This is a genomic window from Streptomyces sp. NPDC059443, from assembly GCF_042750105.1.
Lineage (GTDB): Bacteria > Actinomycetota > Actinomycetes > Streptomycetales > Streptomycetaceae > Streptomyces.
The window spans coordinates 1-43,622 of record NZ_JBHYVM010000044.1; the positions used below are offsets into that span (position 1 = coordinate 1).

40 protein-coding genes are annotated in these 43,622 nt (G+C 70.9%); 23 read left to right on the forward strand and 17 right to left on the reverse strand.

Annotated elements, in window-relative coordinates; translation table 11 throughout:
* Nucleotides 1-1,075: 1,075 nt before the first annotated feature.
* Nucleotides 1,076-1,714: a hypothetical protein gene (locus ACFXDJ_RS31865; protein WP_239516702.1), complete on the forward strand. Its 639-nt coding sequence runs from the start codon at nucleotides 1,076-1,078 to the stop codon at nucleotides 1,712-1,714.
* Nucleotides 1,711-2,184: a MarR family transcriptional regulator gene (locus ACFXDJ_RS31870; protein ID WP_112453053.1), complete on the forward strand. Its 474-nt coding sequence runs from the start codon at nucleotides 1,711-1,713 to the stop codon at nucleotides 2,182-2,184. Before ACFXDJ_RS31865 ends, ACFXDJ_RS31870 begins: the two co-directional genes overlap by 4 nt.
* 184 nt (nucleotides 2,185-2,368) lie before the next feature.
* On the opposite strand, the gene ACFXDJ_RS31875 is transcribed toward ACFXDJ_RS31870, so the two are convergent.
* The 6 genes from ACFXDJ_RS31875 to ACFXDJ_RS31900 form a co-directional block, all read right to left on the reverse strand.
* Nucleotides 2,369-3,289: a sigma-70 family RNA polymerase sigma factor gene (locus tag ACFXDJ_RS31875; protein ID WP_384657280.1), complete on the reverse strand. Its 921-nt coding sequence runs from the start codon at nucleotides 3,287-3,289 to the stop codon at nucleotides 2,369-2,371.
* Between the two features lie 44 nt (nucleotides 3,290-3,333).
* On the reverse strand, nucleotides 3,334-3,792 hold the full coding sequence (locus tag ACFXDJ_RS31880; RefSeq protein WP_384657278.1) for a carboxymuconolactone decarboxylase family protein: 459 nt from the start codon (nucleotides 3,790-3,792) through the stop codon (nucleotides 3,334-3,336).
* 125 nt (nucleotides 3,793-3,917) lie between these two features.
* The gene (gene tpg, locus ACFXDJ_RS31885; RefSeq protein WP_384657275.1) at nucleotides 3,918-4,472 is read right to left on the reverse strand and encodes a telomere-protecting terminal protein Tpg; all 555 of its coding nucleotides are present in this window, start codon (nucleotides 4,470-4,472) and stop codon (nucleotides 3,918-3,920) included.
* Nucleotides 4,473-4,481: 9 nt separating this feature from the next.
* Nucleotides 4,482-6,785: a telomere-associated protein Tap gene (gene tap / locus ACFXDJ_RS31890; protein WP_384851068.1), complete on the reverse strand. Its 2,304-nt coding sequence runs from the start codon at nucleotides 6,783-6,785 to the stop codon at nucleotides 4,482-4,484.
* Between the two features lie 121 nt (nucleotides 6,786-6,906).
* A complete protein-coding gene (locus ACFXDJ_RS31895; RefSeq protein WP_384657269.1) occupies nucleotides 6,907-7,863 on the reverse strand; it encodes a ParB/RepB/Spo0J family partition protein in 957 nt (318 codons plus the stop codon).
* Complete coding sequence (locus ACFXDJ_RS31900) at nucleotides 7,860-9,122, reverse strand: ParA family protein (protein ID WP_384657267.1); 1,263 nt, start codon at nucleotides 9,120-9,122, stop codon at nucleotides 7,860-7,862. Before ACFXDJ_RS31900 ends, ACFXDJ_RS31895 begins: the two co-directional genes overlap by 4 nt.
* Nucleotides 9,123-9,669: 547 nt before the next feature.
* Between ACFXDJ_RS31900 and ACFXDJ_RS31905 the strand changes: the two genes are divergently transcribed.
* Nucleotides 9,670-11,211 (forward strand): FAD-dependent monooxygenase, encoded by a 1,542-nt coding sequence (locus tag ACFXDJ_RS31905; protein WP_384657265.1) that lies wholly within the window; start codon nucleotides 9,670-9,672, stop codon nucleotides 11,209-11,211.
* A gap of 13 nt (nucleotides 11,212-11,224) precedes the next feature.
* On the opposite strand, the gene ACFXDJ_RS31910 is transcribed toward ACFXDJ_RS31905, so the two are convergent.
* Nucleotides 11,225-11,875: a ScbR family autoregulator-binding transcription factor gene (locus tag ACFXDJ_RS31910; protein ID WP_384657262.1), complete on the reverse strand. Its 651-nt coding sequence runs from the start codon at nucleotides 11,873-11,875 to the stop codon at nucleotides 11,225-11,227.
* 131 nt (nucleotides 11,876-12,006) lie between these two features.
* Between ACFXDJ_RS31910 and ACFXDJ_RS31915 the strand changes: the two genes are divergently transcribed.
* Nucleotides 12,007-12,855, forward strand: a complete 849-nt coding sequence (locus ACFXDJ_RS31915; RefSeq protein WP_384657259.1) for an SDR family oxidoreductase — start codon at nucleotides 12,007-12,009, stop codon at nucleotides 12,853-12,855.
* 105 nt (nucleotides 12,856-12,960) lie between these two features.
* Here the strand turns inward: ACFXDJ_RS31915 and ACFXDJ_RS31920 are convergent, their stop codons facing one another.
* Nucleotides 12,961-13,962 carry a ScbA/BarX family gamma-butyrolactone biosynthesis protein gene (locus ACFXDJ_RS31920; RefSeq protein ID WP_384657257.1) on the reverse strand — a complete coding sequence of 334 codons (1,002 nt, stop codon included), beginning with the start codon at nucleotides 13,960-13,962 and terminating at the stop codon, nucleotides 12,961-12,963.
* Nucleotides 13,963-14,393: 431 nt separating this feature from the next.
* Here ACFXDJ_RS31920 and ACFXDJ_RS31925 point away from each other — a divergent pair, with 431 nt between their 5' ends.
* The 8 genes from ACFXDJ_RS31925 (at nucleotide 14,394) to ACFXDJ_RS31960 (ending at nucleotide 24,282) form a co-directional block, all read left to right on the forward strand.
* A complete protein-coding gene (locus ACFXDJ_RS31925) occupies nucleotides 14,394-15,017 on the forward strand; it encodes a ScbR family autoregulator-binding transcription factor (protein ID WP_384657254.1) in 624 nt (207 codons plus the stop codon).
* A 391-nt stretch (nucleotides 15,018-15,408) separates the two neighbouring features.
* The gene (locus ACFXDJ_RS31930) at nucleotides 15,409-16,374 is read left to right on the forward strand and encodes a BTAD domain-containing putative transcriptional regulator (RefSeq protein WP_384657252.1); all 966 of its coding nucleotides are present in this window, start codon (nucleotides 15,409-15,411) and stop codon (nucleotides 16,372-16,374) included.
* A 90-nt stretch (nucleotides 16,375-16,464) separates the two neighbouring features.
* Nucleotides 16,465-17,193 (forward strand): TetR family transcriptional regulator, encoded by a 729-nt coding sequence (locus ACFXDJ_RS31935; protein ID WP_384851070.1) that lies wholly within the window; start codon nucleotides 16,465-16,467, stop codon nucleotides 17,191-17,193.
* 502 nt (nucleotides 17,194-17,695) lie between these two features.
* Nucleotides 17,696-18,874, forward strand: coding sequence for an epoxide hydrolase family protein (locus ACFXDJ_RS31940; RefSeq protein ID WP_384653987.1), 1,179 nt, complete (start codon nucleotides 17,696-17,698; stop codon nucleotides 18,872-18,874).
* Nucleotides 18,875-19,210: 336 nt separating this feature from the next.
* Nucleotides 19,211-20,440, forward strand: a complete 1,230-nt coding sequence (locus ACFXDJ_RS31945; RefSeq protein WP_384653989.1) for a helix-turn-helix domain-containing protein — start codon at nucleotides 19,211-19,213, stop codon at nucleotides 20,438-20,440.
* A gap of 67 nt (nucleotides 20,441-20,507) precedes the next feature.
* The gene (locus tag ACFXDJ_RS31950) at nucleotides 20,508-21,470 is read left to right on the forward strand and encodes an SRPBCC family protein (protein WP_384653991.1); all 963 of its coding nucleotides are present in this window, start codon (nucleotides 20,508-20,510) and stop codon (nucleotides 21,468-21,470) included.
* 17 nt (nucleotides 21,471-21,487) lie between these two features.
* Nucleotides 21,488-22,132, forward strand: a complete 645-nt coding sequence (locus ACFXDJ_RS31955) for a 4'-phosphopantetheinyl transferase family protein (protein WP_384653993.1) — start codon at nucleotides 21,488-21,490, stop codon at nucleotides 22,130-22,132.
* On the forward strand, nucleotides 22,129-24,282 hold the full coding sequence (locus ACFXDJ_RS31960; protein WP_384653995.1) for a condensation domain-containing protein: 2,154 nt from the start codon (nucleotides 22,129-22,131) through the stop codon (nucleotides 24,280-24,282). The genes ACFXDJ_RS31955 and ACFXDJ_RS31960 overlap by 4 nt, the downstream gene beginning before the upstream one ends.
* 71 nt (nucleotides 24,283-24,353) lie before the next feature.
* Here the strand turns inward: ACFXDJ_RS31960 and ACFXDJ_RS31965 are convergent, their stop codons facing one another.
* The gene (locus ACFXDJ_RS31965) at nucleotides 24,354-25,175 is read right to left on the reverse strand and encodes a BTAD domain-containing putative transcriptional regulator (RefSeq protein WP_384653997.1); all 822 of its coding nucleotides are present in this window, start codon (nucleotides 25,173-25,175) and stop codon (nucleotides 24,354-24,356) included.
* 539 nt (nucleotides 25,176-25,714) lie between these two features.
* Here ACFXDJ_RS31965 and ACFXDJ_RS31970 point away from each other — a divergent pair.
* The 4 genes from ACFXDJ_RS31970 (at nucleotide 25,715) to ACFXDJ_RS31985 (ending at nucleotide 29,760) form a co-directional block, all read left to right on the forward strand.
* A complete protein-coding gene (locus ACFXDJ_RS31970) occupies nucleotides 25,715-26,935 on the forward strand; it encodes an aminotransferase class V-fold PLP-dependent enzyme (protein WP_384653999.1) in 1,221 nt (406 codons plus the stop codon).
* 89 nt (nucleotides 26,936-27,024) lie between these two features.
* Entirely contained in the window at nucleotides 27,025-28,599 is a 1,575-nt protein-coding gene (locus tag ACFXDJ_RS31975) for an acyl-CoA carboxylase subunit beta (protein WP_384654000.1), read from the forward strand.
* Complete coding sequence (locus tag ACFXDJ_RS31980) at nucleotides 28,596-28,835, forward strand: hypothetical protein (protein ID WP_384654002.1); 240 nt, start codon at nucleotides 28,596-28,598, stop codon at nucleotides 28,833-28,835. The genes ACFXDJ_RS31975 and ACFXDJ_RS31980 overlap by 4 nt, the downstream gene beginning before the upstream one ends.
* Nucleotides 28,836-28,953: 118 nt before the next feature.
* Nucleotides 28,954-29,760: an SDR family NAD(P)-dependent oxidoreductase gene (locus tag ACFXDJ_RS31985; protein ID WP_384654003.1), complete on the forward strand. Its 807-nt coding sequence runs from the start codon at nucleotides 28,954-28,956 to the stop codon at nucleotides 29,758-29,760.
* A 106-nt stretch (nucleotides 29,761-29,866) separates the two neighbouring features.
* Here ACFXDJ_RS31985 and ACFXDJ_RS31990 read toward each other — a convergent pair whose 3' ends face one another.
* A complete protein-coding gene (locus ACFXDJ_RS31990) occupies nucleotides 29,867-30,859 on the reverse strand; it encodes an AMP-binding protein (RefSeq protein WP_384654005.1) in 993 nt (330 codons plus the stop codon).
* 343 nt (nucleotides 30,860-31,202) lie between these two features.
* Here ACFXDJ_RS31990 and ACFXDJ_RS31995 point away from each other — a divergent pair, with 343 nt between their 5' ends.
* The 4 genes from ACFXDJ_RS31995 (at nucleotide 31,203) to ACFXDJ_RS32010 (ending at nucleotide 34,409) form a co-directional block, all read left to right on the forward strand.
* A complete protein-coding gene (locus ACFXDJ_RS31995) occupies nucleotides 31,203-32,021 on the forward strand; it encodes an NAD(P)H-binding protein (protein ID WP_384654007.1) in 819 nt (272 codons plus the stop codon).
* 116 nt (nucleotides 32,022-32,137) lie between these two features.
* On the forward strand, nucleotides 32,138-32,773 hold the full coding sequence (locus tag ACFXDJ_RS32000; RefSeq protein WP_384654009.1) for a hemerythrin domain-containing protein: 636 nt from the start codon (nucleotides 32,138-32,140) through the stop codon (nucleotides 32,771-32,773).
* Entirely contained in the window at nucleotides 32,770-33,264 is a 495-nt protein-coding gene (locus ACFXDJ_RS32005) for a DUF1772 domain-containing protein (RefSeq protein WP_384654011.1), read from the forward strand. Before ACFXDJ_RS32000 ends, ACFXDJ_RS32005 begins: the two co-directional genes overlap by 4 nt.
* Nucleotides 33,265-33,410: 146 nt before the next feature.
* A complete protein-coding gene (locus ACFXDJ_RS32010) occupies nucleotides 33,411-34,409 on the forward strand; it encodes an AraC family transcriptional regulator (RefSeq protein WP_384654013.1) in 999 nt (332 codons plus the stop codon).
* A gap of 6 nt (nucleotides 34,410-34,415) precedes the next feature.
* Here the strand turns inward: ACFXDJ_RS32010 and ACFXDJ_RS32015 are convergent, their stop codons facing one another.
* The 7 genes from ACFXDJ_RS32015 to ACFXDJ_RS32045 all read right to left on the reverse strand — a co-directional run bounded on the left by ACFXDJ_RS32015 (nucleotide 34,416) and on the right by ACFXDJ_RS32045 (nucleotide 41,059).
* Nucleotides 34,416-34,883 (reverse strand): GNAT family N-acetyltransferase, encoded by a 468-nt coding sequence (locus tag ACFXDJ_RS32015; RefSeq protein ID WP_384654015.1) that lies wholly within the window; start codon nucleotides 34,881-34,883, stop codon nucleotides 34,416-34,418.
* A gap of 69 nt (nucleotides 34,884-34,952) precedes the next feature.
* Nucleotides 34,953-35,597, reverse strand: coding sequence for a 4'-phosphopantetheinyl transferase (locus ACFXDJ_RS32020; protein ID WP_384654017.1), 645 nt, complete (start codon nucleotides 35,595-35,597; stop codon nucleotides 34,953-34,955).
* A 10-nt stretch (nucleotides 35,598-35,607) separates the two neighbouring features.
* Entirely contained in the window at nucleotides 35,608-36,456 is an 849-nt protein-coding gene (locus tag ACFXDJ_RS32025; RefSeq protein WP_384654018.1) for an alpha/beta fold hydrolase, read from the reverse strand.
* Nucleotides 36,453-36,926, reverse strand: a complete 474-nt coding sequence (locus tag ACFXDJ_RS32030; RefSeq protein WP_384654020.1) for an SRPBCC family protein — start codon at nucleotides 36,924-36,926, stop codon at nucleotides 36,453-36,455. Before ACFXDJ_RS32030 ends, ACFXDJ_RS32025 begins: the two co-directional genes overlap by 4 nt.
* Nucleotides 36,927-37,017: 91 nt before the next feature.
* A complete protein-coding gene (locus ACFXDJ_RS32035; protein WP_384654022.1) occupies nucleotides 37,018-38,553 on the reverse strand; it encodes an FAD-binding protein in 1,536 nt (511 codons plus the stop codon).
* A 30-nt stretch (nucleotides 38,554-38,583) separates the two neighbouring features.
* Nucleotides 38,584-40,152, reverse strand: a complete 1,569-nt coding sequence (locus ACFXDJ_RS32040; protein ID WP_384654024.1) for a flavin-containing monooxygenase — start codon at nucleotides 40,150-40,152, stop codon at nucleotides 38,584-38,586.
* A 10-nt stretch (nucleotides 40,153-40,162) separates the two neighbouring features.
* Nucleotides 40,163-41,059, reverse strand: coding sequence for a class I SAM-dependent methyltransferase (locus ACFXDJ_RS32045; protein ID WP_384654026.1), 897 nt, complete (start codon nucleotides 41,057-41,059; stop codon nucleotides 40,163-40,165).
* Nucleotides 41,060-41,265: 206 nt separating this feature from the next.
* Between ACFXDJ_RS32045 and ACFXDJ_RS32050 the strand changes: the two genes are divergently transcribed.
* The 3 genes from ACFXDJ_RS32050 to ACFXDJ_RS32060 are packed head-to-tail and all read left to right on the forward strand — an operon-like array spanning nucleotide 41,266 to nucleotide 43,267.
* Nucleotides 41,266-41,520 (forward strand): hypothetical protein, encoded by a 255-nt coding sequence (locus ACFXDJ_RS32050; protein ID WP_030390264.1) that lies wholly within the window; start codon nucleotides 41,266-41,268, stop codon nucleotides 41,518-41,520.
* 11 nt (nucleotides 41,521-41,531) lie between these two features.
* Nucleotides 41,532-42,518, forward strand: coding sequence for a 3-oxoacyl-ACP synthase III family protein (locus tag ACFXDJ_RS32055; RefSeq protein WP_384654028.1), 987 nt, complete (start codon nucleotides 41,532-41,534; stop codon nucleotides 42,516-42,518).
* Nucleotides 42,515-43,267 (forward strand): SDR family NAD(P)-dependent oxidoreductase, encoded by a 753-nt coding sequence (locus ACFXDJ_RS32060; protein WP_384654030.1) that lies wholly within the window; start codon nucleotides 42,515-42,517, stop codon nucleotides 43,265-43,267. The genes ACFXDJ_RS32055 and ACFXDJ_RS32060 overlap by 4 nt, the downstream gene beginning before the upstream one ends.
* Nucleotides 43,268-43,622 lie beyond the last annotated feature (355 nt).

The following is a 43,622-nucleotide window of genomic DNA, read 5'->3' on the forward strand; positions in this document are numbered from 1 at the left end:
GCCCGAAGGGGACTGGAGTCGTCGGCCGGCAGTACATCCGTTGCATACGGTCCGCGGCCACCTTCGCCGACCACTCCTTTAACCAGGTCCTCGCCATTGACCCAGAACCGGACTTGGGCAACAAATCGGAGTCCTGGTGGCAGTGCCTTGATCTCCAAATGATCAAACATCAGCCCACTCTACGAGGAGCGCTGATGTCGTTGCGTGACCTCCCACCGAGTTACGCGTAGTGGACAAGCCTTGGGCTTATGGATGGTGAAGTTCTGTGGCGCTATGCCCGATTGCTGCCTAGCAAGGTTCAGAAGTCCTCAGCCCAAGTTGGCTTGGCCATGGTTGCAACCCTGGATCTTGACGGTTGGAGTGCTGTCTGGCCGAGGTATGGGCGCTGGAGCATCAGGTGTGGAGCTGGTTGCGTTAACGGCGTTAACGGCGTTAAGGGGGTTGGGAACGGGGTGATTCAAAGTTGATGGTGGATAGAGACGGGAATCAGTCAGATTCTGCGGGGTTGTGGCTGTGAGACATCGGGTCCCCTCGTGGGGTGATGGAGATCTCAGAGGCTTGCGTCAAGAGGGGCGCTGGGGTCTTGGGAGGGCTTTGAGACGGCCTTGAGTGCGCGCAGCGAGGCGACCACCGGCCTATAGAAGGTACGGAGATGCGTCGTCGCAGGTCAGAGGGGGTGCGCGGGGAAAGATATGTCCCCTCAGGAGGGACATATCTCGGTGGTTGTGTCGCTGCTAGGGGGACAGAACGACTGCAAAACGTCAATGGTGCCGACGTAAAATGGGCTAAAACGTCGGTGCGGCTGACGTTTTAGTGGAGATACGTCGGCGAACTGGCGGTGGGGTGGGTGCGGTTGGTCGGAGGGGGTTGGGCGAGGGGTCCGGGAGGGTGTGGCTGAGATATGTCACCTGTGAGGGGACACAAGACACGCCGAACGTCAACGAGCGTGACACTTGTGTCACCCTTGTTGACATACTGATCTCCGCAGATCAACGGAGTGGAGAGCAGCCTCGTGTCATCAGAGCCACAGCGCCGCCGGGGCAATCCGGCTGGGACCCCGCGTCCCGATCTGCCGGTGGACGATGCGATCTCCGCATGGAGTCAGCCGCTGGCTCCGGTCAAGGATCTGGACAGCCTGGCCAAGCGGTACCCGACGCGGAAGCTGACTCTGGACGGCGAGCGCAAGCCGCTTGAGTTCTACGGGACCGAGAACCAGCCGAATGCGTTCTCGATGGACAGCCTTGAGTTCTTCCTCGTGATCGCCCAGTACTTCCGTGAAGCGCTGCCGCTGCGGCTGATCCTGCTGCTCATCGCCTGCCAACGGGCGGGGGGGCGGATTCCACTTACCCAGGAGGAGATGGCTACCATCCTGGATGTCAGCCGGACGAAGACCTCCGAAGCTCTGCACACCGTGATGTCTCATGGGATCGTCTTCAAGGTGAGGCGGGGTGTGTATCAGTTCAACCCGCCCTACAGTTATCGGGTGGCGGAGTTCATCCCGGGTACCGAGATGACGGGTGAGTTCGTGAAGGTGGAGCAGCACGGAACCATTTCGCAGATCCGTAGCGATACGAGCCTGCCGGACTTGGTGCGCTTCCCTTCGCTGGACCACATGAGGCAGGCCATCGCGGAACTGCGGGCCGAACGGGCAAGAGAGCGCGCTGCGCGTCGGGTGAGCCGGACGAAGCGCACGGGAGAAGGGACGGCTCAGTGAGCACCTTGCGATTCGCTGCGGTCAACGCCGACGGGCTTCTCTCCGACCTCGACCTTCCGCCGGCGGCCTACCGCGTGCTGTTGAAGCTGCGTTCGCTGAGCGAGCCGGGCGGGCGGATCCTCATCGACCAGGCGACGGTCGGCGGGATGCTCGACCTGAGCAGGCCGAGCGTGAACGCCGCGCTGCGGAGCCTGGAGCTGGCGAAGCTGGTCAGGAAGATCCGCAACGGCGTCTACCAGATCAACCCGATGCTGGCCGGGTACACCTCCTTCGAGGACGCGGTCGCGGCCGTGAACGAGATGGACGCGGACGAGCGGCTGGACGCGCGGGGCTATGTGGCCAGCTACCACCGGGCGGTGGCGGCGTATCAGGACCAGCTGGCCGAGCAGCGCAAGAAGCGGGCGGCTCAGGCCGTCGCGAAGAAGGCGGCGGAGTCGAAGCGGCGTAGGGCACTGCACGCGGTTGGCTGATTGTTTGGCGTTTGAAGGGCTTCTGAGGGCGACTCAGGGGCCTGTGAGGGCCTCGGGGCATCCCGGGGCCCTTCGTGGTTCCCGAGGGGCGCAGAGGGGCCTGGGGGGCCTGGAGGAGGGGGTGGGGAGTGATGGGTCGTCGTCGGGGATCGCGGGCTGCGGCGACGACCCATCAGGTCCGGTTTTAGGGGGCGGTGTCCGGGGGGACGAGGATGTCGAGGCCGGAGACGGCGGCCGGGGCCGTGAGTACCGTGACCTCGGTGATGCGGGTGTCCGCGATCGTGAACATCATGACGCGGACCTGGCCGTCCACCCGGGCTACCACGCCCACGCCGGCGTTTACGAACGCGACTTGAGCGCTTTGGGCGAACTGCGCGAAGGTGGCTGCCTGACGGGCCACCAGGGCCGCGCCGTGGACCGCGGTGAGGGCGCCGGCCATACCCATGTCGGAGCGGGCCACGACATCGGGGTCGAGGACTTCGAGGAGGGCCTCGAAGTCCCCGCCGCGCGCTGCGCGCAGGAAGGCGCTGACTACGAGGCGTTGGCGGCTGAGGTCGGGCCGGGGCTCCGTCTCGGCTCCCCGGACGCGGCGGCGGGCGCGGCTGGCGAGCTGGCGGGCCGAGGCGGGGGTGCGCTCGGTGATCAGGGCGATGTCCTCGAAGGGCACGGCGAACAGGTCGTGCAGGACGAACGCGAGCCGTTCGGCGGGGGCCAGTCTGTCCAGGACCACGAGCATGGCGGCGCCGACGGAGTCGGCGAGCAGGGCCTCGTCCTCCGGGTCCACCGGTCGGAGCTCGCCGTCGGCGTCTCCCGGGACCGGTTCGACGGGCCGGGCTTCCAGGGGGTCTTCCCGGCGGGAGGTGCGGGAGCGGAGCATGTCCAGGCAGATCCTGCCGACGACGGTGGTCAGCCAGCCGGCCAGGTTGTCGATCTCCTCGGAGTCGGAGCGGCCGAGGCGGAGCCAGGCCTCCTGGACCGCGTCCTCTGCTTCGGCGAGTGATCCGAGCATGCGGTAGGCCACTGCCCGGAGGCGGGTGCGTTCTTCCTCGAAACGTTTCGCCAACTCGTCGTGCTCGTGCCTGTGTTCGTGTTCGTGTTCGTTCAATGGTTCGGTCTGCCTTCCTTGGCTTCGCGGAAGGCAATTGTCGGTCAGTTCCAGGCTGCCCCGGCGATCTGGCGGGTCGCGAGGTTGATGCGGTTCCAGAGGTTCACGGTGGAGATGGAGAGGATCAGCGCGGCGAGCTGCTGCTCGTCGTAGTGCTTGGCGGCCTCCTCGTAGACCTCGTCCGGGACGGCGTTGCTGGTGTCCGCGGTGCGGGTGACCGCTTCGGCGAGGGCCAGAGCGGCGCGTTCGGCGTCGTCGAAGTAGGGGGTGTCGCGCCAGCCGGCGATCGCGTGGATGCGCTCGTCGGTCTCGCCGAGCTTCTTCGCGATCTTGGGGTGCATGTCGAGGCAGACGCCGCAGGCGTTGATCTGGCTGGCCCGGATGTGGGCGAGTTCCAGGGTGCGCTCGCTGACGCCGGTGGCGGTGACGGCCTTGCCGAGGGCGAGGAGGGCCTGCATGGCGCCGGGGACGACGGTGGCCGGGTTGCCCATGCGTGCGTTCATCGGGGACTCCTTCGGTGTAGGGGCTCGGGGCCCCGCTCGCTGCTACACCGGTATGACGGAGGCGGGGGCGGAGATGTGACAGCCCTTCGTGGATTTCTTTTGCTGCCGCCCCCCGAGGCTCTCTGTCAGAAGTTGAGCTCTACGTAGTCGATGTCGGTGAACTCGACGAGGAGGCCCTGGGCGCGGGCGCCGTGGTCCTTGAAGTAGATCTCCTGGAGGCCTTCGGCGGCGATGGTGCGCAGCTGGGTCTCGTTGGCGCCGGCCTCCTGGGCGGTGAAGAGGCGGGAGGCGTACTCCGGGGGGAGGTGCTGGGTGATGCGGCGCATCCGGCCGTCGTCGGTGGTGCCGGGGGCGGCGCTGAAGCCGAAGCGGGCGCGGGTTTCGATGACCAGGCCGGTCTGCTTGGCGGCCTTGGCGCGGGCGCGCTTGCGCACCAGGGGCTGCCAGCGGCGGCGTACCTCGCGCTCCAGGCGGGTGGAGAGCGCCGGCTTGGGCTGCTTGATCTGGTCCTTCACGTACCGCTCGACGGTGCGCCGGGAGATGGCGAGGAGGTCCGCCACGGCCTTGGTGGATTTGAGCTGCTTGACCAGGTAGCGGATCTGGGCGCCCGCCGACTTGGGGATGGGGCGGGTGAAGTTCTGCTCGTCGGCGCGGTCGAGGCTGTCGCTGATCTCGGACATGGGTGGTTTTTACTCTCCGTAGGCCGCGGCGTCGTGGCCCTTGATGTGGCGGGCGGGGTTGTGGCGTTCGTCGAGCATCTGGACGGCCCAGAGCAGGGGCTGGGTGCCCTCGTGCTTGACCATGCCGGGGCTGACGCCGAGGCGGAAGCCGCCGGGCAGCGGCTTGCCGTCGGGGGTGCGGGGGAGGAAGTCGAGGGGGCTGGGGCCGTCGGAGAGGTAGACCGCGCAGTCGGAGAGGACGGCGATGGGGTAGAGGCCGGCTGCTGTAGCGAGCTTGTTCATTTTGCGGTGCATGTTGACGCGGGCCGTCGAGATGACGGCGGCGCGGATGTCGGGACGCCAGGTGGGGCGTTCGAGCGCGGGCCACGCTTCGCCGGGGCGGTAGCCGGCGCCCTGCGGGCGTTCGCGGAGCTTGCCGATGCCGCCCTTGACCGTGGACTTGATCGCGGAGAGGACCGCGGTCGGGTGGGGGTCGTGCTGCTTGTGCTCCGTCATCGCGGTGAGGAATTCGGCGTCCGTGAGGGCCGTGTGCACGCCGAGTTCCGCCATCGTCGCCATGTAGGCGTCGCGCAGGCGGGTGTACCAGGCGTCGAGGTACGGGCCGTGGTCCGGGCGGAGCCAGGCCTCGGTGGGCCGGACGGGGATGCCGAGTTCCTGGGCGTAGGCGAGGGTCGGAGTGGCGTACCAGGCGGGGCCGGTCGGGGGTCGGCCGTGTGGGGTGAAGGGGCTGGGGAGGCGGGGGTCGAGCTCGGTGGTGGAGAGGTCCGCGAGCCAGCAGCCGGGGAGCTTCGGGTCGAAGCGGGGGGCGGGGGTGTGGACGGCGGGACCGATGCCGACGAGGAGGCGGTTGGCGGCGGCGGCGAAGGCCATGTTCACGTCGATGCCGACCGCGTGGGTGCGGGTGCACTCGGCGTCGGTGAGGAGCTGCGGATCGCGGATCCAGTCGTACGCCTCTTCGTCGAGGACCTGGTCCGGGGTGCGCTGGTGGCTACGGGGGTAGAGGGCCGCGACGACCGGGTGCTCGTCGGGGGCCTCCGGGGGAGCGGGGTCGACGGGGCGCGTGAGGGAGCCGGCGACGGGGGCCGATACCCAGGCGTTGGTGGACTCGTCGCGGGCGGCACGGGTGGGCGGGCGGAGCGCCGTCATGAGCTCCAGGCCGGAGACGGCCGTCGAGCCGCGGGGGGTGAGCACGCGGGTGGCGTAGGAGGTGAGCAGCTCGGCGAGTTCCGGGGCGGGGAGCTCGGCGGTGCCCTCGCCCCAGGCGCGGGGGTCGAGGGCGCCCCAGGGGAGGACCGCGAGCTGGACGCACTGGCGGCCGGTGGTGGGGGTGGCGGGGCGGTAGACGCGGGCCCAGGGGCCGAACCCGCGGCGGGTCAGCTGCCACTTGGCTTTGGTGAGCTGCTTGATGACGGGGTGGTTGTCGGGGAGGCGGAGGCCGCGGCGGTCTTCGAGGACGAGGGGGAGGCCGAGGGACTCGGCGGCGGCGGAGGTGAGGACGAGGAGGGGGTCGCCGTCCTTGCCGTTGCGGTGGAGGCGGGGGGAGCGGAGGTCGGCGTCGGGGCCCAGGGCCCAGGAAATGAGGGCCGGGAGGGTGGTGGGGGGTGCGAGGACGATGCCTCCGGCGGCGTGGGCTTTGCCGGTGCCGTCCAGGACGGCTAGGGGGCCGTTGCCTTCTAGGGGGGTGGGGTGGGGAGGGCGGGCGTTAACGGCGTTAATGGTTTGGGGTGGGGTGGTGGGCGTGTGGGTGCGGGTGCGGGTGCCGGTTGGCGGGTGCGGGTGGGTGGGGGGCGGGGTGGGGCCCTGCGGGGCTGTTCCCCTACCCGCCCCTTCCCGCAACTGGGGCTCCGCCCCAGACCCCGTTTCCAGGGCTGCGCCCTGGGACTCGGCGCCTTCGGCGCGGGGGGTGGGGTTAACGGCGTTAATGGGGGTTGGGCTCTCGGCCCCGGTGGGTTCGGTGCTGGGGGTGGCGTTAACGGCGTTAATGGGGGCTGCGCCCTGGGCCCCGGTGGGTTCGGTGGCGGGGGTGGCGTTAACGGCGTTAATGGGGTGGAGGTCTGCGAGGCCGTTGAGGAGGCGGGCGTAGGCGGCGCGCTTGGGAGGGCGGGGGGCCGTACGGCCGGTTTCCCAGGAGGTGACCGTTTCGCGGCGGACGGAGAGGGCCTGGGCGATCTGGTCCTGGCTCAGGCCTGCCGCTTCGCGGAGGCGCTTGCGCTCGTCCGGGTGCGGGAGGGCGTCCTGTGCCGCCGCCTCTTCGAGTAGGGCGTCGACCGCGGCGAAGAGCGTGGTCTGTTCGTTGTCGTGCGCGTTGAGCATGAGAACCTCCAGGCACAGCCTATGCGAACCGCACCGTGGAACGCACGTGAAACACACGTGGGGGCGTTAACGGCGTTAACGGCGTTAATGGTCGTCGGTCCGTTAGCGCCCCCGCTTCGTGTCAGATGCGGGTCAGGAGCAGCTCCGTGACCGCCTTCAGATCGTCCGGGGTGAGGTGCGCCGTGAGGGCGTCCGCGACGGTCTCGGGGGAGTCCGTCACGATCGTGATCCGGCGGGGGGACGGGGTGGCAGCCGGAGTGGGGGTGGGGGTGGGGGCTGAGGCCGGGGTCGTGGCTGAGGTGGGTTCGGGGTCGGTGGTGATCGGCCGGGGTGTGTTGGTCGGCGTCGGGCGGGTGCGTTGGCGTGGGGGGTTAACGGCGTTAATGGTTTCTTCGACCGCTGCTGCCTGGTCCTCCTGGGGGAGGCGGCCGATGCGGCGGGCCGGTTCCACCTTCAGTTCGCCCGTCTCCACCTTGTCCTGGAGTTCCGGGGTGAGGTTGAGGAGGGTCAGTCGCTGGGAGACCCAGGCCGGAGTCTTGCCGAGCCGCTTGGCCACCTGGGCCTGGGAGCCGTGGACTTCGACGAGCTGTTCAAGGGCTCGGGCCTGGTCCATGGGGGCCACGTCGACGCGGTGGACGTTGGCGATGAGCGCCGACTCCAGGATGTCCGCCGCCGAGGTGGCGAGGGAGTCGTTGACGTGGATGTGCATGGTCCGGAGGCCGGCCCGCTGGGCTGCCGCCAGGCGGCGGTTGCCGTCGATGACCACGTACGGGGCGCGGCCCAGGCCGTCGGTGTGGCCCGGGTGGGCCTCCATGAACGCCATGCGGGTGGCGACGGCGAGGGGCTGGAGCTGACCCCGGACGCTCAGGGACTGGGCCAGCTCGTGGATCTCGGTGAGGTCCTCGCGAAGGTTGAACGGGTTGTGCGCGAGGGCCTCGATGGGCACCTCGGACGGCGGGACCACACCGGAGGTGGGGGCGCCGGTGGCCTCCGCGATGGCTGCGCGGCGGGAGCTGACGCCGACCGGCTGGGCCCGGGCGAAGGAGGTCGAGACTCCGAGTTTGTCGGCCTTGCTCATGAGATCTCCCTTGCGAGGGCGCGCAGCGCGATGGCCTGGTCGCCCTTGGGTGCGTAGACGAACAGCGGCTGCTTCACGCGGACGGCTTCGCGCTGTTCCTTGAGGTCGGGGACGATGGCCACCACACGGGGATCCTTTATGTCCATCCAGGCCTGGAGGGACGAGGTCGCGATGTAGCCGCGCCGGCCGTCGTAGAGGTTCACGACGAGCCCGAGGTAGTCGATGTCGAGGCTGAGGTCGTCGCGCAGATCGTTGATCTGGGAGGTGAGGAGGTCGTAGGCGTCCGCGGAGGAGTCTTCGGCCTGTACGACGATCAGCGCGCCCGAGGCGCCCGGCTGCTCGGTGTCGCGGCGCCGCCCGTAGTAGATGGCCGCGTCCATGCTGAGGCCGAGGCTCGGCGGGCAGTCGATGAGGATGACGTCGTAGTCGGCCTCGACGGGAGCCAGTGCGCGTTCCAGGGCCGCCTCGCGGGCGCGGACGGTGGAGAGGCGGACGTCGAGGAGGAAGGCGTCGGTGCAGGCGGGCAGGACGTGGAGCCGGTCGCCGAAGCGTTCGTCCTGGATGGGGAGGATCAGGTCCGAGAGGGGACCCTTGGCCTCGCCGGCCATGTGGCAGGTGAGGCTGTCGCCGCCGATGGGCAGCGGCTGCCCGCCGAGCTGCTTGGTGAGGTGACCCTGGGGGTCGAAGTCGACGATCAGGACGCGCATGCCGAGGCCGGGCAGGTCCTCCAGGTCGACGGATGCGGCGGCCTCGGAGCCCGGCTCGTAGCCGTCTTCGGAGGCCGAGAGCCGGGCCAGTTGGCGGGCTACGCGGACCGGGTGGAGGCTGGCGGGGTTCTCGGCGAGGGCCTCGGCGGTGCCGGCGGTGATGGCGGTCTTGCCGACGCCGCCCTTCTGGTTGCAGACCACGATGCGGCGGACCACGGAGGGACGCTTCACGGTGGGGGCCGGGTTCATCTCCAGCCAGAGGCGGACGGCTTGGGCGAGTCCCTGGATGAGGGAGACGCCGCGGTCCTTGGAGTCGGTGCGGAACGACTCCCACTGGCCGGAGGGCAGCCAGGTGGAGAAGGACTCGGCGCCGGAGGTGTCGACGGGGGAGGGGGAGGAAGCGAGCGCGCTCCAGTGGGCGATGCCCTGGTGAACGGCGTCCTGGATGTCCACCCGCAACTGGGCGGTCCGGATCTTCAGTTCCTGGCGCAGCCACGGAGGGAGTTTGGAGACGACCTTCTCTCGGTCGCTCTGTGACGAAGGCGAAGTCATGAGGGGGACTTTACTAACGTTCAGGGGTGCGTGTGGGCGCCACGCTTGAGTTTTGCTAACGAAGTGGTGTGGGGGTGTGGGGGGTCTGGGGTTGTTTGTGCCTGGATGTGTCGTCAGCAGGGGGTGATGAGCGGGGAGTCGGGGGTGGTGGGTTGGCGGGGGTGGGGGCTTAACGGCGTTAACGGCGTTAATGCCGACAGGGGGTGGGCCCACTTAACGCCGTTAACGGCGTTAACGGCGTTAATGCTGTTGGGTTCGGCCGGCGGAGCCGGGCGGTCCTCGCCGAGGTTGCCGGGGCGGCTTCCGGCGGTGGTCGGGGGAACTTCCTCTGGTTTGGCCGCGTGCTGATGGGGGGCAAGCTGTCTGTCTCGTTTCTCCGGCGTGGGGCTGTTGTTCTCGGTCTGTTGGCGTGTGGCTACTCCCTGCTGTGCAATCGCTGATTTCGTGAGTCAGACGCATGGAAAAAAAACGGCACAGCCGGTATCTTTCCGAGGCGTACGGAGGAATCGGCCTGGGGAAAGGCACCACTGTGCAGGGGATACGTCGGATGCAGGCGCAGGTGGCGGTGGTCGGCGGGGGGCCGGTCGGGATGCTGGTCGCGGCCGAGTTGGCCGGGTACGGAGTCGACACCGTGGTCCTCGAACCGGAACTCCGGGTCTCCGAGCGGCCCAGGGCGACGACGCTGCACGCTCGGGCCGTGCAGAGCCTGGCCCGGCGCGGGCATCTGCCGGCGCGCGTGACTCCGTACCGCGGTGAGGCGGTCGGGCTGCCCTTTCACTTCGCCGGTCTGCCCGGTCTGGTCATCACGGCTCCCGCGGGTGAACCCGAGCCGATTCTGAAGCGGCCGCAGGTGGAGCTGGAGCGGATCTTCGTGCGGCGGGCCCTGGCGGCGGGAGCGCGGATCCTGCGCGGGCACCGGGTGACGGAGGTCCGGCAGGAGGAGGGTGAGGGGGGTGAGGGGGGTGTGCGGATCGTGGCCGAAGGGCCCGGTGGGCCGGTCGGCATCGACGCCCGGTACGTGGTGGGTGCCGACGGGGCGCGCAGTACGGTGCGGGAGCAGGCGGGGATCGCCTCCGATACGCATCCGGCGACGGTGGCCGCGCTCATGGGGACCGTGACGCTCACGGACCCCGGCGCCCTGGCCGGGGGCTGGCACCGGACCGATCGTGGGTGGATCGTGGCCAGGCACGAGCCGGGTGGTGCCACGAATCTGCGTACGCTCAACTGCTCGGGTGCCCACGTCGAGCGGCGGCTGCCGCTCACTCTGGACGAACTGCGCCGGGAGGTGTCCTGGATCGCGGGGCGCGACATCGCGATGGAGGCGCCGCGCTGGCTCAGCAGGTTCAGCGACTTCTGGCGGCTGGCCCGGAGTTTTCGCGCGGGACGTGTCTTCCTGGCGGGGGACGCGGCGCACGTGCACTTCCCGATCGGTGGGCAGGGGCTGAGTACCGGGGTGCTGGACGCCCTCAACCTGGGCTGGAAGCTGGCGCACGCGGTTCACGGAACGGCGGGACCGGATCTGCTCGATACCTATGATCTGGAGCGCCGGCCGGTCGCCCAGCGGGTCATCGACAACACCCGGGCCCAGCTCGCCCTGATGCGGCCGGGGCCCGAACCCGAGGCCCTGCGCTGGGTGTTCAGCGAGTTGTTGGCGGCGGACGAGCGCGGCCGCGGACAGCTCGGCGCCATGATCAGCGCCCAGAACACGGTGGTCCCGGCGTACACCGAGGGTGCCTCACCCGAAGCGGGAAGGTTCCTTCGGAACGTGGCGCTCAGCACGGAGGAGGGCAAGACCGATGTGATCGGCCTGCTGCGGGACGGCCGGCCGCTGCTGTTGCTCTTCGGCCCGGACGGGGCCCGCTACCGGGACGAGGCACGGGGCTGGGAGAGGACCGTGCGGGTGGTCCACGCCCATCCCACGGCCGATGTGCCGCACGCCGCACTGCTGGTGCGGCCCGACGGCTACATCGCCTGGGCGCCGTACGCCGGAGGTCTCGACGCAGCCCTGTCCGCGTACTTCGCCAGGAACCCCCGCGCAGGGGTTCCCGTGACGGCGTCGGGGGGCGGTCATGCCCGGAACATCGGCTGAGCGTGCCCGCGGACTACGGTTCCTGAACCGCCTTGAAGGCTTCGGCGTAGACCCTGGCGCCCCTGGTCTCGGCGAGGTCGAGCGAGGCGAGGACGGAGGGCATCACGATGCCGGGCAGGATGTGGCGCATCAGGGCGGAAACCCTGACCGAGAGGTCCTGGTAGTCGCTGACGGCCTGGGACATGGACTGGATACCGGCGAACGAACCCACGATGATGTCGGCCGTTTCGGACAGCACGACATGCGGCAGCAGTTCGCCCTGGTCCCGCGCCCTCTCCAGCAGGTCGCGAATGACCTCGCTCCAGCGCAGGAACGGGCCGCTGCGGTCAAGGCCCTGCGCCAGCTGGTCCATTGTCAGGCGGACGCCGGCGCGCACCATGGGATCGGTCTGGAGACGGTGGGCATGCAGCATCACCACGTCCACGATCTCCTGCATCCCGCAGGCGCGGTGCGGAACCATGATCCGCTGGTCCTGTTCGGCGAGAACGCCCTGGGCCAGGTCTTCCTTCGACTTGAAGTGGAAGTAGAGGGCGCCCTTGGTCACGCCCGCCGCGGTGAGGATCTCGGAGATCGTCGCCGCCTGGTACCCCTGCTCCTCGAAGATGCCGGCCGCTGCGGCAAGGATCGCCTGCCGGGTGTTGATGGCTCGGACCTGCACAACCACTGTGCCTCCTTCCTCTGCAAGTTCCTCTTGCATCGGCAGCGTAGGAAAATACCGTCCAGTTCGTATCTTACAGCGCGTAGGCATATTCGCGGATATCGGGAACGAAGTCATCAGGTCCGGAAGGGACGCTCATGATTCTGGTCACCGGAGCCACTGGCACGATCGGGCGAGAAGTAGTCCGCAAACTCCCCGCCGACTTGGCCGTTCGCCTCATGGCCCGGGATCCGGCGCGGATCGCGGGCGCACCCCCGAAGGCCGAGACGGTCCGCGGCGACTACGACGACCCGCAGTCACTCAAGCGGGTTTTGAGGGGGGTGAGCACGGTGTTCCTGGTGACGAACCGCGTCGGACGCGACGACGACAGGCGCTTCATTCAGACCGCGTGGTCGGCCGGTGTGCGGCACATCGTCAAGCTCTCCGCCGCCGCTGTCGCGGACTCCCGGGCCGCCGACATGATCACCCGGTGGCAGCGGGGGAACGAGGAGCTGCTCCGTGGGTCCGGGATGGAGTGGACCCTGCTGCGGCCGCGCTCGTTCATGTCCAACGCGGTGTCCTGGGCGGCGTCCATCCGTTCGGACAACGTGGTGCGGGCCCTGTACGGCTCTTCGGCCAACTCCTCCGTGGACCCGCGCGACATCGCGGAGGTGGCGGTACGCGCGCTCACCGAGGACGGGTACGAGGGCAGGACCCTCACGCTGACGGGGCCGGAGGCGATCACGGCGGCCGAGCAGACGGCCCAGTTGTCCGAGGTCCTGGGCCGTCCGCTGCGCTTCGAGGAACTGGGGCCGGAACAGGCGCGTGCCGAGCTGCGGGGGCGCTACCCCGATCCCATCGTGGAGGCGTTGTTGGAGAGTGCGGAGCGGCAGCGCGAGGGGGCGAAGGTCCAGGTGGAGAGTACGGTGCCCGGTCTGACCGGCCGGCCTGCGGGGACCTTCCGCAGGTGGGCCGGGGATCACTTGAGCGCGTTCGTGGCGGGGTGATCGGGAGGGTGTGAGGGGCGGGGGCCGGGTGCCGGGGCCGGGTACGGGGCTGCGTGGTGGTGCGGGTGGCGCTGCCGGGGTGGCGCGGACGGGCGCCGCTGCCGGTCAGAAGCCGTGCGTGCCCGCCGTCACGGTGGAGGTGAAGACGAGGTGGCCGTCTTGCCGGCCGGTCACGAGGACGGTCTCCTCGCCCCCGGGAGACGCCCCGGGCAGGCGACGGGCCTCGATCATGCAGGGGGAGTTCAGCTCGGCGTACCGGTTGAAGCCGCTGGTGATGGAGAGGGGAACGTACGAGGACCGGCCGAGCAGGGCGGCCGTGGCCTGGCGGGCCGCCTCCAGCAGCACCATTCCGGGTACGTGGTCGACCGCGTGCTCGAAGAGCACCGGGTGGCGGGTGTCCGTTCTCAACTGCCAGCGGTCGGGCTCCGTCGTGGGGGAGAGGACGACGTCCATGGGAGACATGCGTCCGACGCTCTGCGGTGCCATCGGGCTGATGAGGGGGAGGTCGTACAGGTCACCGGCGAAGGCGCGATCGCCGCGGATGCGTCCGTAGACCCCCGGCGTCATGCAGGAGAAGGAACAGCCTCCGGTCGCCACGGTGTTCCCCTCGCGACGGATCACCGCGTCGTAGCGAAGTTCGGACAGGTTCCTGCCGCGCCGCTTGACCAGGGTGCAGGTGACGTCGATGTCGAGCGTGGCCGGGGCGTACCCCACCCGCAGGTGTTGCGGCCGTACGGCTAAGTCGAGGTCCCAGAGGACGAATTGGTGGCCGAGCGGGACGCCGAACTCGGCGTGGCTCAGGAGGCTGCCGATCTGACGGAGCGTTTCGCAGGCGATCAGAGGGTCGTGGTAATCGCCTGCCACCGGGGTGAAGAAGCTGTGGCCGCGGGGCCACTGGGCCGTGACGCCGAAGTGCGTGTCGTCCACGCGGTGCCAGTCCGTGAGCACCACTTCGGCTACGGCGGCGCGGTGCACCAGTTCCTTCGGCACGGTGGCCGTCAGGGACGGGTAGCGGAAGCTGCTCGGCTTGACCGTGGAGCGACCGGCCCCGACGGTGGGGTCCTCGTAGGGCGTGGTGCGTTCGATCCGGAATGTGCTCGCAGACATTGCTCCCCCTGGGGTGCGCTGGCGAGAAGGGCTCGAGGTGCCTATGGCGGGGAAGATACATACCAACCGGTTTAGTTTCTAGAGGTATCCGATCCTCCGTTAGTACGACAAATGGAGGGATCTCCTCCGATAAACCAGTTTTCGCCGGTGGCGCATCTTCTTTCATGATCCGTCCCGCTGTCGGGGGTCTTGGTCGGAGTCTCGGCGGGGCCTTGAGGGTCGAGTGGGGCTGGAGCTGTTCTGTAGCGACACCCCAGAGGCTGTCCGGGGGGGGTGCCGGCGCCCCGGAGTGGGGCTTGGGTGGGCGGGATGACGGGGTATTCAGAAACCGCGCGGGCGGTTTGTTAGAGTCTTCGTTATCAACAGGGCGTGTCTGCCTGCCCTCGACGCGAGGCAGTCCCTCGCAGTCCCTCCCAGTGACGGAGCAGTCGATGGTCAAACAGGAACGTGCGGCGCGAACGCGTGAAGCGCTGATCCGCTCCGCGGCCGTGGTCTTCGACCGGGAGGGCTTCTCGGTCGCCTCGCTCACCGCGATCAGCACGCTCGCCGGAGTGAGCAACGGGGCGCTGCACTTCCACTTCGCCAGCAAGGCGGTTCTGGCGGAGGCCGTCGTGGGTGAGGCGCTCGTCCGGCTGCTGGCCGTCATCAACACCGAGCTCCCGCAAGGGGCGAGCCGTATGCAGTTCCTCGTCGACGTCACGCACGTGCTCGCCCGCGCGCTGCGGAGTGATGCGGTGCTGCGGGCCGGCTTCGGGCTGAGTGGTGAGCCGTCCCGCTCGCCGCAGGCCGATCTGGGGCGGTGCTGGCAGGGGTGGGTCGAGGAGACGCTGGGGCGGGCGGACGCGGACGGGGAGTTGCGCCCGGAGGTGGACGCCCGGGACGTGGCGACCGCGGTGGTCGCGGCGACCGTGGGGTTCGGGGCGCTCGGGGCCCGGGACGCGGTGTGGCTGTCGGCGCACACGGTCACGCGGTTCTGGCGGCTGCTGCTGCCGACGCTGGTGCCCGCGGGGGTTCTTGGGGGCCTTGATGCGGGGGGAGTGGACTCGACTCCGTAGGGGGTGGGTTCGGTTCCGTGGGGAGTGGGTGCGGGTTCGTGGGGGGTGGGTTCGGTTCTGTGGGGTGGCGCGGTTCCGTGGGGAGTGGGCGCGGGTTCCGTAGGGAGTGGGTGCGGCCTTGTGGATCAGGTCGTGTGGTGGCGGCCGGGCTCTTGAGTGGAGAACCGGATGGTCTGTTTTTGCTCGGCTCGGTCCGCTCTGCAGGGAATCTAGAGGGACTCTAGGCGAGTCCTGTTTTGGGTGCGGGTTGGCAATATTGCAGGTCAGAGTGTGTATGTGAGGGGTTTTTTGGTGGGCACTCAGAACAAACGGCAGAGTCGGTTTTGTATTGACAAACCGCTGGTCCTGTTTTTTACTGAGTGAGGCTCATCCGCGGACAGGGGAGTACGTCGTGGACATTCAAGTACTGGGCGCGCTGGCTGTGCGGGAGAACGGGATCTCCATCACGCCGACCGCCCCAAAGCCCCGGCAGGTCCTGGCCCTTCTGGCCCTCCATGCCGATCAGGTGGTACCCGTATCGGCACTGATCGAGGAGCTGTGGGCCGGCGAACCGCCGCGTAGTGCTCGGACGACGCTCCAGACGTACGTGCTGCAGTTGCGCGCGCTCATCGCCACCGCCTTGGAACGGTCCGAGGGGGTGGGCCGGGGTGCCGGCGAGGGTGAGGGTGACGGCGGCGGTGACGGCGAGCGCGTTGGGCGGACCGCGAAGGACATCCTGGTCACCTTGCCCGGTGGCTACCTGTTAAGCAGTGGCGGCGGGACCCTCGACGTGCGGGAGTTCGACCGGCTCGCCGGGACCGGCTACCGCGCGATGGACGCGGGGGACTTCACCGGCGCGGCGCGGCTGTTGCGGGAGGCGTTGACCTTGTGGTCCGGACCCGCCTTCGCCGACGTACAGGGCGGGGTCCAGCTGGACATGGAGACCCGGCGGCTTGAGGAGACGCGGCTGTGCGCCCTCGACCAGCGGATCGAGGCCGATCTGCGGCTGGGGCGGCACCGGGAGCTCCTGGCCGAGCTGACGGTGCTGGCGAGCCGGTACCGCACGCACGAGAACCTGCACGGGCAGTTCATGCTCGCTCTGCACCGCTCGGGCCGGCGCGGCGAGGCGCTGGACGTGTACCAGCGGCTGCGCGGGACGCTGGTGCGGGAGCTGGGGCTGGAACCGTCGGCGGCGCTGCGGCGCTTGCAGCGGTCGATTCTCATGGCGGGGCCGGAGAGTCTGCCTGCGGGTGGTGTGGCTGGTGTGGGTGGCGTGGCTGGTGTGGATGGTGGGGCTGGCGCGAGTGGTGCCGGTGCGGTGGGTGGGGCCGTGGGCGTTGGTATGGGGCCTGGGGGAGAGCGGCTCGTACGGGTGTGAGTCCTGGCTCTGTTGGCGGCGAGAGGAGGCGGCTCGGTGCAGGAGAGGTCGGAGAGGACCCGTAGGCGTCTGGTGTACGCCGGGGCCGAGATGTTCCACCGCAATGGATACGCCAACGCGACGCTCGTCGAGATCGCGACCGCGGCCGGCGTGACGAAGGGGGCGCTGTACTTCCACTTCGCGTCCAAGGACGAACTGGCCGATGCGGTTCAGCAGCGCGGGTGCGGGTTGTTGCACGAGGCGGTGCGGGTGCGGCGGGAGGCCGGGGCCTCGCCGTTGCAGACGCTGATCGACACCACGTACTGGCTCGCGCGCATGCTCCATGAGGATCCGGCGGTGCCGGCGAGTTTCCGGATCACGAAGGAGTGCGCGGGGGTCGTCGGGGCGGATGGGGCCGTGGGCGCCGGGGTGGACTTTCACGGGGCCGTGATCGGTGTGGTGTCGGGGTTGTTGCGGATGGCGCGGGATGTGGGGGAGTTGGGTGGCCGGGTCGGCGGGGCCGACGGGGTTGATGGGGTCGGGGTCGGGGCCGGGGCCAGGGTCGGGGTCGGGGTCGATGGGGTCGGGGCTGGTGGGGCTGGCTGGGCCGGTGGGGTCGGTGGGGCTGGGGTCGGGGTTTGGGATGCGGGGCGGTGGGAGGGGGCGGAGGCGTTGGTGGGGGCTGCGGTGTGTGGGATCGAGATCATGTCGGGGACAGGGATGTCGTACTGGGAGTTGCAGCGGAAGGTTGCGGCTCTGTGGGGGCTGTTGCTGCCGAGTCTCGTGGGTGAGGGGCGGGTCGCGGGGTACCGGACGGAGGGGCCGGGGCGGGGGGTCTGACGGGGCCGCCGGGTTCCGGGTGGGCGTGGATGTCGGTGGGCGTGGGTGGGTGGGTGTGCGGGTGCGGGTGCGGGTGCCGCTGCGCGGGGCTGGTCCCCGACCCGCCCTTTCTCCGTTTCCCGGGCTCTGCCCGGACCCGCGCCTCAAGCGCCGGCGGGTTGGAAGGAGCGGGCTCTGCCCAGACCTGCGCCTCAAGCGCCGGCGGGGCTGGAGGGGCCGGGACCCTGAGGGGCGGGCTCTGCCCGGGCCTGCGCCTTAAGCGCCGGCGGGGTTGGAAGGAGTGGGCTCTGCCTGGACCCGCGTTTCAAACGCCGGGCGGGGTTGGGGAGGCTGGGCCTGAGGGGGCGGGCTTTGGCTGGGTCTGCGTCTCGGATGTTGGAGGGGGCGGGGGCTGTACGGAACCGTGCCTCGGACGCCGGAGGGGGTGGAGGGGGCGGGCTTTGGTTGGGGCTGCGTCTCGGATGTTGGTGGGGGTGGAGGTGGGGGTTCGTAGGGTGGGGGGATGGGTGATCTTGATGGTGGGGTTCGGGGGTTTCGGATTGATGTGGCGCAGGGGGAGTTGGACGATCTTGGGGAGCGGCTTCGGCGGGTGCGGTGGCCCGGTGAGGTGGACGGGGCGGGGTGGGCGTACGGGATTCCTGTTCGGGAAGTTCGGGAGCTCGTGCGGTACTGGCGTGACGAGTACGACTGGCGGGCTGCTGAGGCGCGGCTGAACGAGTGGCCGCAGTACACGACTGTCATTGACGGGGCGCAGGTGCACTTCGCTCACATTCGGTCGCCCGAGGCGGATGCCGTTCCGTTGTTGATGACTCATGGGTGGCCCGGGTCCTTCGTGGAGTTTCTGAAGGTCGCCGGGCCGTTGGCCGATCCCCGGGCGCATGGCGGGGACCCACGGGACGCGTTCCATCTGGTGCTGCCGCACATTCCGGGCTTCGCGCTGTCCGGGCCGACCACCGAGGCCGGGTGGGAGTACAAGCGCGTCGCGCGGGCCTTCGGGGTGCTGATGGAGCGGCTCGGGTACGAGGCGTACGGGGTGCAGGGCGGCGACTGGGGGGCCGCGGTTTCGCGGGAGCTCGGGCTGACGCGGCCCGGGAACGTCATCGGGGTGCACCTGAACCTGCTGCCCGGCGGCGGGGCCACCGCCGAGCCCGGGGAGGCGGAGCTGGCCGGGTTGAGCACGGCCGAGCGGGAGCGGACGGTGGCCTCCTGGGAGCGGTACCGGGTCTGGGCGAAGGAGCGGCAGGGGTACGCCGACATCCAGGCGACGCGGCCGCAGACGCTCGCGTACGGGCTGAACGATTCGCCGGTCGGGCTGCTCGCCTGGATCGGGGAGAAGTTCGAGGAGTGGAGCGATCCCCGGTGCCCGATCGACCGGGACCAGATGCTCACCAACGTGATGCTGTACTGGCTGACCGGCACGGCCGGCTCCGCCGCGCGGATCTACTACGAGCGCGCGCACGCCGACTACCAGGGACTTCCGCCCGAGGTGTCGGCCACGCCGACCGCGCTCGCCGACTTCCCCCGGGACAACTTCATCCCGCTGCGGCACATCGCCGCGCGGACCGACTCGGTCGTGCGCTGGACCTCGTACGACCGGGGCGGGCACTTCGCCGCCATGGAGGTGCCGGAGTTGTTGGTGGGGGATGTACGGGCCTTCTTCCGGGGGAGGGGGAGGAGGTGAGGGGAGGTGTTGGGCACGGGTTAGCGCTATGGCCAGCCGATGTCGTCGTCCGGGCAGTCCTCCATCGTCGACTCCAAGGCGCTGAATGCGAGAAAGAGCAGGGCAGGGCAGGGCACCGGGCGGTTCTGCGGCCGGATTCTGGAGAGTCTGGCTCGGGGCGGTCGAGGATCGCTTGAGGAGTGGACGAGGAGTGGATGAGGAGTGGACCAGGGCTGGATGAGGTGGGGTTGAGGGTGGGGGCGGATGAGTGGCAAAGGTTTGCCGGGGTGTTGCCGGGGACCCTACGCTCGGTGCCGGTTCCCGACAGATTTGTTGCCCGCGACCTCAGGGATGCTCATGCTGCGACAGCCCGCGTTCGGACACCGCCTGAGAAAGCTCCGGTTGGCCCAGGGCCTGTCGCAGACGGCGCTCGCCGGGGAGGGCATGTCCACCGGTTACCTCTCCCGGCTGGAGTCCGGGGCGCGTCAGCCCACCGACCGGGCCGTGGGGTACCTGGCAGGGCGGCTGGGGCTGGAGGCCTCCGACTTCGAGGAGCCGGCCACCGGTTCCCTGGCCCATGCGCTCACCCTCGCGACGTCCACCGGCTCGTCCGATGCCATCGAAGCGCTCCGGCAGGCCCTGGCCGCCGAGGGCCACGAGAATCCGGTCCTGCGCTGGCAGGCGCTGTGGCTCCTCGCTCAGGCGGCCCGTCTCCAGGGCGACCACGCGGTGGAGCGCGACCGGCTCACCAGCCTGGTCGCGCTCGGTGAGGAGGTCGGGGTCAGTGAGCTGCGCGTGCGCGGTCTGACCCGGCTCGCCCGCTGCCTGCGTTCCGTCGGCGAGATCACCCCCGCCCTGGACGCGGCCGTCGACGCCCATCGGATCGCACTGCGGGAGAACCTCGACGTGGCGGACCGGGCGGGCGCTCTGCTGGCACTGATCTCCGTACAGGCCGAGGCGGGCCGGACGGGCGATGCCCGTGCGCACGCCGACGAGCTGACGGTGCTCGTCGCGGGCCGGTCCGACGCGCTGTGGGCCGAGGCGATGTGGACCGTCGCCGCCGTCCGCATGCGGCAGGGGGACTACGGCGGTGCGCAGGACTGTCTGGACGAGGCCATCGAGCGGTTCGGCAGCTCGGAGGACCTGGTCCTGTGGATCCGGCTGCGGCTGGCCACCGCCCGGCTGCACCTGCAGAAACTGCCGGCCGACCCCGAACAGGCCCAGCGCCGCGCCGTCGAGGCCGAGGCGGCCCTCGCCTTCGTGGGCACGCCGGCCCTGCGGCAGGACCTGACCGCCCTCAAGGCGGACCTCGCCTTCGCGACCGGCCGTTACGACGATGCGCGCGGCCTCCTCGCGCTGCTGGCCGGCGATCAGCCGAGGATGACGCACCGGGGCCAGGTACGGCTGGAGATGCTGCGGCACCAGCTGCTGCTGCTCGGTGGCGATCCCGCCGGGATACAGGGCCTTCGTGCGCTGGCGCAGCAGGCCCAGGAGGACGCGAACATCGACCTCGCCGCCGAGATCTGGCGGGTGCTGGCCGATGCGCTGACCCAGGTGGGACAGCAAGCCGCGGCCGTCGGGGGTTGAGGAAGGCTCGAGTCCACTGGTGCAGGCTGGGAGGCAGCCGCACGAACGGCAAGGGGAGGTGCATGTCGTGTCGTCGCAACGCGTCCACGCGAGCGAGCAGACGGCGTTGGTGGCCGCCCCGGCCGACGTGGTCTACGGAGTGCTGGCCGACGCGGTGCGCTGGCCCCTCCTGCTGCCCTCGCCCGTCCACGTCGAGCGGATGGACTTCGACGGCGTACGCGAGCAGCTGCGGCTCTGGGACATGGCGGGCGAGCGCGTCCGCTCCTTCCACGTGCGCCGGGAGCTGCACCCGCGGTCGAGGACCGTGGAGTTCAGCGAGGAGGACACCGCCCGGCTGGGCGCGCCCACGACGGGCACGTGGACGGTCGAGGCCCGGGGCACCACGGAATCGGTGCTGACGCTGCGCCAGGAACGGACCCTGGAGAGCCTGCCCGCCGCCGAGAGCGAGCGGAGCCGCCAGGAGTGGCGGGCGGAACCGGCCGAGCGGCTCGCGCAGGTCAAGACGATCGCCGAGCGCTGGGAGCGGCTGGACGAACTGCTGCTGTCCTTCGAGGACAGCGTGTACGTCGAGGGTCCCGCCGAGCTGGTCTACGACTTCCTCTACCGCATCGAGGACTGGCCGCAGCGGGTCCCGCACGTGGAGTCCGCCGAGGTCACCGAGGACGTGCCCGGTGTGCAGATGGCCGCTCTGGACAGTTGCGCGACCCCCGGTGGCGGGACGGTCGGCACCCGGTCGGTGCGGCTGTGCTTTCCCGCCGCCGAGCGCATCGTCTACAAGGAACTGGTGACGCCCGAGCTGATCGCCGCGCACAGCGGCGAATGGTCCCTGGTGCCCGAAGGGGGCGGCGTGCGGGTCGTCTGCGCGCAGCAGGTGATGCTGCGGGAAGAGGCGGTCGAGGGGGTGCTGGGCCGGGGAACCGAGCTCGTCGAGGCCCGCCGGTACGTGCGTACGTGGCTGGGCCGGACGAGCAACGAAACGCTGGCCCTGGCGAAGTGGCAGGCACAGAGCACGGTGCGCAGGCTGCGATGAGTGGGGTGGAGGGCGTGATGGGCGGGTCATCGGCTGAGGCGTTCGAGGCGCCCCTGGACGTTTCCGGGCCCGAGGGTCCCTGGGACGAGGTGGGCGACCGGCTCGATGACTCGGGCCGGGCGGTGGTCTGCACCACCTGGGGCCGGTGGCTGACGGCCCTGCTGCTCGACCCCGCCCTGCGCCCGCTGCTCGGCGACGACTGGCCGCGCTACCGGCAGACGCCGGCCGCGGCCGAGCGGATGCGGTTCGCGGTGGCGCGCGCGGTCGTGAAGTACACCGCCGCCGCTGCCTTGGGCGGGCCCGTGCACACGGTGGACGTGGGCTACCGCCCGGACGGGCAGCCCGTCCTGCGGGGGGCGGGCGGTGGCGTGCGGCTGAGCCTCGCGCACAGCGACGAGCTGATCGTGGTCGGCGTCAGCCGGACGGGTCCGATCGGCGTGGACGCGCGGCCCGCCGACGGTGAGGTCTCCTCCGAGCTGCTGCGCGACGACGTGCGCACGGCTGCCTACGCCGCTGCGCTCGGGCACGGGCACGGGCCCGAGCACGGGCACGGGCACGCAGGGGAATGGAGTTTCGCCAGCCATCTCGTTCAGGGCCGCTATCTGGTCGGCGCGGCCCACTTGCGGAGCCCTGTGGGCACGGTCGCCCGGGGCGGCGGATGAGCAGCGGCGATGCCGAGGGCGGGCCGGTCCCCGGGTCGGGGCCGGAGTCCGTTCCGGTGTCGGCGCCGGTGCTCGCGGTGGTGCACGAGGCGGGTCGCGACCGGTCCGGCTCCGCGATCGACCTCCGGCTGCGAGGTCTTCGCGATGACGCGGCCGCCGAGCTGTTCGCCGCGCGGATCGCCGTGCGCCACCGGCGGTTCCAGGTCGGCCTGGAGTGCCACGGGCCGGGGCGGCACACCCTGCGGCTGGCTCCGGCGCGGGTCCCGGAGTCGGCTCCGGATTCCGTACCGCCCGGCGCCGCGAGCCCCGTACCGCTCGGGGCCGAGCTGCTGGCCGATCTGCTGGGGCCCCAGCCCGGCGCCGGGGAGCCGCTCGCACTGGCCGGGTACCAGCGCGAGTTGTTGCTGGAGGCCGTCACCCGCACCGAGGGGCCGGACCCGCACGTGGAGCAGGTCTACTGGAACTGGTCGGGACCGCTCGACCGGGCCCGGTTCCGCGCGGCCTGGCAGTCGGTCTGCGAACGGGAGTCGATCCTGCGGGCCGCCTTCGACTGGACGGCGGTGCCGCGGCTCGTGCTGCACCCCCGCGCCGAGGTCGCCGTGGTCCACCACACCCACACCGACACCGGGTGGCAGGAACTCCTCGTACGGGACCGGTTGCGCGGCTTCGCCCTCAACCGTCCGCCGCTGCTGCGGCTGACGTTGCTGGAAGGGGAAGCGGGGGCGGCCACCCGGGTGCTGCTGACGTGTCACCGCGCCCTGGTCGACGAGTACAGCGTCCACCTCCTGCTGCGCGATTTCTACCGGGCCTACCTGGCCGGCGGCGTGCTGCCGGGCGGTGAGCGCCGGCCCGACCTGCGCGACCACGCCCGTTGGCTGGCCCGGCAGAACAGTGAGGGCGCCAGGGAGCTGTGGACGCGCGCCGCGCCCCCGCGCCATGCCGCCACCGCGGTGGGACGCCGGGGCGGGAACACCCTCCAGAGCGGCTCCGGTCGGCTGCGCCGCCGACTGAGCGAGGCGCACAGCGCACGGCTGCGGTCCTGGGCCGCGGCCCGCGGGGTCGGCGAGAGCGGCGCCCTGCACGTGGTGTGGGCGCTGCTGCTGTACCGGGCGGCGGGCGCCGAAGGGCCGCTGCGGGTCAGTTTCGGGGTCCGGATGTCGGGCCGGGACATCGTGCTGCCCGGGGCCGGGGGCATCCCGGGGGTGCTCGGCAATCCGCTGCCGATGACGGTGCGGGTGGATCCGGCGGCGCCGCTGGCGGGCCTGCTGCGGCAGGTGCGGGACGCGCTGCTGGACATGGTCGCCTACCCGTGGGTCTCCGGCGACCGGATCCGGGAGTGGACCGGCCGCGGCGAGGGCGAGCGGCTCACCGACAGCGTCGTCTCCTTCGACAGCCCGGCCGAGCTCCCGCCCGACGTGCGCCGCGAACTGGAGGTGCAGGGCATCGACGTGGACGAGCCGCGCGGAATCGGCGCCGGAACCAGCCTGCCGATCACGGTCGTCGCTCGTCACGAGGGCGGCCGGACGCTGGTGCTCGACGCCGTGTACGACCGGGCGAGCCTGGCCGACGCCGACGCGGCCGCCGTCCTGGGCCAGTGCGCCGGGCTGCTGCGGGCGCTGCCCGAACTGTCGGCCCCGGACATCACCGTCGGGCAGGTGCTGGAGCTGCTGGCGGACGTCGAAGCCCCCTCCATGGCTCCTCGCGCGCCCGGATTCCGGCGCACCACGGTGCGGACGCTGCGCGGCGGCGCGCCCGGGGCGGACGTGATCTGCCTGATCGGGGTTCCGGGGGTGGCCGCCGGTGTCCAGGAGCTGTTCGTCCGCGCGCACCGGGGTCCCGAGAGGATCGTCGCGCTGCAACTGGGCGCCTTGCCGACCGCGGTGGCGACGCCCGACGGGCCGGCCGGACTCACCGAACTCACCGGCCTCGTCGGTCTGCCGGGTCTGCCCGGTCTGCCCGGCTCCGGCGGGCGGCTGGTGCTGTGCGGGTGCGGGCCCGCCGCCGCGGCGGCGTACGAGCTCGCGCGGGCTCTCGCGTACGGGGAGGGTTCCGTTCCGGTGAGCGTGGTCATGACGGGTCTCACGGGTCCCGAGGGCAGCGCGGAGGCGCTGGCCAGGGGGCTCGCGGCGCTGCCCGCGCGGCGCTGCTGACGGGCGCACCGGCTTCGTTCGGGTGGGCTCGGTGGGGCGTGCCCTGCGGGCAGGGCACGCGGCCGGTTCCGCTAGGCGGCGAATAAGTCGAACGTCGAGGTGTGCCGCGGTCCGGCGAGCACGTCGAGCAGGGGGTCGACGGCCAGCATCGCCTGGTGCAGTCGCTGGAGTTGGGGTGAGGGCTCCACGCCCAGGTCCTCGATCAGCCGGGACCGCAGTCTGCGGTACACGTCCAGGGCCGTGGCCTGCCGGCCCGACCGGTACAACGCGACCATGACCTGCGAGTGCAGTCCCTCGTGCTGGGGGTGGCGCGCGGTCAGCTCGGTGAGTTCGGCGATGATCTCGGAGTGCCGGCCCAGCCTCAGATCGGCGTCGATCCGTCGTTCCACGGTGACGAGGCGGCTCTCCTGGAGGCGCAGCACCTCTATGTCGAGGATCGGTCCGACCCGTACGTCGACCAGTGCGGGGCCCCTCCACAGGTCCAGCGCGGACCGGAAGCGGGCGGCGGACACCTGGCTGTCTCCCGACTCGAAGGCGGCCTGTCCCTCGCGCACGAAGCGCTCGTAGTCGTATACGTCGACGGTGTCCTCGGGGATCTGCAGCAGATAGCCGCCGTGCCGGGTCGCCAGTACCTCTTTTGCTCCGCCGGGCGCATCGGGGCCCATCGCGGTGCCCAGCCGTCGGCGCAGCTGGAGTATGTACGTCTGGAGGGTGGTCAGCGCGCTCTGCGGCGGCTGGGTTCCCCAGATCTCTTCCATCAGTGTGGGAACGGGCACGACGCGCCCGGGATAGAGGGCCAGAAGCGAAAGGACCTGTCTCGGTTTGCCAGCGGTCGGAACAATTGATCCGCCGTTGACCTCGGCACTCAACGGACCCAGAACCTGAATCCTCATGGTGTTCTCCGCAATCGTCGAGTCCTGGGCTTTCCTCCTGTTGCCAAGGAAGCGCCCCCGCTGCGCGCACGCTAGCCGGGGTAGACGCTTTCCATCCTTTTCCTGTAGCCGCTCTCTAGCCGCATTCCATGTTCCGCATTTCGTGTTACCGCGCCCCCCTGTTACGGCCAGTCGATCCGGTCGTCGGCGGCCGTGGCCGGGGGGACGGGCCAGTTGATGGAGTTCTTCATGGTGACTCCTCCGTGGCAATTGCTTGCTCCGTCTTGGCAAGCTCTCTGCCAAGAAGACTGGCAACACCCGCTCGGGATTCGCTCGTGAATCGCTGGAGATCGGGTGGAGGAGGTGGTGGGTGGTATGAGAACACCCCGGTCGGGGGGCCTTTCCGGGAATTGCCAGAATTCCGGAACTAGAGTCTCGCCGGAGCGGGGATTGTCAAAATCCACGGGAGATAGGCAATCTATTGCCAAGCGTGTTGGCAATGCTTGGTACATCGGGGCTCGGAGCGTGACGCGGCCCCCGGAGCGGGGGGAGGCCCCTGAATGGACGCGCCGACGTACGACAGCGAACGAACGGCCCACCTGAACAGCGCGGGCACGGGCCGGATGCCGGACGGCGTACGCGCCGTGCTCGCCGACTGCACGGCCCGCGACGACCGCTTCGGGGCCCGCGCGCTGGAGGAGTACCTCGGTGCCGTTCCGCACACCGGGATCCACGAACGCCTCGGCGCCCTGCTGGGCGTCCCCGCCGGTGCCACGGTCCTCGCCGCCGGCGCGGCCGACGCCTTCGACGCCTTCGTCTCCCGCCTCGCTCTCGGTCCCGGCGACCGGATCTGGACCACGCCCCACGAAGGCGTGGCCCATCTGACCACCCTGTCCGCGCTGCGCGACCGCACCCGGTGCGGGCTGGAGGTGGTCCCGTTGAACGCGGACGGCGACCTGGACCTGGACTGGATGGAGGCCCACGTCGACGGGGACGTCGCCCTCGTCTCGGTGGTCCACGTCTCCTCCGCCTGCGGAACCGTCAACCCGGTCGAACGGATCGGCCGGCTCCTCGCCCCCCACCGGGCCCGGTACGCCGTCGACGCCTCGCACTCCGTCGGGCAACTGCCCGTCGACGCCGCGCGGATCGGCGCCCAGCTGGTCACGGCGGACGGCTGGAGGTTCCTGCGGGGCCCGTACGGAGCCGGCTTCGCCTACGTCGAACCCGGGGCGTGGGAAGACCTCGCGCCGCTGCCGCCGCAGGCACCCGCCCCGGCCGCCGTCGCCGCGCTGGACGCGGCGCTCGCCCACCACCACACCGCCGCGGCCGCGTCGGTCCCTCGCGAGAACCTCCTGGCCCGGCTGCGCGCCACCGTGGAGGGGATGCCCGGGATCGAACTGCTCGGAGCGGGGCGGGAACAGGCGGGCATCCTTGCCTTCCGGCACTTCGAGATCCCCGCCGGGGTCATCCGCCGCGGCCTGGCCCGGCGGGGGGTCGTCCTCGGGAAGACCGTCGCGCTGGAGAACCCGCTCCACCCGGCCGGGCAGGGCGGCGCCACCGCCGTCCGCGCGTCCGTGCACCACGACACCGCCGCGCAGGACATCGACCGTTTCGGACGGGCGCTCGGCGAAGTCCTGCTGGAGGAACGGCACAGCGCCGCTCCCGCCGTGGCGGAGCTAGGCCGTCTGGCCGCGGCCGCGGGGGACGCCTTCGGCCGGCCGTCCCCGTACGCCGCGCGGCCGGTCCGGCGCGGCCACCTCACGCTGCACCGGTCGAACTGAGCCCGCGTCACCCGCCAACCGTCGATCCGCCGAACCTTCGACCCCGCCGGTCGCAGAGGCGATCCGGCTTTCAGCCCTGGAGGAGCCGTATGACCATCAGCGAAGCGCCACCCCTGCCGGACCTGGACCGTGCGGCCGAACTGGCCGGCATCAAGGCCCGGGTGCTCGCCGGCCCGGACGAACGGGCCACCGAGCGCCAGCACGCCAAGGGCAAGCTCACCGCCCGCGAACGGATCGCCCTGCTGCTCGACCCGGGCTCGTTCCACGAGATCGAGGCCCTGCGCCGGCACCGCGCGACCGGCTTCGGCCTGGAGGACAAGCGGCCCCACACCGATGGGGTGGTCACCGGCTGGGGCACCGTCGACGGCCGCACGGTCTTCGTCTACGCACACGATTTCCGGATCTTCGGCGGCGCGCTGGGCGAGGCCCATGCCGAGAAGATCCACAAGGTGATGGACCTGGCCGAATCCGCCGGTGCGCCGCTGGTTTCCCTGAACGACGGCGCGGGCGCCCGTATCCAGGAGGGCGTCTCCGCGCTGGCCGGCTACGGCGGGATCTTCCAGCGCAACACCAAGGCCTCGGGCGTCATCCCGCAGATCTCCGTGATGCTCGGCCCCTGCGCCGGCGGAGCCGCGTACTCCCCGGCGCTGACCGACTTCGTCTTCATGGTCCGCGGGACCTCGCAGATGTTCATCACCGGACCCGACGTGGTCCGCGCCGTCACCGGCGAGGAGATCACCCAGAACGGCCTCGGCGGCGCCGACGTGCACGCCGCGGTCTCCGGCGTGGCCGCCTTCGCCTACGACGACGAGGAGAGCTGCCTGGAGGACGTACGGCACCTGCTCTCGCTGCTCCCCGCCAACAACCGCGAGACCGCTCCGCGCGAGTACGGCGGCGACCCGGCCGACCGGCGTACGGAAGCGCTGTCCGGCATCGTCCCCGCCAACCCGCAGCAGGCCTACGACATCCGCAAGGTCATCGAGGAGGTGGTGGACGACGGGGAGTACTTCGAGGTCCAGCCCTCCTGGGCCACCAACGTCGTGTGCGCGCTGGCCCGGATGGACGGGTACGTCACCGGGTTCGTCGCCAACCAGCCCGCCAGCCTCGCCGGGGTGCTCGACATCCGGGCGAGCGAGAAGGCGGCCCGCTTCGTGCAGTTCTGCGACGCCTTCAACATCCCGCTCGTCACCCTGGTCGACGTACCCGGCTTCCTGCCCGGCGTGGACCAGGAGCACGGGGGGATCATCCGGCACGGCGCCAAGCTGCTGTACGCGTACTGCAACGCCACCGTCCCCCGGATCTCGCTCGTCCTGCGCAAGGCGTACGGAGGCGCGTACATCGTCATGGACTCCCGCTCCATCGGCGCGGACCTGGCGCTGGCCTGGCCCACCAACGAGATCGCGGTCATGGGCGCCGAGGGCGCGGCGAACGTCATCTTCCGCCGCGAGATCGCCGCCGCCGAAGACCCCGACGCGATGCGGGCCCAGAAGATCAAGGAGTACACGACCGAGCTCATGCACCCGTACTACGCGGCCGAGCGCGGCCTGGTCGACGACGTCATCGATCCGGGCGAGACCCGTTCGGTGCTCGTCGGAGCCCTGGCCATGCTCCGCCCCAAGTACGCCGACCTGCCGTCGCGCAAGCACGGCAACCCGCCGGTATGACGGCCGGGGAGGCGGCGGCCGGGGAGCCGCCGGTACGGGTCCCCGCGCCGACGTGGAAGATCACCGGCGGGCACCCGGACGAGGAGCAGACGGCCGTCGTCCTGGCGGTCCTGGCGGCGGCCCTGGTGAACAGGGCCGGGGAGCGCGAGCCGGAGCCGCCGCGCACGACGGCGCCCGGGTGGGTCCGCGGCCCGTCCCGGGAGCTGCGCCGCGCCGGGAGCTGGCGGGCGCGCTGAGCCCGGGTGGGACGAGGCCGGGCGGGCTGAGCCCGGGCCGGCCTCCATCCCTCTTCCGTCGCGCCCCGAGTGCCCTCCGGCACGCTCGGGGCGTCCGGGCGAGCGATGGAGGTTGGGGATGACGGTGACGTCTACAGTGAAGGCTCCCGCAAGGCCTGTGGCCCTGGTCACCGGGGCCACCAGCGGCATCGGGCTGGCCGTCGCCCGGGACCTGGGCGCCCGCGGGCACCGGGTGTTCGTGTGCGCCCGTACCGCCACCGCGGTCAAGCAGACCGTCGCGGACCTCCAGGCCGAGGGGCTCACCGTGGAGGGCGCCGCAGCCGACGTACGGGACCGTTCCGCCGTGCAGGACCTGGTCGCCGCGGCCGTGTCGGAGTACGGCGCGCCCGTCAGCGTGCTGGTCAACAACGCGGGCCGCAGCGGCGGCGGGCCCACCGCCGGCATCACCGACGAGCTGTGGCACGACGTCATCGACACCAACCTCAACAGCGTGTTCCTGCTGACCCGCGAGGTGCTCAACAACGGCGGCCTCGGCGCGGAACCCTGGGGCCGCATCATCAACATCGCCTCCACCGCGGGCAAGCAGGGCGTGCTGCTCGGAGCCCCCTACACGGCCTCCAAGCACGCGGTCATCGGCTTCACCAAGGCGCTCGGCAAGGAGCTCGCGCCGACCGGCACCACCGTCAACGCGGTCTGCCCCGGTTACGTGGAGACGCCCATGGCGGCGCGCGTGCGCACCGGGTACGCGCAGGTGTGGGACACCACCGAGGAGTACGTCCAGGAGCAGTTCGAGGCGAGGATCCCGCTGGGCCGCTACTCCACCTCAGAGGAAGTGGCCGGTCTGGTGGGCTACCTGACCACCGACCTGGCCGCGTCCATCACCGCCCAGGCGCTCAACGTGTGCGGCGGTCTCGGGAACTTCTGAAGAGGGCCCGCACGGACGGGGGCCCGCACGGACGAGGGCCCCGGGTGGCCGGCCGACAGTGTCGGTCAACCGCCCGGGGCCCTCCCGGCTGCCGGTGCCACGCCGTTCACAGGACGGTCGGCGACCCCGAGACATCGCGTACGACGGCCTGTGGAGCGATCCCGGAAGCCCGCCAGCCGGCCAGCACCGAGGGATCCACGGGCTCGCCCGACAGCAGGACGTGCCGCAGCGCCGGCAGGGTGCTCCCGCGCGCCGCCCCGGTCAGCCGGGCGAACGCGGACGGCAGCTGCGTCAGTACCGTCACCCGCTGCTCGGCCAGCAGCCGGGCGAACCCGTGCGGGTCGGACGCGGTGTCCCGGTCCACGACCACGGTCCGCGCGCCGGTCAGCAGCGGACCCCACATCTCCCGCATGCCCAGGTCCAGGCTCAGGGAGTGGAAGTACGTCCATACGTCGTCAGGTCCCGATTCCAGCATCGGGACGCAGCCGTCCACCCACGACAGCACGTCCAGGTGGGTCACCGGCCGCAGGGCCAGGGCCCGTCCCGGATCGCCGCCCGAAGGGAACGCCATGAACGCCGTCTTCGGCGGGATCTCGCGGCGCATCGTCACCTCGGGACGCATCGCGATGACGAACCGGCCCGCCTTGGCCACGGGGATCTCGTCGCGCAGCAGCCCGCTGTCCGAGAGGACCACCTCGGCGCCCGCGTCGCGCATCAGGAACTCCTGGAGTCCCGCGTTGTGCCCGGGTTCCAGGGGCAGCACCGCCGCCCCGGCGCGCATCGCGCCGACCACGGCGGCGGCGGCCGTGCAGGAGCGCTCCACGCGCACGGCGACGGCGGTACCGGGACCGGAACGCCCGGACAGGCGCCGCGCGATGTCGTCGGCCAGCCATTCCAGTTCCAGATAGGTCGCCTGCTCCTCCGCGTCCTGGGCGGCGATCCGGCTCGGATGCCGGGCGGCCGAGGCCGCGAAGCGGATGTCTATGCGGTCCCGTCGGAAGGACCGCTCGTCGGCCGGGTCGAGCCCGACCCTTCCGAGCAGACCTGCCACGTCGGCAGACAACTGGTCGAGCTCCGGATGGTCCGGAGTGGCGTTCATGCGGCCTCCCAGCGAACGGGTCGGTACTCCAAGGGCCGATGGTGTCGCGGGAGACCGGAGGACGGCTCAAGTCTCGCCGTAGAGGACCGCTCACGGACCGGTCAGGGACCGCTCAGGGGCTGGTCGGGAAGGGCTGGAGGACCGCTCGAAGGCCGGTCCACGGGGGGTGCAGGGCAGCTCGGGACGGCCTGGCCCGCCCTCCGGGGGCATGTCTACGATTCTGGGGCTCATGCCGAAGCCACACTGTGCCGGTGCGTTCGGGTTGACCACCCGTAGACGCTCGCACATGGAACTGAGCTTTGTGGCTATGGCCCGTCTCGCGAGACTGGAATTGACTGTACTCATGACTCAGAACACGAAGATCACCCTTGTTATCGGCGGTCACGGCAAGACCGGCCGGCGCGTCGCCGAGAAGCTCTCCGCCCAGGGCCGCGAGGTCCGCATCGGTTCCCGCACCGGCGAACCCGCCTTCGACTGGAACGAGCCCGCCACCTGGGTGCCGGCGCTCGACGGCGTCGACCGGGTGTACGTGACCTACTACCCCGACCTCGCCTTCCCGGGCGCTTCCGAGCAGGTCGGCGAATTCTCCAAGGTGGCCGTGGCCAACGGTGCGCGCCGCCTGGTGCTGCTGTCCGGCCGTGGGGAAGAGGCCGCGCAGATCAGCGAGAACAACCTGAAGGCCTCCGACGCGGACTGGACGATCGTCCGCTCCAGCTGGTTCAACCAGAACTTCTCCGAGAGCTTCTTCCGGGACCCCGTGCTGGGCGGCGAGATCGCCCTGCCGACCGGGGACGCCGTGGAGGCCTTCGTCGACGCCGACGACATCGCGGACGTGGTGGTGGCCGCGCTGACCGACGACAAGCACATCGGGAAGACCTACGAGCTCTCCGGCCCGCGCCTGCTCAGCTACGGCGACGTGGCCGCCGAGCTGTCGAAGGCCACCGGGCGCGAGATCTCGTACACCCCCGTGACCAGCGAGCAGTACCGCGCGGTGCTGCGCGAGAACGGTCTCCCGGAGGAGTGGGCCGACCTGTTCACCATGACCCTCGACGGGCGCAACGCGCACCTGGTGCACGGTGTCGAGGAGGCCCTGGGCCGCAAGCCCAAGGACTTCTCGGACTTCGCCCGCGAGGCGGCGGCGACCGGGGTCTGGAACGTCTGACCGGAACGTCCGAAGGCGGCTCACCGCCGCTTACCCACTCCTTGACCGGGCGGCGACTCTGGTACGGCCGCCGCCCGGTACTCGGAAAGCACGACCGACCGGCAGGAGGCTGCCCCATGCCCACTCCCAAGTCGTTCTCCAGCGAAAACGGAGCGGAATCGCTCCCCCCGCACTTCCACGGCTTCGCCCTGATGCACATGGCGATGCGCCGCGACGCGGCCCGGCTGCGCGAGGCGGCCCCGCGGTGGAACGGCGCGGGCGCCGAGTGGTGGCAGCGGCTGCGCGAGGTCATCGAATGGCACCACACCAGCGAGGACGACGTCCTGTGGCCGGGACTGCGCCGCCGCGACGCCGACTTCGACGCGCAGGCCCGCGAACTGCACGAGGACCACGAGGAACTGGACGCGGCGATGGCGGCCGTGTCGACGGCGATCGACCGCCGCGGCGAGGGCCTGGTCCCGGCGGCCCAGACCTTCGAGGGCGTGCTCCGCGACCACCTGCGCGACGAGGAGCGGATCGTCTTCCCGGTCTTCGACCGGCTCGGCGAGCGGGCCTACCTGGCCGAGGAGCGCAAGGTCGTCTCCAGCGCCCCCATGCGCGTGATGACGTACCTCCAGCCGTGGATGTTCGACGGCGCGAGCAGCCGCTCGGTCGCCCACGTGTCCGAGACCATCCCGCCGCCCGTCCGGCTGATCGGCGCGACGCTGTTGCGCAGGCGGTACGAGCGCACGCTGAAGGGAATCCTGAAGTGACCAGCACGACCACGCAATCCGTGACCCTGGTGGCGGCGACGGTGGGCACCGGCCTGATGGCCGGGCTCTACTTCGCCTTCGACATCTCGGTGATGCCGGGCCTGGGCCGCGGCGACGACCTGACGTACGTGACCGCCATGCGCAACATCAACGAGGCGATCGACAACGGCCTGTTCGGCCTGCTCTTCCTCGGCGCCTTCCTGGCGACCGGGATGGCGGCCGTACAGCAGCAGCGCGGCGGCCGCCCGGACGCGGCGCGCTGGGGCTGGCTGGCCTTCGCGCTGTACGGGCTCTCGCTGGCGGTGACCGCCGTCGTGAACATCCCCCTCAACAACCAGCTCGCCAAGGCCGGAGCGGACGCCGCGGCGGCCCGTTCCCGCTTCGGCGGACGCTGGACCTCCGGCAACGTCGTGCGCACCCTGGCCTGTACGGCGGCACTGGCCGCGCTGGGCCGCGCGATGACGCTGCACGGGCGCGGGTCGGCGGCCTAGGCAGGGCCCGTCGTACCCGCTCCACCCCGCGAACGGCGCCCGCTCTCCGAACCCGTCCCCCGCGGGAGAGCGGGCGCTTCGCCGGGTGTGCCGGACGGTGTACCCGCTGGTGTGCCGGGAAGAGGATGTTCGGAGAGGATCGACGCATGGACACGCTGACCGGTCTGCTCGAAGGCCCCAAGGCCCGGGGTGCCTTCCTGCTCAAGTCCGTCTTGAACCCGCCCTGGTCGCTGCGCGTCGAGGACCGGGCCCCGCTCTCCGTCGTCACGATGGTGCACGGCGACGCCTGGCTGCTGCCCGACACCGGAGACCCGGTCCGGATCCGGCCGGGAGACGTGGCCGTCGTACGGGGTCCCGAGCCCTACACGGTCGCGGACTCCCCGGACACGCCGGTCCAGATCACCGTCGGTCCGGAGCAGCGGTGCAGCACGGAGGAGGGCGAGGACGTCACCGACACGATGGCGCTCGGCGTGCGCACGTGGGGCGATGCCTTCCAGGACGACGGGTCGGCGGTGATGCTCAGCGGGACCTACCAGGCGCCGAGCGAGATCGGTCGCCGGCTGCTCAGCGCGCTGCCGACCGTACTCGTCCGCCCGGCCGAGGCCGCCGACAACGTCCTGGTCACCCTGCTGGTTTCGGAGATCTCCAAGGACGAGCCCGGTCAGGAGATCGTCCTGGACCGGCTCCTGGACCTGCTGCTGATCGGAGTGCTCCGCACCTGGCTGGCGTCGCCCGGCAGCGGCGCTCCCTCCTGGTACCGCGCGCAGAGCGACCCGGTGGTGGGCCCCGCGCTGCGGCTGCTCCACGAGAACCCGTCCCACGGCTGGACCGTCGCGGAGCTCGCGCTGAAGGTGGGCGTCTCGCGGGCTTCCATGGCCCGCCGGTTCAACGAGATCGTGGGGGAGCCCCCGGTGGCCTACCTGACCGGCTGGCGCCTGGCCCTCGCCGCCGATCTGCTGCGCGAACCGGACGCCACGGTGGAGAAGGTGGCCCGCCGGGTGGGCTACGGCTCGGCCTTCGCGCTCTCGACGGCCTTCAAGCGGGTCCGGGGCATCAGCCCCCAGGAGTTCCGCACGGGCACCGCCCCGACGCTGCCGCCGGAGGCGCCCCGGCGGCCGGGAACGGTGGTCCTGCCCGGCCCCTAGAGCTCCTCAGAGGGCCAGCTCGGCGACCGGCTGGTCGCCGCTCAGCTCGCCGGTCGGGCGGAAGCCGAGGCCGGCGTAGAAGGCCTCCGGGCCGTCGGGGCCCGCGTGGTACGTGACGTACGCGCGGTCGCGGCCCCGGCGGCGGATCTCGTCGGCGACGGCCTGGACCGCGAACCGGCCGTAGCCCTTGCCCTGGTGGGCCGCGGAGATGTTCAGGCGCCAGATGCCGGAGCGGATGTCGGCCGGGTCCTCGGCGGGGTTCCAGGCGATGTCGTGGTGGGCCATGACGAAGCCGACCGGCTCCTCGCCGTCGACGATGAGCCGGGGCCAGGCCACGCCGGGATGGACGTACGCCTCGGCCAGGGACTTCACCACCGGCGCGACGAGGTGTTCCTGACCGGGCCCGACCCGCACGGCGCAGGCGGCGTCGAAGTTGTCGGCGGTGATCGGTTCCAGACGGGGCGAAGTGCTCATCCCGGCAGCCTACGAGGTCGCGCGCGGGCGGAAAGAGGCAGGTCAGCCCGTAGGTCGGCTCAGCGTGGGTCAGCCCGTACGGGAGACGAGGGTCAGGACCAGCGAGGGGGTGGTCGTCCAGCGGCCCTCGTACACCGGGTCCACGGGCGGGTGGACCGAGGGGTGGAGGGTGGTGGTGAAGGTGCCCGCGGGGGAGAGGGTGAGGGTGGCCTCGCGGAAGCCGAGCCAGATGCCGGTGGCCGGGTACCAGGCCTTGTAGGCGGCCTCCTTCGCGGAGAAGAAGAGCCGGTCCCAGGGCACGGAGGGGTCGGCCGAGGCGAGGCCGGCCAGGTGGTCGCGTTCCTCGGCGGAGGTGATCAGGCCGAGGACCCCCGGGGGGAGCGGGCCGGCCGGTTCCGCGTCGATGCCAAGGGCGGTCATCGCGGAGGAAGGGGCCGCCACCGCGGCCCGGTAGCCCTCGCAGTGGGTGATGCTGCCGACCACGCCCCGCGGCCACTGGGGGGCGCCGCCGGGGCCCGGGAGCAGGGCGGCGGGCGGGCGGCCGAGCTCGGCGAGGCAGCGGCGGGCGCAGGCGCGGGCGGTGGCGAACTGGCGGCGGCGCCGCGCGAGACGGCCCTTCATCAGGGCCGCCTCCGCGGGGAACAGGGGTGCGGGCGCCGCGTCGTCGAAGGCTTCCGACGACGTGACGCCCGGGGGCAGGAGCGCTTCGATCACGGCCGGCACCTCACCGCGAGGCGAGTTCGGAGACCGCCGAGACCGCGAGGAGCGGGCGTTCCAGCGGGAGCATGTGGCCCGCGCCGGGGATCTGTTCGAAACGGGCGCCGGGGAGGACCTCCGAGAGGATCCGGGCCAGTTCGATGTCGATGACCTTGTCGGCTTCGCCGTGCAGGACCACCGCCGGGACGGTGACGGACTTCAGCGCCTCGCGGACGTCCCAGCCCCTGGTGCAGCGGAAGAAGTCCGCGCGGACCCGGGGGACGGCCGCGGCGAACATCTGGCGGTTCACGTCCCGCACGACCGGGTCGACGTCCTTGCCCATGGTGGATCCGAGCAGTTTGCGGCCGAGCCCCGGGCGGCGCAGAGCGCGGGAGAAGAGGGCGTTGCCCATCATCTTCACCTCGCTGTCGGGGGTGTCCTGGCCGTGTGCCGCCGTGCTGAGCAGCACCAGACCGCGCAGCCGGCCCGCCGAGGGCGAGGTGGCGGCGTACGACAGGGCCGCGAACCCGCCGCCCGAGTGGCCGACGATCACCGCCTCGCGCGCGCCGGTCTCGCCCAGCACCGCCGCGAGGTCCGCGCCCAGCCGCTCCACGGAGACCGGGGTGCGGCCCAGCGTGGAGGCGCCGTGGCCGCGCTGGTCGTACAGGACCACCCGGTGGCCGGCCCGGACCAGCCGGTCCGCGACCGTGCCCCACGCCCGGCGGGTGTGCGCCCAGCCGTGGACGAGGACCACGTCGGGGGCCGCCGGTCGGCCGGCAGGCGGGCCCGCCAGCGGGGCGAGCACGGTGGCCGCGAGTTCGGCTCCGTCGTCGGTACGGACCGTCAGCTCGTGGGTGAGCTCGGGGACGGCTCTCACCGCGGCACCGCCGAGAGCTGCCGGTCCAGCGACTCGAAGGCCGCGAGGGTGCCCTTGGAGTGTTCCGCGCCCAGGTCCGCGACCTTGGCCAGCAGCTTCAGCCAGCCGTGCGGGCGGCCCACGAAGTGCATGGAGATCCGGGTGCGGCCGTCGGGGAGGGGTTCGAGGAGGAAGGTGCTGGGTCCCCGGAAGACACCGTCCACGTACTCGATGTCGAGGCGGCGGCCCGGTTCCACCGCGACCGTGCGGGAGGTGAAGCGCAGCTTCAGCCCGCCGTTGCCGGCGCCCTTGGTGTGCACCGTCACGCCGACCTTGCCGCCGACCGCGTCGGGGGCGCCGGAGACCGTGGTGAAGGTGTTGGACGGGACCCACCACTTCTCGCCGCCGCGGAACTCCGCGACGAGCGCGTCCCAGACGGCGTCCGCCGGGGCGTCGATCACCGCCTCGTCGATCAAGTCGTACGTCGTCATGGGAAGCCTCCAGTAGATACGGAAAAGAACGGCGGGGGCGGGGCTGACTCTCCCCGCCCCCGCCGGGACTTCACGACCGGTCAGGCTGCTGTCAGGCGAAGAAGCCCTGGCCCGGGGTGAAGGTGTTGTGGGGGTCGAACTTCGCCTTGGCGTTGGAGAAGGCCGTCCAGCGGTTGCCGAAGTGGGCCTTCCAGTCGGCCTTGGTCATGTTGGGGACCGAGCCCACCAGGTAGCGCTTGCCGCCCAGGCCCACGACGATGTCGTAGAGGCGGCGGTTCTGGTCGAGCATGGCCTGGATGTCCGCACCCGGGTTGGGGAAGCGCAGCAGGTCGAAGAGGTAGCCGACCGATTCGTTCGGCTGCATCGCCAGCGGACGCTTGATCTTCGAGGTGTAGTACGGGTAGAAGAGCAGGAATCCGCCGCCCAGCGACTCGGCCGTGAGCTCGCGCTCGACCAGCTTCATGAAGGTCTTCGTCTTCGACGCCGGCAGGAACATGCTCAGCCACGGCTTGGGCTGGTACCAGTGGGTGGTCGACTTCAGGTAGGCCTCGTACGCGTCGAGCCGGAACATGTACTCCCGGTACGACGTGTCCTCGATGATGGCGTCGGCCCGTACGTCGTTCAGCCCGTCCAGCAGCTTGGCGCGGTCCGGCACGGTGGTGCAGTAGGTGGCGCCGGCCTCCATCTTGTAGCGCCAGCCCGACCCGTCCGGCTTCTGGAGCATCTCGCCCGCGAGGACCTGGAACCGGCCGTCGGCCAGCACCTTCTCCGAGTCCGCGAGGTACGTCTCGATGTCGGCGTAGAAGAGGCTGAAGATGACCGACCGCTTCGGCGCCGGGATCAGCTTGACCTTGGCCCGGACGATGATGCCGACCTGGCCGCCGCCCGCAAGGGCCGCGTTGAACAGGTCCGGGCGCAGGGACGGGGAGGCCGTCACCAGGCGGCCGTCACCGGTGATGATGTCGATGGACTGCACGGTGTCGACGAGCAGGCCGTACTTCTGCACGGTGCCGCCGATGCCGCCGACGCTGAGGGTGCCGCCGACCGAGATGTACAGGTAGTCGGGCAGCGCCGGCGGGGTCTTGTCCTGCGCCAGGGTGGCGTCGGTCAGCTGGCCCCACGTGACACCGGCCTCGACCACGGCGTGGTCGCTGCCGATGGAGAGGATCTTCGACATGCCCTTGGCGTCGATGGAGATGCCGCCCGGGACGCGGGCCTGGCCGTAGACCGAGTGGGACTCGATGTCGGCGCCGGTGCCGCCCTGGCCGTTCACCGCGACCTTGATGCCGTTGTCCCGGGCGTAGTTGACGATCTTGACGATGTCGTCGACCCCGCCCGGCCGGAGCACGGCCCACGGCTTGTTGGCCGCCGCGTCGAAGAGGTGGCCGAAGTCCTTGCCGAAGGAATCGACCGTGGCCGGCCCCGTCTCCAGCGTTCCGACCAGCCCGGGTACCGGGACGATGTTCTCGTTGCCCGCGGCCTCGGCGGCCGTGGCCCAGGTCTGGTCGACCGCGTTCCAGCCGACGACGGCGACGGCGGTGGCCGCGATGCCGCTGAGAACCCTGCGCCGCGACGGCTGTGCGACGGCCGAGGAAGCGTCGGCGTTGGTTCTTGGGGTAGTGCTCATCTGGGTACGTCTCCCGATTCCCGTGGCGTACTACTGGTGAGGTACCGGCTTGGTGGTGCGCACCTGAGAGGCGAGCTGGTACTCGCTCAGGTCGAAGCGCTTGGTCTGGGCACGGAAGCGCCAGGTGTACGTGGGCCAGATCGAGGGGTTGCGGCCGCTGGCGTCCAGGTACCAGCTCTGGCAGTTGCCCGCGTTCCACACGGAGCCGTCGAGCTTGGCGTCGAGCGCCTTGTTGTAGGCGTCCTGCGCCTCCTGGCGGACCTCGACGCTGGCCAGGCCGCGCTTGTCGATCTGCTTCAGCGCGTCCATGACGTAGCCGATCTGCGCCTCGATCATCACGACCTGGGAGGAGTGCCCCAGCGTGGTGTTCGGGCCGAGCAGCATGAACAGGTTCGGGAAGCCGGCGATGGTCGTGCCGCGGTGGGCGGACATGCCGTCCTTCCACGCCTCGCGCAGCTGCACGCCGCCCCGGCCCCAGATCCGCCGGGCGACCGGTCGGTCGGTGGCCTGGAAGCCCGTACCCAGGATGATGGTGTCGACCTCGCGCTCGACCCCGTCCTTGCCGACGATCGACTTGGCGCGGACCTCGGCGATGCCGTCGGTGACCAGGTCCACGTTGGGCTGCTGGATCGCCGGGTACCAGGTGTTGGAGAAGAGCAGGCGCTTGCACGCCATCACGTAGTCGGGCGTGAGCTTGGCGCGCAGCGCCTCGTCCGGGACCGACTTCTTGAGGTGGTCGCTGGCCATCTTCTGCATCTTCCCGGCGACCTTCGGGCGGGCCATCACGAAGGCCAGGATCTCCCGGCCCCACATGTTGAAGTTCCGCCGGAAGTTCTGGTAGCCGGGCACCGAGCGCAGCAGCTTGGCCTGGAGCGGGGTGGTGGGCTTGTCGGCCTTCGGGCCGATCCACGGGGGCGTGCGCTGGTAGAGGTCCAGCTGCCCGACCTCGGGCTGGATCTGCGGGACGAACTGGATGGCGGAGGCGCCCGTACCGATGACCGCGACGCGGCGGCCGCTCAGGTCGTGGTCGTGCTCCCAGTTCGAGGAGTGGAAGACCTTGCCCTCGAAGTCCGCGAGCCCCTTGATGTCCGGCACGGCCGCCTCGCTGAGGTAGCCGGTGCCGGTGACCAGGACCTGCGCGGTGTAGTCGCCCTGCGAGGTCTCGATCTTCCAGTGCCGCTCGCCGTCGTCCCACCGGGCGGCGACGAGTTCGTGCCCGAACCGGATGTGCGGGCGCACCCCGAAGCGGTCGGCCGTGTCGCGCAGGTACGCGTACAGCTCGTCGCGCTTGCCGAAGGTGGACTTCCAGTTCGGGTTCTGGGCGAACGAGAACGAGTAGAGGTGGGACATGACATCGCACGCACAACCCGGATAGCTGTTGTCGCGCCAGGTGCCGCCGACCTCGTCGGCCCGCTCGAACACCAGGAAGTCGTCGATGCCCGACTGCAGCAGTCGGATGGCGGTGCCCAGGCCCGAGAAGCCGGTACCGATGACCGCGACCCGCAGGTGGCGGGTCGGGCCGCGGCCGTGGCCGCCGGGGGCCGGCTCGTTGCCCGTGCGCGCCCCGCCGTCCGTGGCCGGGTTGAGAATGCTCGTCACGTCGGCCTCCTTAGCGGCGAGTGATGGTGACGCGGAAGTTGTTGAAGAACTTGTCCTCAAGCGTGTAGGCGAAGATGTCGAGGTAGCGCTCGAAGCGGGAGACGACCTCTTCGCCCTCCATCGCCACGGCCTCGTCCCGGCGCTCGGCCAGCAGGACCAGCCAGGCGCGGCAGGCCATCGCGAAGGACTCGCGCTCGTTGACGATCTCGTCGATCTCGAAGAGACCCTCGGCGGCGGCGCTCAGCTCGCTCAGGTGCGGGATGTGGCAGCCCTCGAACTCGGAGCGCTGGAGGAACTTCAGGTCGTCCAGGAGCCCGCGGTTCATCGGGAGCGCCTCGGCGGTCATGGTGTGCAGCACGAACTTCGCACCCGGGTTCAGGGCATTGCCGACCTGCTGGAAGAAGTACCGGTAGCGCTTGGTGCGCTCCTTCGGCGGCAGGTTGGAGGAGACGAAGTGCTCCAGCGCGTTGATGCAGAAGGCCGCGTCGTACTTCTCGGCGCCGTCGGCGACCTTGTAGTCCGCCCAGCTCTGGACCAGCGTGGTGATCCGCGGGTTGTTCAGGCCGTCGATGAAGGCTTCCTGGGTGCGCGACAGGGTCAGGCCGACGGCCTCCTGCGCACCGTGCACGGTGGTGAGGCGGTTGAGCATGGTGCCCCAGCCGCAGCCGATGTCCAGGACGCGACGGGCGCCGCCGGGCGCCACGTTCGCGAGCTCGGCGAACTTGTCGAGCTTGCGCTCCTGGGCCTCGTCGAGGGTGGCGACCAGGTCCTCGCCGGGCTCCCAGTAGCCGCCGGAGTACATCATCGTCGGGCCCAGCAGGAGCCGGTAGAAGTCGTTGCTGACCTCGTAGTGGTGCCTGATCGCGTCGACCTCGGGGTCCACCGACTTGGGGGCGACCGTTGTCATCCTGATCCTCATTCCTGCGTGTTCGGCGGGCCGTGTTTTCCGAATTCGCGACCGAGAAAACCGGATGGCCCGCAAGGAGCGCGCAAGACGGTCCGGATTCACCGGCCGGGGCCGTGTTGCGGCTTCCTTGCGGGTGCGGATATTTCATCGCTCTCGAAAACAAGACACGACCTGCCGAGTTGCATTGCCGAGAGAGGACCGACCCCATGTCGCTGCCCACCATCGAAGAGCTGGCGAGCCAGCTCGAGGCCGTTTCGGGTGCCGCGGAGGTCAGCCCCGACGCTCCGCTCCAGCACATCGCGGACGTCGACTCGCTGGACCTGATGGAGTGGCTGTACGGCTTCCAGAACCAGTACCCGCACATCCCGGCCGACGAGTCGCTCTTCGCCGACCTCGACGACACGACCACGCTGCGTGACGTGTACGCGAAGATCGTCGATCTCGTCCCGGCCCAGGCATAGCGAGGGGTGACGTGACCGGCTTCGACATCACCGGGTGGGGCATGTCCGTACCCGAACGCATCGTCACCAGTGCCGAACTCGCGGAGCGCTTCGGCGTGGACGAGCACTGGGTCGTCAGCCGCTGCGGCATCCGCGAGCGGCGGGCGGTCGACCCGGGGCAGACCACCGCCTCCCTGGCCGTCGAGGCCGGCCGGCGTGCGCTGGAGAAGGCCGGGCTCACCGGCGCCGACATCGCCCACCTCATCGTCGCGACCGCCACGCCCGAGCAGCCGTCCCCGGCGACGTCCGCGTTCGTCCACCACGAACTGGGCATCTCCGGGAGCGCGCACGACGTCAACTCCGAGTGTGCGGGCTTCGTCTACGGGCTGGTGTCCGCGATGGCGCTGATCGCCATCGACCCCCGCCCGATCCTGCTGATCGGCTCCGACACCCACACCCTGACGGCCAACCCGGCCGACCGGGACCTGTCCATCCTCGTCGGCGACGGCGCGGGCGCGGTCGTCCTGCAGCCGGGCGCCGAGAACCGGGTCAAGGCCTGGAACCTGGGCGCCGACGGCGCCTGCACCGGCTCGCTCAAGGTGCTCGCCGGCGGCAGCCGGATGCCGACCACCCAGGAGACGCTGGACGCGGGTCTGCACTACGCGCAGATCAACGGCAACGAGATCTACCTCAACGCCGTGCGCTACACCGTCCGTACGGTGCGCGAGACGCTGGAGAACGCCAAGGTGGACGCCGCGGACGTCGACCACGTCGTACCGCACCAGGCCAACATCCGGATCATCAACTCGATCCTGGCGCACACCGGCCTGCGGCAGGAGGCCCTGATCACCAACCTCCAGAAGTACGGCAACACGGCCTCGGCGTCGATCCCGATCGCACTGACCGAGGCGCTCGAAGAGGGCCGGATCAAGTCCGGGGACAAGGTCCTGCTGGCCGGCTTCGGAGCCGGTATGACGTGGGGTTCGATCCTGATGGAATGGGGCGGTGTCGCGGCATGAGCAAGAACAGTGCGGGTGAGCGGCCGGCGTCCCCGGTCGCGCTCGTCACCGGCGCCTCGGGCGGCCTCGGCCAGGCCCTGGCGCTGGAGCTGGACGCCCTGGGCTGCCGGGTCGCCGTCCACTACAACAGCTCCAAGGAGGCCGCCGAGGCGGTCCAGGAGAAGCTGACCAACCCGTCGGTGCTGGTGACGGGTGACGTCGGTTCGTGGGAGGCCACCCAGGCCCTCTACGAGCGGATCTCCGCCGAGCTCGGCCCGGTGGACGTCCTCGTCAACAACGGGGCCATCCGCAAGGACAGCCTGATGGCGATGCAGAACCCGGCGGACTGGGCGCAGGTCATCCAGACCAACCTGATCGGGTCGTTCCACACCGCCCGGGTCTCCGTGCCGTACATGCTGCGGCAGCGGTGGGGCCGCGTGATCAACATCGTGTCCCCGTCGGGCATCATCGCGACGGCCGGCCAGACGGCTTACTCGGCGTCGAAGGCCGGTCTGATCGGGTTCACCCGCACGCTCGCGTCGGAGTGCGGCCGGCGCGGGGTGACGGTGAACGCCCTCTCCCCGGGGTTCATGATCACCGGCATGACCAACACCCTGCCGGACCGGGTGATCGAGGGCATGGAAGGCAAGGCCCCGATCCCCCGCTTCGTCACGGTCGAGGAGGTGGCGCGCAGCGTCTCCCTCTTCCTCGACCAGGACTGCATGACGGGCCAGGTCGTCAGCATCGACAGCGGAGTCTCCATCACCTGATCCGCTCACCTGATCCGCCCGCGGTTCCCCCGCCGCGATCCGCCCGCCGCGGTCCCCACCCGCGGTCCCCCCACGCGGTCCCCTCCGGGCCCCGGCCTCCCACCCCCCAGGGAGGCCGGGGCCGTTCTTCGTACGGGCACGCGTACGGGCATGCGTACGGGTACGCCTACGGGCACGCGAAGGCCCCCCCCCGGGTTAGACCGCGGCCGGCGAGGGGCGGCCGGGGCCCGGGCCCCCGGCCGCGGGCGCGGCCGGCCGGGGTGGGTGGGTCAGGCCGCCCGGGGCGGCGCCCCAGCCCCGCGGGGGGAGGCCCCGCGGGGCGGGGGGCGACGCCCACCCCCAGCGGCGCGACAAC

What these genes read in the sequence shown, in the direction of transcription:
- ACFXDJ_RS31880 (WP_384657278.1), bottom strand. Translation starts at nt 3,792, where the DNA reads ATGAACGCACGCATGGGCAACCCGGCCACCGTCGTCCCCGGCGCCATG.
- tpg (WP_384657275.1), bottom strand. Translation starts at nt 4,472, where the DNA reads ATGTCCGAGATCAGCGACAGCCTCGACCGCGCCGACGAGCAGAACTTC.
- tap (WP_384851068.1), bottom strand. Translation starts at nt 6,785, where the DNA reads ATGCTCAACGCGCACGACAACGAACAGACCACGCTCTTCGCCGCGGTC.
- ACFXDJ_RS31895 (WP_384657269.1), bottom strand. Translation starts at nt 7,863, where the DNA reads ATGAGCAAGGCCGACAAACTCGGAGTCTCGACCTCCTTCGCCCGGGCC.
- ACFXDJ_RS31900 (WP_384657267.1), bottom strand. Translation starts at nt 9,122, where the DNA reads ATGACTTCGCCTTCGTCACAGAGCGACCGAGAGAAGGTCGTCTCCAAA.
- ACFXDJ_RS31905 (WP_384657265.1), top strand. Translation starts at nt 9,670, where the DNA reads ATGCAGGCGCAGGTGGCGGTGGTCGGCGGGGGGCCGGTCGGGATGCTG.
- ACFXDJ_RS31915 (WP_384657259.1), top strand. Translation starts at nt 12,007, where the DNA reads ATGATTCTGGTCACCGGAGCCACTGGCACGATCGGGCGAGAAGTAGTC.
- ACFXDJ_RS31920 (WP_384657257.1), bottom strand. Translation starts at nt 13,962, where the DNA reads ATGTCTGCGAGCACATTCCGGATCGAACGCACCACGCCCTACGAGGAC.
- ACFXDJ_RS31925 (WP_384657254.1), top strand. Translation starts at nt 14,394, where the DNA reads ATGGTCAAACAGGAACGTGCGGCGCGAACGCGTGAAGCGCTGATCCGC.
- ACFXDJ_RS31935 (WP_384851070.1), top strand. Translation starts at nt 16,465, where the DNA reads ATGTTCCACCGCAATGGATACGCCAACGCGACGCTCGTCGAGATCGCG.
- ACFXDJ_RS31940 (WP_384653987.1), top strand. Translation starts at nt 17,696, where the DNA reads ATGGGTGATCTTGATGGTGGGGTTCGGGGGTTTCGGATTGATGTGGCG.
- ACFXDJ_RS31945 (WP_384653989.1), top strand. Translation starts at nt 19,211, where the DNA reads ATGCTGCGACAGCCCGCGTTCGGACACCGCCTGAGAAAGCTCCGGTTG.
- ACFXDJ_RS31955 (WP_384653993.1), top strand. Translation starts at nt 21,488, where the DNA reads ATGGGCGGGTCATCGGCTGAGGCGTTCGAGGCGCCCCTGGACGTTTCC.
- ACFXDJ_RS31960 (WP_384653995.1), top strand. Translation starts at nt 22,129, where the DNA reads ATGAGCAGCGGCGATGCCGAGGGCGGGCCGGTCCCCGGGTCGGGGCCG.
- ACFXDJ_RS31965 (WP_384653997.1), bottom strand. Translation starts at nt 25,175, where the DNA reads ATGAGGATTCAGGTTCTGGGTCCGTTGAGTGCCGAGGTCAACGGCGGA.
- ACFXDJ_RS31970 (WP_384653999.1), top strand. Translation starts at nt 25,715, where the DNA reads ATGGACGCGCCGACGTACGACAGCGAACGAACGGCCCACCTGAACAGC.
- ACFXDJ_RS31975 (WP_384654000.1), top strand. Translation starts at nt 27,025, where the DNA reads ATGACCATCAGCGAAGCGCCACCCCTGCCGGACCTGGACCGTGCGGCC.
- ACFXDJ_RS31980 (WP_384654002.1), top strand. Translation starts at nt 28,596, where the DNA reads ATGACGGCCGGGGAGGCGGCGGCCGGGGAGCCGCCGGTACGGGTCCCC.
- ACFXDJ_RS31985 (WP_384654003.1), top strand. Translation starts at nt 28,954, where the DNA reads ATGACGGTGACGTCTACAGTGAAGGCTCCCGCAAGGCCTGTGGCCCTG.
- ACFXDJ_RS31990 (WP_384654005.1), bottom strand. Translation starts at nt 30,859, where the DNA reads ATGAACGCCACTCCGGACCATCCGGAGCTCGACCAGTTGTCTGCCGAC.
- ACFXDJ_RS31995 (WP_384654007.1), top strand. Translation starts at nt 31,203, where the DNA reads ATGACTCAGAACACGAAGATCACCCTTGTTATCGGCGGTCACGGCAAG.
- ACFXDJ_RS32000 (WP_384654009.1), top strand. Translation starts at nt 32,138, where the DNA reads ATGCCCACTCCCAAGTCGTTCTCCAGCGAAAACGGAGCGGAATCGCTC.
- ACFXDJ_RS32010 (WP_384654013.1), top strand. Translation starts at nt 33,411, where the DNA reads ATGGACACGCTGACCGGTCTGCTCGAAGGCCCCAAGGCCCGGGGTGCC.
- ACFXDJ_RS32015 (WP_384654015.1), bottom strand. Translation starts at nt 34,883, where the DNA reads ATGAGCACTTCGCCCCGTCTGGAACCGATCACCGCCGACAACTTCGAC.
- ACFXDJ_RS32030 (WP_384654020.1), bottom strand. Translation starts at nt 36,926, where the DNA reads ATGACGACGTACGACTTGATCGACGAGGCGGTGATCGACGCCCCGGCG.
- ACFXDJ_RS32035 (WP_384654022.1), bottom strand. Translation starts at nt 38,553, where the DNA reads ATGAGCACTACCCCAAGAACCAACGCCGACGCTTCCTCGGCCGTCGCA.
- ACFXDJ_RS32045 (WP_384654026.1), bottom strand. Translation starts at nt 41,059, where the DNA reads ATGACAACGGTCGCCCCCAAGTCGGTGGACCCCGAGGTCGACGCGATC.
- ACFXDJ_RS32050 (WP_030390264.1), top strand. Translation starts at nt 41,266, where the DNA reads ATGTCGCTGCCCACCATCGAAGAGCTGGCGAGCCAGCTCGAGGCCGTT.
- ACFXDJ_RS32060 (WP_384654030.1), top strand. Translation starts at nt 42,515, where the DNA reads ATGAGCAAGAACAGTGCGGGTGAGCGGCCGGCGTCCCCGGTCGCGCTC.